The sequence below is a fragment of the Pacificibacter marinus genome (genome assembly GCF_900109555.1).
Classification (GTDB): domain Bacteria; phylum Pseudomonadota; class Alphaproteobacteria; order Rhodobacterales; family Rhodobacteraceae; genus Celeribacter; species Celeribacter marinus_C.
On sequence record NZ_FNZV01000007.1, the window covers coordinates 1 to 57,671 of the forward strand.

Here is a 57,671-nt window from a genome sequence, read left to right on the forward strand (position 1 = left end):
AATTTGGTACGACCGCTCAGACACATCGTTGATCAGGCAAAAGCCAGCAACGTGGTCCATCGCGTCGGCTTCAGACACGTATTTGGCTTTCTTGCCGATCACAAACCCAAGCTCGACTTCCCAGTCGGTTTTCTCAGACTCGCGCGGGATGATGATGTCATCATTCGGGCCACAAATCGCTGAGGTGTATTTGGCAAAAATCACTGGCTCAGGCGGCACTTCCAGACCGGATTCAGCAGCGTGATCAGCATAATTGAGACCGATACAGATGAATTTTCCGGTTCCACCCACACAAGCGCCATAGCGCGGATTGCCCTCAACCAGTGGCAAAGTCGCAGGATCAATGTCTTTGAGCGCGCTCAAGTTCACCAGAACTTCGCCAGCAATATCAGACACATGAGCAGACAAATCGCGCAACGCGCCATCCGCATCAATCATTCCCGGTTTTTCAGCGCCGCGCGCCCCATAGCGTACAAGTTTCATAGTCTTCCTTCCTCAAAATCAAATTTCTTAAGCTGTCCAGCCGCCATCGATGATGTGTTCTTGTCCCGTGGTGAAACCAGATTCATCCGAAGCAAGATAGGCCACAAGAGCAGCAATTTCATGCGGTTGCCCAATGCGCCCCATGGGCTGACGCGCCACAAAAGCACTCAGCGCGCCCTCGTAATCGCCGGTATCTTTCAGGCGTTGATGCAATGATGGGCTGTCGACCGTGCCGGGGCAAATCGAATTACAGCGGATGCCTTGCGTCACATAATCCGTCGCGATTGCCCGCGTCATGCCCGCGACAGCCGCCTTGGACGCGCTGTAAGCCAAGCGATTTGCAGGCCCCGTAACAGGCCCCGCGACCGAAGACATATTGATGATAGAGCCGCCGCCGTTGGTCAACATCGCAGGCAAAAATGCGCGGATCATACGGTATTGCGCCTTGGCGTTGAGCGCAAATGCCATGTCCCAATCGTCTTCTGGCGTGTGCAAAATATCGCCCGCATGGACGATGCCTGCGCAGTTGAACAGCACATCGACAGCGCCGATATCAGTTGCCAATTCCGTGATCGCATTGGCATCTAACACATTGAGAACACGCGCCTCTATGCCATCAATCGCGTTCAATTCCGCCACAGAATCCGCGTTGATATCCGTCGCAATAACCCGCGCGCCTTCCGCTGCCATCCGCACCGCACAAGCCCGACCAATCCCCTGACCCGCAGCCGTCATGACAACGACCTTGCCCTGCAACCGTTTGCTCATATCCATGTGTTTTTCCCCGATGAACAGGTTACCGCCGTATGGCCGCACCTAATATTTTTGGTATACCATTTATCAGGAGATAAGCAGATCATCCCGCATTTGTCCAACCCCAAAAGACGATTTTGGTCCGAAAAATAAACCAAAACGTCATCTAGAAAAGAACGCCGCGTGTACAACGTATTTGAATGCTAGATGTTCAAAGAATTTATGCAAAAGGCGCGACGTGCAAGATGTCTTGCCCACCATTCATATGCGTCCAGATATGCCAGCCTACGGGCCCAATGCCACCAACATATTATCAACGGACATGCGGCCCCAAGACTGCGTTGGACTAACCTTTAAACCCAGTCGCCACGACGAATTTTTCGGAACTGTCAGAGCGCGACGCTGGGGGTTTGACGTGCATTACTTTGGTAAAGCGTTGCTTTAAAACCTTTTGAAGATCGCCCTCAGCACCACCAGCCAAAACTTTAGCGACGAATGTCCCGCCTTCTTCCAGCACGTCAAATGCGAAATACGCCGCAGCTTCACACAAGGCCATGATGCGGTTGTGATCCGTTTGTTTGTGACCCGAGGCAGAGGCCGCCATGTCAGACATCACAACATCAGCATGCCCCCCAAGCCATTTCTTGGTTTTGATATCTGCGTCGTCTTCCATAAAATCCAATTGGTGAATTTCGGCGCCAGCAATAGGTTCGACTTCTTGCAAATCGACACCCAAAACATAACCAACACGTTTGCCCGACTTTTCACCCAAAGAATTCACCCGCTTAACGGCAATCTGGCACCAACCGCCCGGCGCACAGCCCAAATCCACAACCCGCGCCCCTGGCACGAGAAAGCGAAATTTGTCATCAAGTTCAAGAATTTTATAGGCAGCACGACCGCGAAACCCATCTGTTTGGGCGCGTTTCACATATGGATCATTCAACTGGCGCTCAAGCCAAAGGGTCGAGGACAGCTTGCGCCCGCGTGCAGATTTAACTTTCACCCGTAGATCACGCGCGCCGCGACCCGATGATTTCTTTTCGGCCATGTTCATAAATTCCTGTATTTGAACACGCTTATAACAGTTAGAGAGAGGGATTGGAATGCGTTGTAACGCGCGGTTTTCACACAGCGCTCAGCAACATCAACATGACTAGGTTTGCGCCGCGATTTGCAATTCTTTGGCGCGCTCAGGGGAAATGCCAAGCACGTCTTCGATTTGGTGCAAAAGCGCGTCTTCTTCAGCGTGATTAACACCATCGGCATAGACCACAGCCCAAAGCGCGCTCAATGTCGCTTCTTTTTCATCAGAACTGATCGCGTTTTTCAAAATGCCTGTCATCTCGGATGTATCAGGCATTTGGCTTTCTAGTTTTTGGCACGCTGCGCGCATTTTAGCGGCTTCAATCGGGTTCAACCCATAGCGCCCAGCCAAAACCCGATCAATCACCTGAATTTCTTCGAACAAATAGGTGTTATCTGCCTTCGCAGCCCGCACCATAAGTGCCCCCATCGCGTGACGTGCGTCGGCTTCGGGCAAAGGTGTTTGGTATCCTGAGGGTTTGTTAAGGAACGCAAGCAGGGTTTCAAGCATGTTATTTTTCCAAAATCATATCTGCCAACAAGGTAACGGCAAAGCCCGCGTCATGCTAGAAAATAGTCATGCAAAATTCCAAAATGAGGGCCAAACAACCGCAGTCATCGCCCTCATTCAGGTGTTATAATGCGTTATTCAAAAGCTTTGAGACGCTTCATCAAACTAGAGGTATCCCAACGCCCGCCACCCATCTTTTGCACATCTTTATAGAACTGATCGACAAGGGCTGTGACTGGCAGGCTTGCGCCCACGTCATCGCCTGCTTCCAAACAGATCGCCAAATCTTTGCGCATCCAATCAACGGCAAAGCCGTGCTCATATTCATCTGCCAGCATTGTTTTGTGACGATTGACCATCTGCCAACTGCCAGCCGCACCGCCAGAAATCACATCAACCAAAGCTTCGCCATCCAGACCGGATTTTTCAGCCAAATGCAGAGCTTCTGACAGACCCTGAACCAGTCCGGCTATGGCAATTTGGTTGCACATTTTGGCCGTCTGACCTGCGCCAACCGCGCCCAAACGTTTCACAATTTTGCCATAGGCTTGCATCACAGGTTCAGCGGCGGCGAAATCGACCTCAGACCCACCACACATCACAGACAATACACCGTTTTCGGCCCCAGCTTGGCCACCAGAGACAGGCGCATCGACGTAGCCGACAGTTTTTGCGGCAGCGATTTCAGCCAGCTCACGGGTGACTTTGGCTGATACTGTGGTGTGGTCGACGAAAATAGCCCCTGCGGACATGCCGGCAAATGCGCCGTCATCGCCCAAACAAACTGAGCGCAGATCATAGTCATTGCCCACACAGGCCATGACGAAATCACACCCTTCGGCGGCTTCACGCGGCGTTGGTGCGGATGCCCCGCCATGCGCGTCAGCCCAAGCTTTTGCTTTTGATTCTGTGCGATTGAACACACGTACATCATGCCCTGCAGCGGCCAGATGTCGTGCCATCGGAAAGCCCATAACTCCAAGTCCTAAAAATGCTACTGTCGCCATGGCTTTTTTCCTCTAATCAAATGTGATTTAACGCGCCTAAGTCCTAAAGCACAGGACCGCCAAATTCACAATAAGCAGGTCTGCACAGCCCATGGCACTTTTCTTTAAATGGCTCTTTCGCATCTTCACTGGCGGTCTAATTCTTGCGCTTTTAGGCGGTTATATGGCCTATTATCTGGGGTCACGGTCCCTGCCCGACTACGACGCCACGGTCACGGTCAACGGCATTGCCGGCCCTCTGGAAATTGCGCGCGATACCGCAAATGTGCCGCATATTTTTGGTGACACCGACGAAGATGTGTATTTTGGGCTAGGGTTCGCTCATGCCCAAGACCGCCTATTTCAAATGATGCTGTTGCGGCGCACGGCCCAAGGAAAACTGTCTGAAGTGTATGGCGAACGCACAAAAGATACAGATGAATTGATGCGCAGGCTGGCTGTGTATGAAGCTGCCGAATCCTCAGCCCCCTTGCAAACACCCGAAACCACAGCAGCGCTCAAAGCTTATGCGCGCGGCGTGAATGCGTGGATCATTGAAATAAACAAAGGCGCGATGGGTCGTGGTGCGCCTGAGTTTTTCTTATTTCCATCTGAAATTTCCTATTGGCGCCCAGAGGATTCCATCGCCTTGCTCAAACTGGTGGCTCTGCGCCAGTCAGACCATATTTCTGCCGAAGTGTTACGGGCCCGCACATCACTATTGCTGCCCTCTGAACGGGTCAAAGATATTTTACCCGATGCCCCCGGCGCGCCCACATCGTTGCTGGCAGATTTCGCGACACTTTTCCCAAGTGTCGCGCCTAATCAACCCGCTTTGCACACAGAATATGCCATGGCCGGCCTCAACGCAGCCCCGTTTGGTGGCGCGTCGAATGTTTGGGCCGCCTCGCCTGAGCGGGCAGCCTCCAGCGCGTCTTTGATGGCCAACGATCCCCATCTGGGGTTCAGCGCGCCTGGCGCGTGGTATTTGGCCCGTCTTGAATTGCAATCAGGCGGAGTCATTGGCGCGAGCATTCCGGGCATCCCGTTCATCATTGCAGGGCGCAAAGAAACCCTGTCTTGGGGGATCACCTCGACCTACACCGATGATGCTGATCTGTTTATCGAAAAGGTAAACCCCGATAACTCAAGCGAAGTTCTGACGCCCGATGGGTACAAAAGAATGCGCAGTAAACCGTCGATTGTGCGCATCAAAGATCAAGCGCCCGAAACGATCACCCTGCAATGGACAGACAACGGGCCTGTGTTGCCGCAAAAAGCGTTTGATTTGAACACGGTCACACCCAATGGCCATATCGTTTCCGTGTCATGGACGGCTCTGTCATATCAAGATAAATCCTTGTCCGCGCTGTACAAGTTGATGAATGCAAACACGGTGCGCCAAGGCTTGGCCGCAGGTCGTGACTTTGCAGCACCCGCGCTCAATCTGGCTTTAGCTGACCCCAGCTATATCGCCCAAAAAACCATTGGCCTTGCGCCAGTTCGCAATGCCGCGCATCAAAGCCAAGGGCGCATTCCATCCCAAGGTTGGGTGGCCGAAAACCAGTGGCAAGGCTGGCGTGATTATGATGATTTACCTTTGTTTGAGCCTCAAAAGGGCGGCATCATCGGCAATACAAACAACAAAACCACCGATGCGCCGTTTCCGAACCATCTGTCGTTTCACTGGGGTGACACACAGCGCATTGAGCGATGGAAGCGTTTGATGCAAAACCGCGAAGTCCACACCCGTGAAAGCTTTATCGAGGCGCAAAACGACATCGTATCTTATTCTGCACGCTCGCTTTTGCCGCTTGTGGCCGCTGATTTGTGGTTCACAGGCGAAGCTGCCCCCGAAGGCACGCCAGAGCGCCAACGCCAACGCGCCTTGCAATTGCTGGCCGAATGGAACGGCGAAATGAATGAACATTTGCCCGAACCTTTGATCTATTCGGCATGGATGCGCGCGTTGCAAGACAGGCTGATCCGTGACGAATTGGGGCCACTGTCGCGCGCTTACACCCATGTCGAACCTTTGTTTATTGAACGTGTGTACCGCGATATCGGTGGGGCGTCTGTGTGGTGTGATGTGCTGCAATCCGCACCGACGGAAAGCTGTTCTGATATTGCGCGCCAATCCTTGGATGATGCTTTGCTTTGGGTCGGTGAAACCTATGGCACAGCTTTGGAATCTTTGCGTTGGGGCGATGCGCATGCAGCCCAACACGAGCACCCAGTGCTGGGTAAAGTGCCGTTTCTTAAATGGGTTGTGAACATTCGCCAATCCACCTCGGGCGGTGACAACACATTGATGCGCGGCCTTACCTCTGGCACGGGCGATCAACCCTTTACCAATGTACACGGGGCTGCCTATCGCGGTGTGTATGATTTTGCCGACCCTGACAGCTCGGTTTTCATTATTGCCACCGGCCAATCTGGGCACCCTTTGTCGCGTCACTATGATGACTTGGGCGAATTGTGGCGGCGTGGAGAATATGTGCCAATGACGCTTGATCCCGCACTGGCTCGTGCGGCAGGGGTTGGCATAACGCATCTTTTGCCCGAAGATTAACAAGCGTTCCATGCCACATCACGCCACAAAATACGCCGCACCAAGGCGCATCATATCGGAGCCTAAAACATGACACAGCCCCCCCGCGCAGTGCAGCTTTTTGCCCTAGATGGGCACGGCAGATCGCGTGAAGCAGACCTGCAAGATTTCGCGGCCTCTGCAGCCATAGCTGGCACATCTCAGGGTACAAAAGGCTTTAGCTTTGCTTGGGTTTACGGCGGCGCAGGCCAAGAAACGACAAAGTTGGAACTGGCCCCCTTTGATTTGGACGGCTTCGTGTCTGACGCCTTAACCGCCGAAGAAACCCGCCCTCGCTGCACCGTTCACAATGACGGTGTTATTTTGAATTTGCGTGGCGTGAATTTGAACGAAGGGGCTGATCCAGAAGACATGATTTCTGTGCGCCTGTGGATTCAAGACACGGTGATCATCGGCGTGTGGAAACGCAAACTCAAAGCCATCGACGATTTGTTTGATGCGATGCAACGGGGCAAAGCCCCTGAAACGCCCGGTGATTTTGCCGCCAAACTATCGCTACGCCTATCGGACCGCGCCGAACCTATCGTGGCCGCGCTTAATGATGCGATTGATACGCTGGAAGAAGATCTGTCTGAGGGCGGCAAACTGCAAGACGCAAGGATGCGGCTGGCACAATTGCGCCATTCTGCCACGACATTGCGCCGTTATATGTTCCCGCAACGTGATGCCCTGACAACACTGGAAATCGAAGATGTATCATGGCTGCAAGAGCGTGATCGCAGTCGCTTGCGTGAAGCAGCGGACCGCGTGACCCGCATGGCCGAAGAATTGGAAGCCATCCGTGATCGTGCGCAAATCGTGCAAGATCAAATCATGGATCGCCGCGCTGAAACGATGAACAGCCAAATGCTTTTGCTGTCTATCGTGGCGGCTATATTTTTGCCGCTGGGGCTGCTGACGGGGCTTTTAGGCGTCAATGTGGGCGGCATTCCTTTGGCTGATAGCGCTTGGGGGTTTGCCATTGTTTGTGCGATTTTGATCGTGGTCGGCATAGGCCAAGTCTGGCTGTTTAAACGCCTTGGTATGTTTGGAAAATAGCCCTGCTTCAAAGACAGGGCTGAATATGCACAACAGTTTTACAAATAAATTTGTGATTTGGCGCACGGGAGTATTTTGAGGTCAGCATCAAATCTGCACCGCCTCACAATCGCGCGCCAAACCATCACATTTCGCGGTATTCTTTTTCTTGGCGCGGGGTCCACAACACGGTGACGGCATAGCCATCTTCGGTTGCTTCCTCGTGTTCAAGGATCTGCTGTTCAAACAACCAAGCTCGTTTTCTGCCCTCAGAATATGGAATGACAAATTCGCGGCGGATTTTTTCCTCTTCGAAAAAGCGCGAAATCGCATCCAAAAGTTCTGGCACACCCTCGCCCGTGATCGCAGAAATGGCGAACTTGTCATCCTCGGCCTCTGCACGCGCAAGACGCGCATCGCGGGCCTCATCGTCCAAAAGGTCAATTTTGTTCCAGACTTCAAACATCGGCGCATCTTCTTTGATGCCCAGATCGTTCAAAATCGTCCGCACATCCAGTGCTTGCTCATGGGTTTTCTCATGGGCAATGTCGCGCACATGGATGATCAAATCGGCATCAAGCACCTCTTCAAGCGTCGCACGGAAAGACGCGACAAGCTGGGTTGGCAATGATGAAATGAAACCAACGGTGTCAGACAGGATTATTTCACGATCTGTGCCCCCTTGCGGCGCGGGCAAAACGACCGAGCGCATGGTGGGATCAAGCGTCGCAAATAACATGTCTTTGACAAACACATCCGCACCAGTGACCTTGTTGAAAAAGGTCGATTTACCGGCGTTGGTGTAGCCAACAAGCGCCACAATCGGGAATGGCACTTTGGCGCGTGAAGCACGGTGCAATTCGCGTGTTTTCACAACCTTTTCAAGCTGTTTGCGCAATCTATTCATGTGATCATCAATGGCCCGACGGTCCGCTTCGATCTGGGTTTCCCCAGGTCCGCCGACAAACCCTAGACCGCCACGCTGACGCTCAAGGTGGGTCCAAGCACGCACCAAACGGGTGCGTTGATAGGCCAAGGCTGCCATTTCAACTTGCAACACACCCTCGCGGGTACGCGCCCGATCCGAGAAAATCTCAAGAATAAGACCGGTGCGGTCGAGCAGTTTGACCCCCCACTCTTTTTCCAGATTGCGTTGTTGCGCGGGACTGACGGGGCCATCCACCAGCACAAGTTCGATTTCGTTTTCTTCCAAACGCAGACGCAGTTCTTCGATCTTACCCTTACCAAACAACCACCCAGGTTGCAGTTTGGGCAGGCGAACGATTTCGCCACCAATTGTGTCAAGCGACGGCAAAGCCGCAGACAGCGAAACAGCTTCGGCAAGGCCCGAAACAGGGTCTCGCCGGTTGCGATCAGATTGAATGTCAGGGTGGATCACCCAAGCCCGCGTAAGCGGTTTATCATGTTCTTGCAAAGTTTACTCTTCACCGTCGTACAGGCTGATCGGCGTGGACGGCATAATGGTTGAAATCGCGTGTTTGTAGACAAGCTGAGACTGACCATCGCGGCGCAAAAGCACACAAAAATTGTCAAACCAAGTGATAACACCTTGGAGTTTAACACCATTAATTAAAAATATTGTTACGGGAACTTTTGCTTTGCGAACATTGTTCAGAAATGCATCTTGCAGGTTTTGCTTATCGGCGGCCATATATATTTGCCTTTTTCTTGCGCTTTTGTTGCGAACTGCCTCTCTGACGGCAGCACTTTTGCACATGTTCGCAACATGTAGAGAGGAATGTCAATATTTCAGGCCCCTGAAATCATTAACTTGTTCCCAAATCGTCGCAATTAACTGCCTTAAAGCGCTTGAGGGGGCAAATCTCTGATCAAATAAATGGCTACCTGCGCCAGAATTCTGGATTGAGCAGCGCAACAATAGCCAGCATTTCCAAGCGACCAAGCACCATAGTTGCAGCCAAAATCGCTTTGGGAGCAGTGCCCAAATCAGCGTAGCTAAAAGGAACTTCGGCGGCAAAATAGACCAACGGCCCCGTGGTTGTTAACGCTGAGACTGTGAAAACAGCCGCTTCTTCAAAATGAATGCCAAACAAAGACAACGCCATCATCACGACGGCAATGGTCATGGCAAACAGCATGAAATAAACCCAAGCAACATAGGCACCTTGGCGGCGAATACGACGCGCACGGGCCCCTGCACCACCGACGGAACTGGGCGAAATCAGTTTCTCAATTTCACGTTCGCCGTGGCGCACCAATGCATAAAGCCGTAGCAGCTTTACCCCGCCCGCTGTTGTGGCAACACCACCGCCAAAAACAGCAAGTCCCAAAAGCAAAACCCCAGGGGCTTGCAACCCTGACCAAAGCCGCGCGGTGTCCCAACTGCTGCTTTCAAAGCCTGTCGTGGTCAAAAAGGACATCACCATAAACACGCCCCCCCACAGGGAATTGACCGCAGCACTGAAGTCGTTTTGATCCGCAATCTCCATCGCCCCGCCCCAGTGACGTGCGAACAAAATGATTGGCAGAATAACAAGTAAAGCCAAAGCGATTTTAACCTCAGAGTCGCGGTGCAAAGGTTTTACATCCGACCCGCCCTGATCAACGGTAAAGGTCTTGCGCGACAAAGCCAGCGACAAAAAGGCAAAGACCAACAGCTCGCCGCCAAAGCCCGATTGCGCCCCTGTCAAGCCGCCAACAGGGGAAATCCCCGACGTAGACATTGTCGACATCGCGTGACACAGCGCCACAAAAGGCGTTGAGCCGGACATAGCAAGCGCGAACCAAAGCACCAGCGTGAGGCCGAAATACACAGGGAACAACCGCTGCGTATAGCGCGAAAGCCGTTCAGGCCCCGCAGCAACTTGAACAATTTGTGAGGTGCGCGAGGCAACCGCATTGCCCACGATAGGGGCCCGCGCGGAAATCACTTCAAACCCACCCAAATTGAGCGGCGCGAGCACAGCGATGGCCGTGACCCAAGCGAACAAGCCCCCAAGCCAAGCGACCAAAGCGGTCCACAAATGCAAGGTGCGCGGCAGGCGACTGGGATCTTCAAAAACAGTGGCACCGGTGGTGGTTAAAGCCGATACCATTTCAAAATAGGCGTTAAAAAAGGTCGTGTCCGGCAAGGATTCCGAAAAAGGCACAGCCAAAAGGACTGGCAAAACCGTATAGGCGGCCAAAAGCACCAAAAGTTGGTTGCGCCCTTCGCGGTCGCGCTCTTTGCCTGTATCGCGGTTTTCCGTCGCTTCACTGCGAAACCGTGCGATCGAGATCAACACCGAAAACGTAGCCAAAAGAATGCCAGCATAAAAAAATGACCGTGATGCAAGGTGCTGAGACACCGCCGCACCATAGGCTGCTGGCAGCATCATCGCGCCCGCGCAAATCAGCATCAGCTGCACAAAAAAGGGCATGCGCGAAAAGCGGTTCATTAGAAGTAATCAATCGAAACTTGCAAAAGGCGTTCCACTTCGGGGACATCCGCTGCGAGAGAAAACAGCGTGATCACATCGCCTTCTTCAATCCGCAATTCGCCTGCAGGCTTCATATAAGTGTCGCCATGCATCACTGCGCCGACCAATACGCCTTCGGGGAAATCGATGTCACGAATACGACGCCCTGAGAGCGGTGATGTGGACAGAACTTGTGCTTCGATCACCTCGGCCTCGCCGTCCCCCACAGAATAAACATTACGCACGCGACCATGGCGGATGTGGCGTAAAATGGATGACACGGTGGTGGCACGTGGGTTGATATAAGCGTCAATATCAAGCGCTGCGAGCACAGGCACAAGGGATGGATCATTCACCAGACAAATCGCCATAGAGCAGCCCGCCTGTTTGGCACGCACCGCAGACAGCATGTTGACCTTATCGTCGTCCGTGACACACAAAACGGCGTCTGCGCGTGAAATGCCCGCTTCGGCCAGAACCTCGCTGTCAAGCGCATCACCATGCAAAACAATCGTACGCTCAAGCGCATCAGCTGCTTTTTCAGCAATCGTCCGGTTCTTTTCGATCACCTTGGCCCGCACACGTTCGGTGCGCGCCTCAAGCGCCTGCGCGACCCCAAGACCAACATTACCACCGCCCAAAATCACCACACGTTCTTGTTTGCGGTTGGTTTTGCCAAAGATTTCCAGCGAGCGTGTGATGTCTTTGGAATGCAAGAACAGATAGACGTCATCGCCAGCGTAAAGTTGATCATCAGGTTCAGGGGCAAACAAAGTGCCATCGCGACGCACCCCAACCACAATCGCGCGCAAGGTCGAAAACAAATCCGTCAACTCGCGCAATGAGGTGTTTAAAACGGGGCAATGTTCATCCAAAGAAATGCCCATCAACTGCGCACTGCCGCCTAAAAAGGCCTGTGTATCGAATGCTGCGGGGGCGGCCAGACGGCGCAAAGCGGCCTCTGCCACTTCTTTTTCAGGGGAAATCACCACATCAATAGGCATGTGATCGCGGCGGTACAAATCAGAATAGATCGCGGTCAAATAGGACTGTGCGCGTAGGCGCGCGATCTTGCGCGGCACGTCAAACACCGAATGCGCCACCTGACATGTGACCATGTTGACCTCGTCAGAATGAGTCGCTGCGATGATCATATCCGCATCGCGCGCCCCGGCTTTGGCCAGCACATCGGGGTATGAGGCAAAGCCTTCGACACCTTGCACATCAAGCGTGTCCATCGCACGGCGCACCAAGTCGGGATTGTTGTCCACAACAGTCACGTCGTTTTTTTCGCCTGACAGTTGGCGTGCGATTTGCCAGCCAACCTGACCCGCGCCGCAAATGATGACTTTCATCGCATCATCCCTTGTTTCCCAAGCTGTGTTTCCAAAGCCGTGGTTTTGTTTCAAGCCCTTGGTTTGCACGTCTGCTGTGCTTGGTCAACGCCTTGCTGGTCCCCGTGCGCTGTTCTGCGCGCAGGCGTTGCCGGATCAGTCCACCTCTTCTGGCACGTAAGCCACGCGTCCGCCGGATTTATTTCCTGTGACCACACCTAGCGATTTCAATTTACGGTGCAACGCAGAGCGTTCCATACCGACAAACGTGGCTGTGCGTGAAATATTGCCACCAAAACGATTGATCTGGGTCAGCAAATATTCGCGTTCAAACAATTCACGCGCCTCGCGCAATGGCAAGGTGGCGATGCTTGGCGACAAAATAGAACGCCCGTCATCTTCGCCTAGTGGCGCCTGTTCTGGCAATTCATCGGCTGAGATATCTTCAGTGCTGTCGCCCAAAATTAGCACGCGTTCGATCACGTTTTTCAACTGGCGCACGTTGCCGGGCCAAGCCAAAGTTTGCAGCATCGCAATGGCATCGCTTGACAGCTTGCGCAGCGGAAGCCCCTGACTTTTATTGAATTGTTCAATAAATGCTTTGGCCAAAACGGGAATGTCTTCGCGGCGTTTTTCCAAAGCGGGCACTTCAATTGGCACCACATTCAAGCGATGAAACAACTCTTCGCGAAACTGCCCAGCGGCAATGTCAGCGGCAAGATCATGGCTGGTGGATGAAATCACCCGCAAATCGACCGACACTTTTTCGGACCCGCCAACACGTGTGAATTGCTGGTCGACCAAAACGCGCAGGATTTTGGATTGCGTGCCTGCGGGCATGTCCGCCACTTCATCGAAATAGATAACCCCACCGCTGGCTTGCTCTAACAAGCCCTTTTCGATCCCTTTTTCAGGCGTCTCACGGCCAAACAGCACGTCTTCCATCCGGTCCGGTTCAATGGTGGCAGAACTCACCGTGATAAACGGGAATCCGCCACGATCAGAGTGGCTGTGAATATAACGTGCAGCGACTTCTTTGCCGACACCAGCAGGGCCTGTCAGCATCACGCGGCCATTGGATTTGGTGACTTTTTCCAGATTGGATTTCAACTGCTTGAACACAGCAGACCCGCCGATCAAATCAACTTCGCCACCATCTTTGCGTTTGAGCGCAGAGTTTTCACGGCGCAGACGCGATGTTTCCATGGCGCGACCGATAACGACCATCAACTGGTCAATTTTAAACGGCTTTTCGATGAAATCATACGCGCCTTGTTTGATCGCAGCGACGGCAATTTCGATATTTCCGTGGCCAGAAATAATGATGATCGGCACTTCGGGGTGTTCGCGTTTGACATGTTTGAGAATATCGATCCCATCCATGTGGCTGTCTTTGAGCCAAATATCGAGCACCATCAATGACGGCACCGCCGCATCGATTTCAGCCATACAGGCATCGGCATTTGCCGCCAGACGGGTTTCAAACCCTTCATCTTGCAAAATGTCCCCAATCAACTCACGAATATCACGTTCGTCATCGACGATCAAAATATCAGACATGCCCTACACTCCCACTCTACATTCACACTGCAAGTTTTTCTTTAACAAGGTTAATTTCTGGCACCACCAGATCCAAACGCACCGTTGCGCAGGCCCCAATGGTTCCCGATGGATCAAGGGCAACACCATCACTCAACGTGAGACTGCCCCCGTGTTCATCGATAATTTTCTTCACAATTGGCAAACCAAGCCCCGTGCCTTTGTCGCGCGTGGTCACATAAGGTTCGAACAACCGCGAACGGTCTTCTGGCAGGCCAATGCCATTGTCCGTGATGGTGATCACCGCTTGGCCATCATGTTCCTCAAGCGTCACGAGAATGCGTGATTGATAGCCCATAGGAAAACCCTTTTCGCCCAGACCCTCAATGGCCTCCCCCGCATTTTTGATCAAGTTGGTCAACGCTTGACCAATCATCGTCGCATCCACTTCGGCGATGGCGGTCTGAGGGGCAATTTTGGTTTCGATTTTTACGCCCACTTGTGCATTACGTTGCAACAAAACTGCGCCTTTGACCAGTTCGACCAAATCATGTTCGCGCCGCTCAGGGGTTGGCATACGGGCAAATTTGGAAAACTCATCGACAATGCGACGCAAATCACCAGTTTGGCGCACAATAACCGATGTGTACTGTTCCAAAGAAGCTCTATCGTCGTCGCTCATGCCTTTGCCAAATTTGCGCAAAATACGTTCGGCAGACAATTGAATTGGCGTCAGTGGGTTTTTAATTTCATGGGCAATGCGCCGTGCAACATCGCCCCAAGCAGCCATCCGTTGTGCGCTGACAAGATCCGTCACATCATCAAAGGCCACAACGTATCCTTCCAACGCACCATCGACATCGCGTCGACATGCGATGCGCACCAACAGGCTTTCTTGTGATTCAGATCGGATCAAACGCAGTTCGTCTTGCACCACTTCGCGCCCTTGGTCTTGCAAGGTGGCAAACAGCGGTCCGAATTCCGGCACAGCAACGCTCAAAGGTAAATCAATCACATCACCGCTCGTGATAGACAAAAGCCCCTCAGCTGATGGGTTGAGCAACGCGACACTTCCGTCAGATTCCAGCGCAATAACGCCCGCTGTCACAGACCCTAGAACGGAATCAAACAAACGGCGACGTTGTTCGATCTGCGCATTGCGTTCCAACAACATATCTCGTTGTCGTTTAAGTTCACCTGTCATCTGATTGAAAACACGGCCCAATATGGCAATTTCATCATCACCGTTTTCCTCAGACACGCGCGCAGAAAGATCCCCCTCTCTGACACGGTTTGACGCCTCGACCAGACGACCAACAGGGCGCGCCAGACGTTCGGCAAACCACAATCCAACCCAAGTGGCCGCCAAGATCAAGATCAACGCAAAGGCCAAATAAATCAGACCAAATTCGAAAAGCAACCGCCCACGTTCGCTTTCAAGTTGGTTGTACAAAGCGACGGTTTCTTGGGTTTCATCCAACAGGCTCAAGATGTCGCCATCCACGTCGCGCGTCACATAAAGGTAGCGATCAGAGAACCCAACAAGACGCAGCAAAGCACGACTTTCATTGGCATCCCAATCATCAATCATCACCAAATCCCCGACCTCGGCACGGGCCAATTGGTTTGAAGATGGCATTTCATAATCAAACAAATAGGATCGCTCGCCGCGCGCCTTAATGTCACCTTGTCCGTCAATCACAAAGGCTTCGCGCAGGCCACGTTGTATCAGTCCCTGCCCTTGGTTCAGCACTTCGCGCAACGAGCCGTCAGACAAAATCGTGACAGCGCGTCGGCGTTCGGTGATAAACGTTGCCAGACTGCGCGTGTCAGAGGCCAGCCCATCACGGTGCTCGCCCTCATACGCCTCGGCTGCAGCCAAAGACGACCCAACAACATTGCGCACACGATCTGAAAACCAGCCCTCAAGGCCGAAGTTCAACGTGACGACAGCAAAAACAGCAACAGTGACCGTGGGGATCAGCGCCAAAAGCACGAACACCCCCGTCAACCGCAGGTGAAGTCGCGATCCCGCAGAATGCGCACGGCGCGCCGCAATCATTTTAACAACGCGCTGCGCCACCAAGCCAGCGACGACAAGCACATAGACCAAATCTGATAAAAGTACGGCCCGCAGCCCACCAGAGGATGCCGCTTGCCCCAAAGGCCCGATAACAACAAATGTCGTAACCGCAAGCAAAGGACCCGCCACAAACAAAGCCACAGTGGCCCAGTTGGTAAAGCGTCTTTGACGGCGCAGCCGCATAAGCTTGTTTAAGCTAGATCTCGCTATAGGCTTTCGCAAAACCGCCCCCCGACTGATACAGACAGGCACCAAAATTTGTGTGCCGCCCCCCGTATGATCCAGACGCAAAAAGCGTGACGATTCTGTCACTGCGCCCAAATCAACACGGGTGTGGCGGTTTTACATCAATTTGCGACGGCGTGTCACCTGAATATCGAGATCATTTATCTTTTTACGCAAGGTATTGCGGTTGATCCCAAGTAAATCAGCACATTTAGCCTGATTTCCACCAACAGAATCCAATGCGATTTCGATCAATGGCCCCTCAACTTCCTTTAAAATACGCTGATACAGGCCAGGAGGCGGCAAAACACCGCCATGTAAATCGAAATACCGACGCAAATGTTTGCCCACAGAAGCAGACAGTTTTTCGCCCTCTCCACCACCTTGAAGCGGCTCGACAGCGGGCTGGTTGCCCAAGACAAGTTCGACCTCGGCACGGGTGATTTCTTCTTCTGGTGCCGTGACAATCAGCCGACGGATCGTGTTTTCAAGCTGACGCACGTTGCCGGGCCAGCTGTACGCGCGCACAAGTTCGGTGGCCTCAGGGGTAAATTTACGCAGCGCCATGCCATCACGGTCAGCTTTGCCAAAGAAATACTCGGCCAACAGCGGAATATCATCAACCCGTTCGCGCAGGCTTGGCACAGACAAAGTCACGCCCCCCAAGCGGTAGAACAAGTCTTGGCGAAACACGCCTTCTTCCATTTTAGCACTTAAATCGGCCTGAGAGGTCGCCATAATGCGCGGGGAATGATCTGTGAAACTGTCCAGCATCCGCACAATGCGCGCTTGGGCGTCTTCATCTAGATCGCCAACTTCATCGAACAAAATAGAACCGTTTTTGGCCCGTGAAATGACCGCTGCCGGCCCTTCCATTGTGGCTAAATCTGTGGCGGTCACCACGACAAAAGGCAAAGATCTGCGGTCTGAAAAATCATGAATAGCGCGGGCGATCAAAGATTTACCTGTGCCGCTTTCGCCAGTGATCAAAACCGGAAGATCCGTGTTCATCACGCGCGCAACAAGACGGTACAGCGTTTGCATCGCAGGTGTGCGCCCCACCAAAGGCAAATCGTCTTGCATCTCAATCGGCGCTTTGGCGGTTGAGGGTGCAGGGTTGGCACGGCGCTTGACCTCAAGCGCTTTTGCGGCGCGTTTCATCAAGTCGGGCAAATCAAACGGTTTAGGCAGATAGTCAAACGCTTCGGCTTCGGCGGCTTGAATGGCCGTCATAATGGTGTTTTGCGCCGAGATCACAATCACCGGCAGACCAGGGCGAATTTTGGCGATTTTTGGCAGCGCCTCAATCCCATTGCCATCTGGCATCATCACATCGGAGATCACCAAGTCCCCTTTTCCCTCTTCCACCCAACGCATCAGCGTCACGAGCGATGAGGTCGCATGCACTTTGCACCCTGCACGTGTCAGGGCTTGGGTCAAAACTGTGCGAATTGTGCGGTCGTCATCTGCGACGAGGATCGTGCCGTCCATCTCTCAACTCTCCTTTGGTGTTCACATTGCGCGCAACGCGAACCTTTTTATCAATTCAATAGCAGCCCTAAGCAGTGGTTTTGGGCGCTACAGGTAGTGAAATGCGGAACACGGTCTTGCCCGGGACAGAGTCCACGGAAATCCAACCTTCGTGATCCGAAATAATTTTAGACACCAACGCAAGCCCCAAGCCCGTGCCATTTTCGCGCCCAGAAACAAAGGGTTCAAAAATGTCGCTGGCAATCTCAGGCGGCAACCCCGGACCATCATCCGTGATTTCAACCTGCAATGGCAAAGCCGCGCCAGATCCATCTTTGCGACGCAATCGCAGCGCCAAGTCATAAAAGGTCCGAATGCGGATCGTGCCACCCTCTTTGTTAGATGCCTCGGATGCGTTTTTAAACAGGTTCAAAAGCACCTGCATAAACTGATCGCCATCAACGAATGTGGATGGCAAAGACGGATCGAAATCCTCGACAAACGTCATAGACGCGCCATACGACAACTCTGCAGACTTGCGCGCGCGGTCGATCAAATCATGGATATTGATCGGGCGTTTGGCAGGAGGGCGCAGATTACCGAATTGTTCGACTTGTTCCAACAGCGCAACAATCCGGCGGCTTTCTTCGACGATCAAATCCGTCAGTTCTTGGTCTTCGGCAGATATACCCATCGACAATAGCTGTGCAGCGCCCGTGATCCCCGCAAGCGGGTTTTTGATTTCATGCGCCAGCATTTCAGCCATACCAATCGCCGAGCGCGCCGATGATTTGACAGAATGCGACCGCCCCAACCGATCTGCAATCTGGCGAGGTTCCATCAGAAACAAAATCCATCCGGGCTTGCCCGCTAAAGGGGCTATTTGAATGTTACACTGCACAGGGGCCGCATTGCCGCCGGACACATCAACATTGTTGATAAACATCGGCGCATCATCGCGGCGCACCCGTTCAAATGCTTCTTCAAGCGGCGCATCAATCGCCAGCTTGTCAAACACAGGCACCCCGCGCACAGAGCGCACTGACGCGTTCAAAAAATCTTCGGCGGCGGAATTCATTTCAGCGATTTTGTCATCATCAGACACAATCACAGAAGGCACGGGCAATGACGGCCACAGCGTTTCGAATGACGTCAGACTCATGCGGCATTCCCTTTTTGGTTTAAAGCTTGGGGCAAGTGATCAAAAACTTTACGAGGGTCTTTGAGGGTCAAAATCTCTTTGCGCAGCGCGCTTGGGGTTTCGGCTGTGTCCATGTACCAACTCAAATGTTTGCGCATCACCCGTGCGCCCAGTTCAACACCGTAAAACGACAGACCAGCGTCGAAATGACCCGCGACCATATCGCTAAACGCCTGTCCCTTGGGCACGTCTGGCGTGGGTGCGCCCATCAGATTGGCAGCGACCTGCGCCAAAAGCCAAGGACGCCCCTGCGCTCCACGCCCAATCATAACGCCGTCGGCCCCAGATTGTTCGAGCGCCGTTTTGGCATTTTGCGTTGATGTGATGTCACCATTGGCAATGACAGGAATGCGCACAGCGTCCTTCACTGCACGAATGGCAGCCCAATCAGCGGCCCCTTTGTACATTTGACAGCGCGTGCGCCCATGGATGGTGATCATCTGAATGCCCGCAGCTTCGGCGCGACGCGCAAGCTCTGGCGCATTCAGCAAAGCATCATCCCAGCCAAGACGGGTTTTCAGCGTCACAGGCACATCCACAGCGGCGACGACAGCTTCGATCAAGGTCAGCGCATGATCCAAATCGCGCATCAACGCCGATCCAGAATAGCCGCTCACAACCTTTTTGGCCGGACAGCCCATATTAATGTCGATAATGCGCGCGCCGTTTGCAGCCACCATTTTGGCAGCCTCGCCCATCCAATGGGCTTCACGACCCGCCAATTGCACCGCAGTGCTTTCAATGCCAAACCCAAGTTCGGCCTTTTCGCGCGATCCCGCACGGGCATTTAACATGTCATGGCTTGCCACCATTTCAGACACAACAAGCCCCGCACCGAAAGACGCAACCAAATTGCGAAACGGTAAATCTGTAATCCCCGCCATCGGCGCGAGAAAAATTGGTGGGTCGAGTGTTATATCTGCCAAATGAACGGGCAAGCGATTAATCCTTGTGCATAGACTTATGGGGTAGACCTCATTTCACAGAGTCGCAAAGGGTAGAGCGCAAAAAAACGGCTTAAAACCAAATTTGCCTATTTTTTAATCGACCACCACCCCGCAAGCCCCCATTGCCACGGACTGTCCCAAGGATTATTCACGAGATCATGACAATAGCAGCCTTGATCGTTGCCGCAGGACGCGGCACCCGCGCTGGCGGGTCTCTTCCCAAACAATGGCGCTCTCTGGGCGATGATCCCGCGTGTCCGCGTGTGATTGATCACACCATTCACGCCCTGCGCCCTTTTGTTGATACGATCCTTGTTGTGCACCACACTGATGATCTAAAGCACACTGCAAACCTGCATGATGTCACCTGCGTTGAGGGCGGCGACAGCCGATCTGCTTCGGTGAAAGCGGGCCTTGCGGCGCTGAGTGATCGCGATATTCAACAGGTTTTGATCCACGATGCGGCCCGCGCCTTGGTGCCAGCACAGGTCATCCAAGATGTGATCGCAGCACTTGCGCACAGCAACGGCGCGGCCCCTGCCTTGCCTGTCACAGATGCCCTGTGGCGCGGCACAGATACGGTTGACGGCACGCAGGATCGCACGGATTTATGGCGCGCGCAAACACCACAAGGCTTTGACTTTAAATCAATTCTACGCGCGCATACTGATTTCACAGGCTCAGCCGCCGATGACGTCGAAGTGGCCCGCGCCGCACAGATAACCGTGGCCATCACCACAGGCCATGAAGACAATTTTAAGATCACCCACGCGGATGATTTTTTTCGCGCTGAGCGCATTTTGGCGCAGCGCACCCAGTTACAAAAGGACACAAGCCCAATGGATATACGCCTTGGCAATGGCTATGACGTGCACCGCTTTGGCGCGGGGGATCATGTATGGATTTGCGGCGTGAAAGTGCCACACACGCGCACTCTGCAAGGGCACTCTGACGCCGATGTCGGTATGCATGCGCTGACGGATGCGATATATGGCGCACTGGCGATGGGCGACATTGGTCAGCATTTTCCGCCCTCTGATATGAAATGGAAAGGCGCCGCGAGTGATATCTTTTTGCGTCATGCCATCGATTTGGCCCGTTCAAAAGGCTACGACTTAGGCAATTGCGATGTGACTTTGGTTTGCGAACATCCCAAAATTGGACCGCACGCCGATGCAATGCGTCAAACGCTTGCAGACATTATGTCAGTCGATATTGCACGCGTCTCTGTCAAAGCCACGACTTCGGAACGGCTAGGATTTACAGGCCGCGAAGAAGGCATCGCATCCCTTGCAACCGCAACACTGATCAAGCCCTAAGGACCCGTTATGAAAGATATCGCAGAAATCGTTGGAACCTTTGCACGCGTTGGTTATTTGAAGCCCGCCCCTGGCACATGGGGGTCCGCTGCGGCCGTTCCTGTGTTTTGGGCTTTGACAGAAGCTGGCGGTTTTGGCTTGGTCGCGTTTGCAACCGTTGTCGTTTGCATTGCAGGGCTTTGGGCAACGCAAGTGATGACCAAAGACGCCACAGAGGGCACTGAAGAACATGACCCATCAGAAATTGTCATCGACGAAGTTGCAGGCCAGTGGATTGCACTTTGGCCCGTCGCTTTGGGCGCACAAATGATGGGTGTGGAAAGTGCACGACTTTGGCCCGGATACCTAGCTGGCTTCATCCTGTTTCGTCTGTTTGATATCTGGAAACCCAGCCTTGTGGGCAAAGCCGACAGACGTGGCGATGCTGTGGGTGTGATGCTTGACGACGTGATCGCGGGCATTTTTGCGGCGATTGGCGTGGTAATTTTGGCAGGTCTTGCCCATGGATTTTTGATGTGAGCGATGTGACGACATTGGCCACGCAGGTTTTGGCATTGGCCCGTGCCAAAGGGGTTCAGATCGCCACAGCCGAAAGCTGTACAGGTGGTCTGATCATTGGCGCGTTGACTGAAATTGCGGGGTCATCGGATGTCGTCGATCGCGGATTCATCACCTATTCCAATGGCGCTAAAATGGACATGCTCGGCGTTCACGCCGCAACGCTTGAAACCTATGGCGCAGTGTCTGAAGCGATTGCACTGGAAATGGCGGATGGGGCGCTTGCGCATTCAAATGCGGGGCTTTCTGTGTCTGTCACAGGCATTGCTGGCCCCGGTGGGTCTGAATTCAAACCAGAAGGCCGCGTTTGCTTTGGATTGGCGCAAACAGGGCAAGTGACGCTCTCAAAAACTGTAGAGTTCGGCCCCTTGGGCCGCGCAAATGTGCGCAAAGCCACAGTGCAAACAGCGCTGGAATGGCTGCAAGACGCGCTCTCATAGCGTGAACGTATAAAAATTATTTTACGATTAATTTTTAAACCATAGTACGATATTGCGCCCATTTTAAAGTCAATTCACCAATTGCATTATATTTAATCGCATAAATCCCCCTCACGCCCCTTTCATGACCGCTTTAAAGCCTATTTACGCGCCGCTAACGCTTAAAAAATATCCTAAGGAGGGGAAGATGGTCGGAGCTGATACCGCGTGGATCATGGTCGCAACTGCATTGGTCCTATTCATGTCACTGCCAGGCTTGGCACTGTTTTACGGCGGGCTTGTGCGCGCCCGAAATGTGCTGAGCGTGTTCATGCATGTCTACGCCATCGCCTGTGTGATGAGCATCCTATGGCTGGCCTTTGGTTATTCCATCGCCTTTGGTGACGGTGGGCCGCTTTGGGGCGGGCTTGGCAAGATGTTCTTGTCTGGCGTTGATGCCAATACGGTCTCTGGCACCATCCCTGAAGTGCTGTTTTTCGCCTTTCAAATGACATTCGCCATCATCACCCCTGCCCTGATTGTCGGCGCTTACGTTGAGCGGATTAATTTTGGCTTTGTTATGCTGTTCTCATCCCTATGGATGCTGCTGTGCTACGCGCCTGTCACCCATTGGATTTGGGGCGGCGGATTTTTAGCGGATGGCGGTATTTTTGGCGACACTGGCACGATGGATTTTGCAGGCGGTATCGTCGTGCATGAAACCGCAGGCATCGCGGCACTGGTCCTTGCTGTCATGCTTGGCCGTCGCAAAGTCGACAACAAACCACCTCACAACCCTGGCTACGTCATGATTGGCGCCTCAATGCTGTGGGTTGGCTGGTTTGGCTTTAACGGCGGATCGCAATTGGCGGCTGATGGTGGTGCAGCTATGGCAATCACGGTGACGCATATTTCAGCGGCCACAGCATCGGTCACATGGGCGCTTTGGGAAAAGCTCAAATACGGCAAAGCATCACTTGTTGGCATCGTCACGGGCACCATCGCGGGGCTTGCGTCAATCACGCCAGCATCCGGCTTTGTTGACCCTGTTGCGGCGCTGGTCATTGGCGGCGTTGCCGGTATCTTGTGTCAAGAAATGGTCAATGTGATCCGCAACAAGATCAAAATCGATGACACATTGGATGTGTTCGCGGTGCACGGTGTTGGCGGTATCTTTGGCACAATCATGATCATCTTTTTCGCAGATGGCGCAAATGCGATCGCGCAGTTTGGCGCATTGGCCATCGTCGGCGTGTTCACCTTTGTTGTGACTGTGGCTTTGATCAAACTCTGCGCAATGATCACGCCACTCCGCGTTGATGACGAGACCGAACAACAAGGTCTTGACCTCGCGCAACATGGCGAAAGTGCCTACGATCACAATTCTTAATATCCACTAATATAAAACAACAAAAGGCGGGATTGGTTCCCGCCTTTTTCACGACCAAAATGTAATTGCAGTCTAGGTATAAAGCTCAGCTGCGCGGCGCTCAAAGGCCCGCACGACCCGCTGCATCGCTTCATTGAACACCATACCGATCACCGATTGCAAAATGGCGTTTTTGAACTCGAAATCGACGAAAAATTCGACCTCGCAGCCGCCGTCATCTAGATCGCGAAACTGCCACCAGCTTTTGAGATAACGAAATGGACCATCAAGATACTCTGTATCGATCTTTTTCTCAGCAGGCCAAAGCACCACTTTTGATCCGAACTTTTCGCGGAACACTTTGAATGAGATCACCAAATCCGCCAGCATCACCTCGTGATCGTCGAACTGTTCGCGCGATCTGATACGTGCAGCGGCGTTCCATGGCAGGAATTTCGGATAACTTTGAACATCCGCCACCAGATCGTACATCTGCTGGGCGGTGTAGGGCATAATTTTGGTTTCGCGGTGCGTCGGCATAGTCTCTGGTCTATTTATTTCAGGATGATATGTCTAACCAATGCGAGCAAAATGCAAGAGGATACCATGACGCAGCGCCCCTACCACATAGACGTTATGATTTCGGCCAAGGCAATTGCCGCCAGAATCGAAGATCTGGCCCGCACCATTCGCAAAGAATATCCAGACACAGACAAGCTGGTGGTCATTGGCCTTTTGCGTGGGTCTTTTGTGTTTATCGCTGACTTGGTGCGTGAACTTGATATGAATGTAGAAGTGGATTTTCTGGAAGTATCATCCTATGGTGACGGCATGGAAAGTTCACGAAATGTAAAAATATTCAAAGACTTACGCGGCGACATTGAAGGACGTGATGTACTGGTGGTCGAAGATATCGTCGACACAGGCCACACACTGACATCGGTGATGGACTTGCTACGCTCGCGCCATCCCCGCAAGATTGAAACCATCGCTTTGCTCGACAAACCCGTGCGACGTGAAGTTGATTTCAAGGCCACATGGACAGGATTTGAAATTCCTGATGCATTTGTGGTCGGCTATGGAATCGATTTTGCACAAGCCAACCGCAATCTGCCTTATATTGGCACTGTAGTGTTTGACGATGACGAGACAGCATAGGGCAAACCCATGAATCCCATGTGGTTGATACGCGCCAAACGCTGGGCTCAGCATCCGCCATCTGTGACGCGGATCAAACTGGTGTTTGGCGTTATTTTGGTCTGTCTCATTCTGGTTGGTATCGAAAAAACGATCGGTGTGCCCGATTGGATGCAGTTGGAACGCACTGGGCGTCACGGCATCCCGCGTTAATTGCCGTATAAATCAGTTCTATAGTGTGCTAGAATTGAACTGCCACGCGACTTTAAGCTGCGGAGACCTCTATGAAAAAAATCGTCACATATGCGTTTGGAACAGTTTTTTTGGGCGCTGCTGTGGCTTGGGTTTTGACGGAACCGCGAGAGACTCCTCCTGATCTATTGGCAAATCTGACGCCCGATTTGGACCGTGGGGCCTATGTTTACACTGCGGGCGGCTGTGCATCGTGTCATGCGGGCAGCGATGGAAATGGCGATTCTTTGACCGGCGGCATGGCGTTTACATCTGATTTTGGCACCTTTTATGCCCCCAACATTTCGCCCGATCCCGAACAAGGCATCGGCAATTGGTCAGCGCTTGATCTGGCCAATGCGATGCTGCACGGCACATCACCTGAGGGCCAGCACTACTACCCTGCGTTTCCTTATGTGTCTTACGCGAAAACCGATCCCGCCGATGTGGTGTCTTTGCATGGATATTTGATGGCCTTGCCCGCGTCATCCGAGCCAAGCAAACCCCATGATGTTGGCTTTCCTTTCAACATACGGCGCAGTCTGGGCGGTTGGAAATTGCTGTTTGGGTCCAGCGCGGGCGATTGGGTGGTCACCGATCCAAACATGACCGAAGAAGACCTAAAGGGACGGTATTTGGTCGAAGCCTTGGCCCATTGTGGCGAATGTCACACACCGCGCAACGCGCTTGGGGCGATGGATAAATCAAAATGGTTGGGCGGCGCGCCAAACCCATCAGGTCGCGGCAAAATCCCCAATATCACACCCGGCACATTGACGTGGTCAGTTGAAGATATCGCTTATTATTTAGAGACGGGTTTCACGCCCGACTTCGATTCCGCAGGCGGACATATGGCGCATGTGGTTGATAATTTTGCTAAACTTGACACAAGCGACCGCGATGCCGTGGCGCAATATTTGAAACGTGTCACGCCAGTTCAGTAAACCAGTTCAGTAAAGCAGGCACTCAATAAAATGCGCGCAGCTTAGCGCAAAACGCCCGTTTGGAACAATTTCACTTTCAAACCGCCATGGGCAATCGGTGCTTCGGTCGGCTTCCATGGCAACCGTGTGGCCTCGGCCAATTGCGTGTCAGACGTGATCATGCCCACACGCCAACCTTTAAATTTTTCACGCATCACATCGCCAAAAGACGCGTAAAGCGCAAACAAGTCTTTCTTTTTACCGATCCGCGCGCCGTAAGGCGGATTGACGATGACCAGACCGGCAGAGCCCTCAGGCCGCTCAAGGTTTGAGACTTGCGTTGGGGTAAAATGACATTGCCCTGCCACCCCTGCCCGCGTCGCGTTGTCTTTGGCGAAGCCAATCACGTTGACGTTGCGATCCGAGCCGTAAAATTGTTGGTCGCTGTTTTGGATCGTCCATGCCTCGCGGATGCGGCGCACGGCGGTTTCATCATAGCTGGCGAGCGATTCAAACGCGAAAGACCGCGCACGACCCGCCATAAAATTGCGTGATATTTCTGCGGCTTCGATGAGAAACGTGCCAGAACCACACATGGGATCAAGCACAGGTTCATCGCCGGTATAACCACATGCGCGCAAGGTCAGCGCAGCCATAGTTTCGCGCATTGGCGCTTTGCCCATGGCTTGTTTGTGGCCGCGTTTGTGCAGACCTTTGCCAGAGGTGTCGATGGAAAAGATCACATTGTTGTCGTCGATCCGCACTTTGATGACGATATCGGCGTCTTCAAGCCCTTCGGCGATTTTTGCGCCGAATTCCTCATGGATTGCGCGCTCAATCCGCTCAACCGCAGCACCTGCGTGATAGATTTTGGATTTCTTGTTGGTGTTGACCTCAACCTTGATTGACAGTTCATTGTCCAAGATTGCTTGGCCCAAAATATCGCCCCAAGGGAATTTACGTGCGCGCTTGTCGAGCTGCGCCAAATGAAAAGCACGAAATTCACCGATACGAGCCAAGACCTTGGAAGGCCCGCGCAGCGTTAAATTGGCACGCCAAACATCGGCCCAATCGCCCTGAATGGTCACGCCGCCGCCCGTGGCAACCGGATTTTTAAACCCTGCCTCAACCACCTCGTCCAGCAAAACATGCTCAAGTCCGGGCACTGTGGACAGGAAAATTTCAAAAATGGGTTGGGTCATGGGAGCCTCGATGCTTGCGGGTCGCGATTGGGGCTTGTGTCATGGGCAATGCGTCATGATCAAGACAAAAGAAAACCAGCGAGAGGCCCCGCTGGTTTTCATGATTGAGTTTTTACGCCTTAGGCCGTTCCGAATTTTTTCAAACGGGCCGCACGCAATTGCGCAAAATCATCGCCCGCGTGATAACTGGACCGCGTCAAAGGCGTGGCGGAAACCATCAAGAACCCTTTATTAAAGGCGGTTTTTTCGTAGGTTTTGAACTCTTCTGGCGTCACGAACCGATCCACAGCGTGGTGTTTTGGCGTGGGCTGCAAATATTGCCCGATGGTCAAAAAATCGATGTCAGCGGCGCGCATGTCTTCCATCACTTGAGTCACCGATTGCTTGTCTTCACCGAGGCCAACCATAATGCCAGATTTGGTAAACATGGTCGGATCAAGCTCTTTAACCCGCTGCAAAAGGCGCAAAGAGTGGAAATACCGCGCACCTGGGCGTACTTCTGGGTAGAGGCCAGGCACGGTTTCCAAGTTGTGGTTGAACACGTCAGGGCGTGCTTCGACCACGATTTCCAGCACTTTAGGGTCGCAGCGAATGAAATCCGGCGTGAGAATTTCAATCGTCGTGTTTGGGGATTTTTTACGAATGGCGCGGATGGTCATAGCGAAATGCTCTGCCCCGCCATCTTCAATATCATCGCGGTCCACAGAGGTGATCACAACGTGATTGAGCCCCAGTTTGGACACGGCATCCGCAACACGCCCCGGTTCAAATACATCTAAATCTTCGGGCGGCTTGCCTGTGGCGATGTTGCAGAATGTACAAGCGCGGGTACAAACCTCGCCCATGATCATCATCGTGGCATGGCCTTGCGACCAACACTCACCGACGTTTGGACAGCCAGCTTCTTCGCAGACAGTTACCAATTTGTTTTCACGCATAATGTCGCGTGTTTCTTTGTACCCTGCAGATGTGGGTGCCTTAACGCGAATCCAAGCGGGTTTTTTTGGCTGGGCGTTATCGGCACGCTTTTGCTTTTCAGGGTGACGCTGGGCTGGAATTTTGAGATCGCGCACGGATTTTTCCCCATATTGAAACGGATTTTCTAGGTTATATCCAAGCTGGACCTCGGGGCAAGAGGATACGTGGTATTGCAGCTATGTTCCCAGTTCAACGCAAAACCGGGGCGTAATGAGGGAAAGTTTTATGTCTAGAAAATTAATCGCCGAAGCACTCGGTACGTTTATTCTTGTTTTCTTCGGCTGTGGCGCAGCTGTCTTTATGGGGGCGCACATCGGAATGATGGGAATCGCGCTTGCTTTTGGCCTGTCGATTGTGGCTGCTGCTTATGGCTTGGGGGCAATTTCTGGCGCACATTTGAACCCCGCCGTGTCGTTGGGAATGGTCACGGCTGGACGCATGTCAGTGAAAGATTTTGTTGGCTACGCGATTGCGCAAGTGATCGGTGCGACCATCGCAGCCTTTGTCATTATGGTGATCGCAAAAGGCGCGCCAGACTATAGTGTTGTGCAAAATGGCTTGGGTCAAAACGGATTTGGCGCAGGATATTTAGGGGAATACACTATAGCTGCGGCGTTGATTTTTGAAATCGTTGCCACATTCGTGTTCGTCACCGTGATTTTGGGCGCAACACAAGACGGCGCACCAGCGGCCTTTGCAGGTCTTGCGATCGGTCTTACTTTGACGGCAATCCACCTTGTCGGCATCAACATCACGGGCGTTTCTGTGAACCCTGCCCGCTCTTTCGGCCCAGCAGTGTTTGTTGGAGGCAAAGCTTTGGCGGACCTGTGGGTCTTTATCGTGGCGCCTTTGGCCGGCGGTGCGTTTGCAGGGGTGATACATGCAATGGGTATCACGCGCGCTGACGTTTAAGGCCACTGTAAAAACTTTATGGAATTGGGCTGGTTGATGTATTCAACTGGCCCTTTTTTTAATCATTTTAGAAACTTATGTAGGCGGACACGGATCTCACACATTTTGCCTCACGCCAGCGATTGAACCCAAAATAGAATCGTTCTAGGTACTGCGCCGACACGTATTTAATCTTGCGATCTCATTCGCATGCAGTCCCTTAGGAGTGATACTATGCAAGCTGGACACAAACTTCCAAACGTCACATTCAAAACCCGTGTGCGCGACGAATCCATCGGCGGCGACAACCCGTTTCGCTGGGAAGACAAAACAACGGATGACTTCTTTGCAGGCAAACGCGTTGTGCTTTTCTCACTTCCAGGTGCATTCACGCCAACATGTTCTACATTCCAATTGCCCGGCTTTGAAAACGGATTTACCGAATTTGCAGACAAAGGCATCGACGCTATTTACTGCATGTCCGTCAACGACAGCTTTGTCATGAACAAATGGGCACAATCGCAGGACTTGAAAAACGTCAATGTTATTCCTGATGGCTCTGGCGAATTCACCCGTCGCATGGGCATGTTGGTCAACAAAGACAACCTTGGTTTTGGTGTGCGCTCATGGCGCTACGCGGCTGTTGTAAAAGACGGCGCTATCGAAGCTTGGTTCGAAGAGCCCGGTTTGGCAGATAACCACAATGAAGACCCATACGGCGTTTCATCCCCTGAAACTGTTTTGGAATACCTCAACAGCGCCAAATAATCGGTCCATCTATGTGACGATTTAGAATTAAAACTGCCCGTGGTCTTAGGATCGCGGGCTTTTTTTCATCTGCACCAATGCTCGATCAAACCACTACCCCAAACAAAAAGGCCCCCGCAAATGCGAAGGCCTTTTCTAGATCAGGAAGATGATGCCTGACATTTATATTGATCCGTTAGCCAATCAGATTGGAGTGTCCCGCCTCGTCAAAGTGGCGTTTAAGACGCTGCAATGCGATGCGCAGCACAACTTTTCCAGAGCGAGCGGACCAGCCCATGCGCTTTTCGGCAAGCTCCATGCCCTCAAGATAACAACAACAGCGCAAGGCAACGTCCCCAAGTCCGGGCCCTAGATCGCTTAAGGCCATCGCCACACGCGCCTTGGCTGGACCAGCCCCATACCCAGAGGCATCTTTTTCAAGAGAACCATACGAAGCGCCATTCAAAAAAGCATCCCACTCTAGCGGGTCTTTGCTGCCCATTTGCGCCAGCTCGAAATCTTCGCGCAAACGTTCCGCTGCGGCCACAAGTTCAGGGGGCAAAAACATCTGACCATCTTTGTCACGGCGACGCGACAGCGTCACCACAGGACTTTCAGCCACATTATAGCGCACCCGTTTTGGTTTGGTCGTTTCTGGATCGGCATCAACCCCAACAGCCCAAACACCACCTTTTGCATTATACGTTGCGGGGGCCTCGGCAAATCCAGCCCGCGCACTTTCATCCGATGCCACCAATTTCTTAAGCGCCGCGCGCCCTGCCGAAGTGATGGTGTAGCGGGTGATTTTGCCTTTTTCTTGCGCACGGATCCAATCTTTCAGCGCCATCGCCTGTGCAATCGGACGATCTAAAACAGCGGTGCGCGTGGTGCGCCCATCGGGCAAATCGCGCACGACAACAGCTTTCTCCATGTCTTTGGCCACAGCAAGACAGGCACCCGGCTCACTCAAACGACGCAAAACCCGGCGCGCTTCGCGCTCGATGGTGGCATCGCAGGGCGGCGAAACCTCAAAAGAGGTCGAAAAGTCTGAATGTTTGCTCATTGATACTGTGTCCTTGGATATTTTGTCTTTTGTCGCTTTGGGGGCGAAAATTCTATCGGTGGAGGCCTGAATGCAGTGACTGAGCGAACTTAGAGCTTCGTCAATCAACGGATCATCGCGCTTTAATTCGATCTTTCGAACTTGGCGCATAACAGTTGACGGGGCACATCCCCCATCACGCGCCAAGGCACGAATGGTGTGCCCGTGCTCAGTATGTTCAAGATAACGCTGGGCCTCTTGTGGCACCCAAGTGGGCAACATGGTGTCTGTGTTCGCGCTGCATTTTCCGTATTCCAACAATCTCGCCCTCTCAGGTCACTGGCAAAAGTTGCGTTCCAAAAACGAACGGCTTTTGGTTAAAATTTCAATTTTGGAAACAATCTTATCATTTAGATAAAATTGTATCGAATCTATCAACAACCTTGGGTTGTTTTGGTTACCTAACCGTTAACCGCCTTATCCTTGCCTCACTTTCGCCACATTCCCTAAACGCCGCAGGAACAGACCGTTCGCAAATTGGAAACAATACGCAACACACGCCTAAGTTGTGCTTATCTCTCGTCACAAGGCTTCACAGCCATTCAGACATCTCGCCACACGGCGAAAACATACAAACGGAGAGTCCCATGACTGACGACAACACACTTCTCGCCACTTTACGCCGCCCAAGCTTGCTGATCCGTGCAGCACGGTTTGGATTGACCGACTATAATCGCACACGTGATTTGAAGCGGATCATGGGGGCTGCCCATGGACTTACGCCAACGCGCGTGATTGATGGCTTGATCGAAAAAGAAGCGCTCTTCGAAGAAACCCGAAAAAAGGGCGATGCCACCTATAGCGTTGCGCGCCACATCGACGTGTTGATCGCCTTGATGGCTGAGGCCCGTTTGCTGCCGCGCGGTCCGCAATCCGTGTAAAATCGGCGCGATATGATGCATCAAACTGCCTTCAACACCTTTTTGCGATGGGTTGGGGGCGGTTTTATGCGTAAGTCGATAGAAAACACGCCCTTGATTGCTCAAACCATCTTGCCTCAGCCCCGCGCCCGTCTTAAACGCTGATCTATGACCAGCACATCCCATGACCGCCTCCTCATCATCGACTTTGGCTCTCAAGTGACGCAGCTTATTGCGCGTCGATTGCGTGAGCTGAGCGTGTATTGTGAAATCCACCCCTATCAGAATGTCACAGATGCATTTTTGGCCGAGTTCGCGCCAAAAGCCGTGATCCTTTCTGGTGGGCCTGACAGCGTGACCCGCGAAGGATCGCCCCGCGCACCACAATCGGTGTTCGAGATGGGCGTGCCTGTTTTGGGCATTTGTTATGGGCAACAAACCATGATGGAACAGCTTGGCGGCAAAGTCGTCAGCGGGCACGGCACCGCCGAATTTGGTCGCGCCTTTGTGACGCCAAACGCCCACAAACTGGACCTGCTCAACGGCTGGTTTGGCAATGACAAAGAACAAGTGTGGATGTCACACGGCGATCACGTGTCGCAAATCGCACCTGGATTTGAGGTCTACGGCACCTCTCCGAATGCGCCATACGCGATCACAGCTGATGCGAGCCGTCATTTTTATGCTGTGCAGTTCCACCCAGAAGTGCACCACACGCCTAACGGCGCGAAACTTTACGAAAACTTCGTCAAAATTGCAGGGTTTTCCGGCGATTGGACAATGGCTGGCTATAAAGACCAAGCGATTGCTGCGATCCGCGAACAGGTTGGCGACAAACAGGTTATCTGTGGCCTGTCTGGCGGCGTAGACTCGTCAGTGACTGCGGTGCTTTTACACGAAGCCATTGGCGAGCAACTGACCTGTGTGTTCGTGGATCACGGATTGTTGCGTCTCAATGAAGCCGACGAAGTCGTGAAAATGTTCCGCGACAATTACAAAATCAAACTGATCCATGCCGACGAAGCTGAATTGTTTCTTGGTGAACTGGATGGTGTTTCCGATCCGGAAACAAAGCGTAAAATCATCGGCAAGCTGTTCATTGATGTGTTCCAGAAATACGCCAATGGCATCGAAGGCGCGGAATTCTTGGCCCAAGGCACGCTTTACCCTGATGTGATCGAATCTGTGTCTTTCTCAGGCGGTCCATCCGTGACCATCAAATCGCACCACAATGTGGGCGGTTTGCCAGAAAAAATGGGCCTGAAACTGGTCGAGCCTTTGCGCGAATTGTTCAAAGACGAAGTGCGCGCGCTGGGTCTTGAACTGGGCTTGCCTGCCTCATTCATCGGGCGGCACCCCTTTCCTGGTCCGGGTCTTGCAATCCGTTGCCCCGGTGAGATCACTCGCGAAAAACTGGCGATTTTGCAGCAAGCAGACGCCGTTTACATCGATCAGATCCGCAAACACGGGTTGTACGATGAAATCTGGCAAGCGTTCGCTGCAATTTTGCCGATGAAAACTGTGGGCGTGATGGGCGATGGACGCACATATGATTACGCCGTAGCGATCCGTGCGGTGACATCTGTGGATGGCATGACCGCCGACACCTACCCGTTTACCCATGAATTTATGGGCGAAACGATGACGCGGATTATCAATGAGGTCAAAGGCGTGAACCGCGTGTTCTACGATCTGACTTCAAAACCACCGGGGACAATCGAGCTCGAGTGATCACCCCCCTTTCAAAAGCGTCCCTCATGGGGCGCTTTTTTCATTAGGCTGCGCAGTTTTTCTCATGGGTTATGCTTGAAAACGTGCACAAAAATGATTGCAGCAGCCCCCGCCGACACGTAGCAAGGTCGGCATGGGAAAAGTATTACTTACAGGCACAATGCGCTGCGACGCAGACGAGGTCGACGCCGTTTTGTCACTGATGGCGAAACATGAACGGCTGTCGCAGGCGGAGTCCGGCTGTTTATCGTTCGAGCTGTGGCAAGATGAACTTGATCCGTGCAGCTTTCACGTCAATGAAGTATTTCGGTCTGAACGCGACTTTGAAGCGCATCAAGAGCGCACGCATTCATCCGACTGGGGCCGCGTGACACGCCATATGCCCCGCGACTTCACCAAGAGCACCGCATGACCCAAGCAGTGCACCCGCTTAAAGCAGCCACGTGGATGACAGGCGCTATTTTCGGATTTTCGTTGCTCGCTATCGCAGGGCGGCAAGTTGGCAAGGGACTTGATACCTTTGAAATAATGACGTTTCGATCCCTGATCGGTATCTTTGTCGTTGTGGCCGTAGCACTGATTTCAGGACGCACACATCAGATCAAAGCCAAGGCGCTGCATCTGCATTTGGGCCGAAACCTAAGCCATTTCACCGGTCAAAACCTTTGGCTTTATGCGCTCACACTTATTCCTTTGGCACAGCTTTTTGCGCTTGAGTTTTCCTATCCGATTTTGGTCGCCATCGGCGCGATCTTGTTTTTAGGCGAAAAAATCAACCGTTTACGGGCGTTTTCTTTTGCCTTTGGCTTTATCGGTATTTTGATTGTCGCACGCCCCTTTGGGGAACAAGGCCTATCCATCGGATTGCTCAGCGCCATTGCCTGTGCTTTTGGCTTTGCCGGATCGGCCTTGTTTACCAAAAAACTCACCCAAACCGCAAATGTGACACTGATTTCGATCTTGTTTTGGCTGTCGTTGATGCAGTTTTTTATGGGGCTTATCTGTGCTGGCTTTGATGGCTCGATAAATCTGCCCACTTTGGCGCAATGGCCATGGATCGCTGTGCTGTGTCTTGCCGGTTTGGCCGCGCACCTGTGCCTCACACAGGCATTGTCATTGGCCCCTGCTTCAATCGTCACGCCGATCGACTTTTTGCGCTTACCGCTGATCGCCGTGGTCGGAATGCTGTTTTATAACGAGGCACTGGACCTTTATGTATTTATCGGAGCTGCCATCATTTTTGCGGCTAACTATATAAATATATGGTCTGAATCTCGACAAAGGCGCATGTGACTTTAAGACCATCAAAGAGAGAAAAGACAATTTGACGCTGCGTCAGAATTGCGCGGTTTCCTGCTCACGTCTAGCCTCAAATGCATAACCAATAAAAACGAGAACGAGCATGAGCTCGTATAGGGATGGAAAAAATGAAAAATACAACTCTTCTTGCAGCAAGCCTTGCTGTTGGAGCTACAGGCGCTTTTGCAGGTGGTATGGATCGCTCAGGGCAATCCATTGCACCCATTTTTGAAGACGGCTCGTATGTTGAATTGAGCTTTGGGTCAATTACGCCAAGCGTATCAGGCACTCTTGGCGTCAGTTCTGGTTCAATGGCGCCATCTTATACCCGCGTTGCGGGTGCATATAAACGCGACCTATCGGATTCCCTTTCAATGGCCTTGATCATCGATCAACCTTTTGGCGCAGATGTCGACTATCCAACGGGCACAGGCTACGCTCTGGCGGGCTCGAAGGCGACCGTGACGACGACAGGTATCACAGCCTTGCTGAGATATAAGTTCAGTGACCGTATTTCGGTTTTGGGCGGCATCAAGCACCTGACATCTCATGGTGAAGTTGAATTGCCCTTTGCTGGATATTCTTTAGACACAACGACAGAAAACGACTGGGGCTATATTCTTGGTGCAGCCTATGAAATTCCAGATATCGCGTTGCGCGCCTCTTTGACTTATAGCTCGGCCACAGACATCGCGTTTACAGCATCTGAAGATTTGACAGGCGTAGGTGCCGCAGACTCGGCACTGGATGTCACGATGCCCCAAACGGTTAATTTCGATTTCCAAACGGGAATTGCGGCAGACACACTTTTGATGTTCTCTGCCCGTTGGGCCGAATGGAGCAGCACCACCATCACCCCAGACTTATATACAACATATGTTGCTACAGGTGACAACTTGGTCGATCATGCTGATGATACAGTGTCCTATAGCCTCGGCATAGGCCGTCGGTTTAACGACAAACTGTCTGGCTCTGTATCCGTTGGGTATGAAGAATCCAAAGGCGGTGTCTCAGGCAACCTCTCGCCAACAGATGGGTACACCTCTATTACGGCTGGTGTTAAATACAAAATCAACGAACAAACGGCTATTTCAGGTGGTGTCTCCTATGTTTGGATCGGCGACACAACCACGGACATCAGCGGCAATGCCACTGATTTCTCTGATAATTCGGCCTTTGGGTTTGGTCTGAAGCTCTCTCACACGTTCTAAACGACACAACACAATCGGTTTTAGGCCTCGCACCAGTGCGGGGCCTTTTTTTATTGGGTCCCCCCCCTGCCCAGACCAACCTATTTCCCTTTAATCAATCAAATTTGGTGATGGGGGTTTGCACAATTTTCGGTTTGCCAAAAACAGCGCGGTACGGCAGGGTCGCGCATCGTTCAAAGGACATCCTATGGCACCGCAAAAGACAATTTCACGCAACGCTTGGTTCGGGCTTATCGCTCTTGGTTTTTTATGGGGCGGCTCGTTCGTATCGATCGAAATCTTGCTGCGCCAATTGCCATTTGAAACATTGGTGGCGTTGCGGATTGGCTGTGCTTCGGTGATCTTATGGGCCTACATCATTTTGCGCGGCCTGCCTGTTCCCAAACTTGGTATGACGTGGGTTTGGTTCGTGATTATCGGAATCGAAAACGTTGCCATGCCTTTTGCATTAATCACTTGGGGGCAACAATATATCCCATCAGGACTTGCGTCGATTTTGAATGCAGCCACAGCCCTGTTTGGCCCTGTTGTCGCAACACTTGTGTTTCGCGATGAACGTTTGGGCGCACGTAAAGCTGTCGGCGTGTTGCTGGGATTTTTGGGCGTGTCCACTGTGATCGGCCTCAGCGCTTTGCACAGTTTCGATCTGCGATCGGCTGGCCAACTTGCCCTTATAGGCTCGTCACTTTGTTATGCATTTGGCGTTGTTTTGTCGCGCCTATTTTTGTCGAATGTTCGCCCTGAAGTCGCCGCCGCGGGCATGCTTTCAGGCGGGTCTGTCGCGATGATCCCCTTGAGCTTATATAAATACGGTATCCCAGATGTGGCGACATACACAGGCGCGACATGGGGCGCTTTGGCCTATATTGCTGTGCTGGCAACGGCTTTGGCCTATCTTATTATGTTTAAAGTGATCAAATCAGCCGGATCTGGAAACACGACTTTGGTGACATTGCTGGTGGCCCCTGTCGGGGTTGTTTTGGGCGCTGTGTTGCTGGGCGAAACCCTATCAGCCAATGTCTATGCAGGCTTTGGGTTGATTGCTGCGGGGCTTTTAATCATCGATGGCCGCGTTGTGCGATTGGTTTTCAAACCACGTTGAACCCATGAAACCCCTTGCTCTGTTTGCCTGCGCATGGCACCCAAGGGGGGCAAGAAAAGGGACGATATATGCGCAAGATATCAGGGGACAACTGGCTGGGCAGTAAAGCCAAAAAGATCATTCTTTTTGGGATGTCTGGACTTGGAAAAACACATATTTCCAATATGTTACGCGAGACAAAGGACTGGTACCACTATTCGGTCGACTACCGTATAGGCACACGGTACTTGGGCGAAGCGATTGACGACAATCTTAAAGCTGAGGCGATGAAGGTGCCTGTTTTGCGCGAACAGCTTTTGTCCGACAGTATTTTCATCAAATCCAATATCTCGTTCAACAACTTGGCGCCTGTGTCGTATTTCCTTGGCAAGCCTGGAAATGAAGCGCTTGGCGGGTTGTCAATTGAAACCTATAAAGACCGCCAAAATGCGTTTAGAGATGCTGAAATTTCAGCGCTTTTGGACACAGGCCACTTTGTTGATCGCGCGCAGAACCTCTACGATTATCCGAATTTCATTTGCGACACAGGCGGGTCCATTTGTGAATGGGTCGATGCGCATGATCCGCATGATCCAATTTTGAAAGCCCTATCCGATCAAGCGCTTTTGGTTTGGATCAAAGGCTCAGAAGATCACACCGAAGAATTGGTTCGCCGCTTTGATCGCGCACCCAAACCTATGGCCTACCAGCCTGAATTTTTGGATGCTATTTGGTCTGAATATTTGCGCGAAAAAGGCGTCTCAAGCGCCGAAGTGAATCCCAACGATTTCATTCGCTACACCTATGCGCGCGCCTTGGCACACCGCCAACCGCGCTACCAAGCGATGGCCGACAACTGGGGCATCACTGTGCGTGCCAAAGATATCGCCAAAGCCCAAACTCCAGAGGCATTTGACGCTGTGATTGCTCACGCGCTTGATCAAGCCGTTACCAGACATTAAGTATTTTCTCCTACACTCACCACTACCCCTTTTTGAAAGTTTAGCCCCATGCCCATCACTCTGCCAGAAACCCTGCCCGCCTTTGACGTTCTGTCGACTGAGGGCGTCATGGTTATGGGACTTGGGCGGGCACAAACGCAAGAAATCCGCCCTTTGCGGATCGCTTTGCTCAATCTGATGCCAAAGAAAATCCAAACTGAAAACCAGTTTGCCCGTTTGATCGGCGCGACTCCGTTGCAGATTGATTTTCAACTGATCCGTATGAGCGAACATCAAACCAAAAACACCGCCGCAGAACATATGGCGCAGTTTTATCGCCCTTTTGATGAGGTGAAAGCCTCGGGTGAAAAGTTTGACGGGCTGATCATTACAGGCGCACCGATTGAACACCTGCCGTTTGATGATGTGACCTATTGGGGCGAACTCAAAGACGTGTTTGACTGGACCCAAACCCATGTGCATTCCACCTTTGGCGTGTGCTGGGGCGGAATGGCGATGATCAACTATTTCCACGGTGTGAAAAAACATATTTTGAAAAACAAAGCCTTTGGCCTGTTTCGGCAAAATAATTTGGCCCCCTCATCGCCCTATTTGCGTGGGTTTTCAGATGAATGCTACATTCCAGTCAGCCGCTGGACCGAAATGCAGATGTCTGAAATTGAGGCAGCCCCCGGTTTGATCCCGCTGCTTGGCTCAGATGAAACTGGGCCTTGTCTTGTGCAAGATCCCGAACACCGTGCGCTGTATATCTTCAACCACTTTGAATATGACACCGACACTTTGCACGAAGAACTGATGCGCGACAAACAAGAGGGCAAACCCATACTTGTGCCCCAGAACTATTATCAAAATGATGATCCATCCTCAAACCCCGTCAACAGATGGCGCTCACATGCGCATCTGCTTTACGGCAACTGGATCAACGAAATCTATCAATCCACCTATTATGATTTGGATAAAATTGGTGGTTAGCGCACTCAGTTTTTTAATCCTTGCGGCGACGATCACCATCGTGCTTGCGCTGCATCGCGGTCAAAAAGCTGAAAAACGAAACCCTCTGCGCGGGGAATTGATCAAAGGTGCCAGCGGCGCGGTCGTGCATGTCGAAACCTATGGACCATCGCGAGCTCAGCCATTGATTTTAATCCATGGCATGTCTGGATCCACCTTTGACATGACGTATTCGCTTGTTCCCGAACTTGAAGATATGTTTCGCATCTACGTGGTGGATCGCCCCGGATTTGGTCATTCCCCCATGCTGCCCTATGGCGAAGACCTTGTGTCGCAAGCCCGCGCCATCCGCGAAGCCGTGTTTGCACGCGACAGTCGCAAACCGATTATCTTGGGACAATCTTACGGCGGTGCGGTCGCGCTTGCCATGGCGCTGGATACGCCAGATGATGTGGCGGCTTTGGTTTTGCTCTCAAGTCCTTCACATGTATGGGACGCGCCACCCGCATTTTTATACCGCGTTTTGACAACGCCAATCGTTGGAAAAATCACGGCATGGCTGATCGCAGCCTATACGCCCAAAAAATACATCAATGCTCAGGTCGAACAGGTTTTCACACCACAATCGGCGCCTGATGGCTATATCGACACGTTTCAACCGATGCGATCTTTGCGCCCCCACACGCTATTGCTGAATGCCCGCCAAAGGGTCAAGCTTAAGGCGCAGTTGGCCAAAATGGCTGAGCGCTATCCAACCATTGGCCTGCCTGTTGAAAGCTTACATGGCACGGCAGATCAGATTGTGCATCACCTAATCCACGCCATTCCTTTGGATGATGAAATGGAAATGAACCGGTTGACGGAACTTGATGGGATTGGGCACATGCCTCACCACTGCGCCTTAGAAGATGTGGAAAATGCAGTGATCCGCGCCGCGGCACGTGCTGCGCTAAATTGACGTTGCGAGATTTCGCCACGTCCATTGCGCTGCCCCAATAAACGGCCCATATTACACAAAACACAGTGAAAAATAACACTCGCGAGGCAGGCTATGACAAATTTACCTTTTGATGGCGAAATTTCTAAGTATTTCGAAAAAGACGCCCCTGCAGATATCCGCGATGCGATTGAAGATGGCGAAAAAAAAGACATCCTAGCTCCAAGCTATCCCTATGACACTTGGATGAAAAAATCTGACTATGAAGACGAAATGGAAGAGCTTCAGCGCGAGCTGGTTAAGATGCTGTGCGATGTTAACACCACAGGAAAGCGTATTGTTGTGGTGTTTGAGGGCCGCGATGCTGCGGGAAAAGGTGGCACGATCAAGCGGTTCCGCGAAAACCTAAACCCACGCTCTGCCCGTGTTGTTGCACTGTCAAAACCCAATGAGCGCGAACGTGGAGAATGGTACTTTCAGCGTTATATCAAACACCTACCGTCCGAAGGTGAAGTCGTTTTGTTCGACCGCTCGTGGTATAATCGCGGTGTTGTCGAAAAGGTTTTTGGGTTTTGTGACGACGCGCAGCGCGAACACTTTTTCACACAACTACAGCCCTTTGAACAGATGCTAGTCGATGACGGGATTCAGCTTTTCAAAATCTGGCTCAATGTCGGACGTGCCGAACAGTTGCGCCGTTTTTTGGCCCGCGAAAAAGACCCTTTGAAACACTGGAAATTGTCCGACATTGACGTCAAAGGCCTATCCAAATGGGACGCCTATACGGATGCGATCACCGAAACGCTGGACCGTTCACACAGCGATAGCGCGCCGTGGACCGTCGTGCGCTCTGACGACAAATATCGCGCGCGTCTCAATGCGATCCGCGCCGTTTTGAGCCAGATAGATTACAAAGGCAAAGACAAAAAAGTGGCTTGTGCCGCCGACAAAAAAATCACGGGCGGCCCTGATATGCTGGACACGGGGTCTGAAACCTAATGACAAAGCGTGGCTATCATCACGGCAATTTGCGCCAAGCCCTTGTGGATGCGGCTCTGACTTTGATTGAGGCCAAGGGACCAACGGGGTTCACGTTGTCTGAGGCCGCAAAAACCGCTGGCGTCACTCCTGCTGCGGTATATCGCCACTTTGAAGGCCGCGAAGATTTGATCGCCGAAATTGCGCGTCAGGGCTATGAGGTCTTTGCCGACCTGCTGGAATACGCCTATGAAAAAGGTCAGCCCTCTGATCGGGCAGCGTTTGAAGCCACAGGACGCGCTTATTTGGCGTTTGCTCGCAAATATCCCGGGCATTATGTGGCGATGTTTGAAAGCGGTATTTCTATTCAGCGCACGCCTGAGCTGTATCAAGTGTCATCGCGCGCGCTGGGGGTTTTGGAAAAGTCCGCTGAGAAATTATCCCAGCACATTCCCGTAGATCGCCGCCCGCCGCCCCAAATGTTTGCCGCGCATATTTGGGCGATGAGCCATGGTGTTGTCGAACTGTTTGCCCGTAATTCACCCGGCACCAAAAGCCCCTTCCCGCCCGAAGATTTGCTGGAAACGGGCATCGGAATTTATTTACGCGGGCTTGGTCTTATTCCTGCAGATGAGTAATAAGTGCATAAATTTCGCTTGATCACGTCGTTGAACTGACACACAAGACTGCGCATTCTAAAGAAACAAAGTATTGCCTTATGTCTTGGTCCGAAATTATTACATTCGCTTTTATTGCCTCTTTGTTGGTCATGTCTCCGGGCCCCAACGGTGTGTTGATCGCAAAGACCGTGCCAACCTCTGGGCGGGCCGCAGGTTTTGCCAACGTGTTGGGGTTTGTGGCGGCCTTTTATGTACACGGCACTTTGTCGGTGCTCGGCATTTCCGTCATCTTGGTGCATTCGGCCACGGCTTTTACCATCGTGAAATACCTCGGGGCAGCTTACCTGTGCTGGACCGGGATCAAAGCACTCGCGACTGCATTTAAAGGCATTGAAAACAGCCAAAAGATCAGCCCCGCGAAAAATAGCAGAACCTTGCCAAAAGCTTTCGTGGAAGGCTTTTTGACAAATGCACTGAATCCCAAGGTATCGATGTTTTACTTGGCGGCGTTTCCACAATTCATCACGATCGGCGAGACGACTGCCGCAGCATCATTCCTGCTTGTGTTCATTCATTCAATGATCAACGCAATTTGGTTCAGTGCAATGGTTGTTTTGTTTGCGAGACTGACAAAGGCCGCGCGTAGTGGCAATTTTCAACGTTGGATCAAAGGTATAACTGGTGTGGTGTTTATTGGGTTTGGTCTAAAGCTTGCCAGCTACCGGCCCAACGTCTGATAGCACACCACAGTTTTCACTGCTTTGGCCAATTCAACATATGAGACGCAACAAAAAAGGGCCGCCCTGAGGCAGCCCTTTGAAATTTTGTATGCACCAAGATCCAAAGATCTTGGACAAAGCGATTAACGCTTTGAGAACTGGAAAGAACGACGCGCTTTGCGGCGGCCGAATTTTTTACGCTCAACAACGCGAGAGTCGCGTGTGAGGAAGCCAGCTGCTTTCAAAGCGCCGCGCAACTCAGGTGTGTAGAGTTGGAGAGCTTTGGAAATGCCGTGCTTAACCGCACCAGCTTGACCGGACAGACCGCCACCTTTGACTGTTGCGAAGACGTCGAATTCGCCTTCAACACCAGCAACGGAGAATGGTTGACGCAAGATCATTTGCAGCACTGGGCGTGCAAAGTATTTGTCTTGGTCTTTGCCGTTTACGATCACTTTACCTGAACCAGGTTTGATCCAAACGCGCGCAACTGCATCTTTACGTTTGCCAGTTGCGTAAGCGCGACCAAGCGCGTCACGTACTGGTTCTGGAAGTGCTTTAACTTCTACAACTGTTTCACCAGCAACGTCGTTAAGCTCTTCCAATGATTTGATTTCATCAGTCATGATTATGCGCTCCGAGTGTTTTTAGAGTTCATTGACTTAACGTCCAGAACTGAAGGGTTCTGAGCTTCGTGTGGGTGCTCTGTGCCAGCGTATACACGCAGGTTCGTCATTTGCTGACGGGACAGTTTGCCACCTGGAAGCATGCGCTGAACAGCTTTGATCACAACGCGCTCAGGGTGTTTGCCCTCGAGGATTTGTTCCATAGAACGCTGTTTGATGCCACCTGGGTGACCAGTGTGCCAGTAGAACAGTTTGTCAGTACGTTTTTTACCTGTCAGCTGAATTTTGTCAGCGTTCACGATAATAACGTTGTCACCCATATCCATGGATGGCGTGAATGTGGCTTTGTGTTTGCCACGAAGACGCATAGCGACGATAGATGCAAGACGGCCAAGAACAACGCCTTCAGCGTCGATGATGATCCATTTCTTGTCTATGTCCGCAGGCGTAACGGAGAAAGTTTTCATAGGACTACCCTTAAAAGGTCGAGAATTCAGATTGGGGTGTTCTATAGGTTTGTGTGGCGCAGTCAAGACAGCAAAAATACAATTAATCATTCAATAACAACACGTTATAAAATAGGTATTATTTTACCCCACAAAACAGGACTTCACATCACTGACTTGCACGTTCTTTTTGTCATATTTGCAAACACCACAGTGAAAACTCCCCTAAACCTTTCTTCAATAAGATCGCATAGAGCTGGTGACATGCAGATCGCACAGTATACAGGCATACGCGACGAAAACTTGGTATACCAAGGTATACACACTTCACAACACCGCTCAACTTGGTTACAAAACCCACAACACCCCAGACTTTTTTAGGAGCCTTTCGATGAAGAAGATCAAGGTAGACAATCCCATCGTAGAGATGGACGGCGACGAGATGACACGCATCATCTGGCAGTTCATCAAAGACAAGCTGATCCTGCCCTATCTCGATCTAGAGCTGCTCTATTACGATCTTGGGATTGAAGAGCGTGATCGCACCGAAGATCAGATCACCATCGACGCGGCAATGAAAACCAAAGAAGTTGGTGTTGCGGTCAAATGTGCGACCATCACGCCAGATGAGGATCGCGTTAAAGAATTCGGTCTGAAAAAGATGTGGAAATCGCCCAACGGCACCATCCGCAACATTTTGGGCGGCGTTGTGTTTCGCCAGCCTATCATCTGCCAAAACGTACCGCGCCTTGTGCCCGGTTGGTCTGATCCCATCGTGATCGGGCGTCATGCGTTTGGCGACCAATATAAAGCCACCGATTTTCAATTCCCGGGCGCTGGCAAACTGACGATGAAATTTGAGGGCGTCGATGGCACGATCATTGAACGCGAAGTTTACGATGCGCCGTCTGCTGGTGTGTATCAAGCAATGTACAACCTTGATGACAGCATCCGTGACTTTGCGCGTGCGTCTTTGAACTATGGGCTCAACCTTGGCTGGCCTGTGTATTTGTCTACCAAAAACACCATCCTCAAAGCCTATGACGGGCGCTTCAAAGACCTGTTCCAAGAGATTTTCGAGGCAGAATTCGAAGAGCAGTTCAAAGAAGCTGGCATCTGGTACGAGCACCGCTTGATCGATGACATGGTCGCCTGCTGCATGAAATGGAACGGCAAGTTTGTCTGGGCCTGTAAAAACTATGACGGCGATGTGCAGTCAGACACAGTGGCCCAAGGGTTCGGTTCGCTCGGCTTGATGACATCACAATTGATGACACCAGACGGCAAGATTGTCGAAGCAGAAGCGGCCCATGGCACAGTGACCCGTCACTACCGCCAGCACCAAAAAGGCGAAGCGACATCAACCAATTCCATCGCATCCATCTACGCGTGGACTGGGGGCCTAAAACACCGCGCCAAACTCGATAGCAACACCGAATTGATGCATTTTGTTGAGACTTTGGAAAAAGTGATCGTCGATACTGTCGAAAGCGGTTTCATGACCAAAGACCTTGCTCTGTTGGTCGGGCCAGATCAAAAATGGCTGACAACGATTGGGTTCTTGGAAAAAATCGAAGAAAACCTCAACGCGGCACTGGTAAACTAATCAAGCCTACAACGTCTAAGAACATCAGGCCGCGGCGCAAGCTGCGGCCTTTTTTATGCGCCATAGATGTTTGGTACGCCACTCTATAAGCTTGAAATTATGCGTGCCGTCGCGCTACACACGCACCTAGGCGCGACCCATTCCGGGGCGCTATGTCCATCTTTGAAAAGAGACACTTATGACCACTTCCCCTCTAGATTCTTTTATGTCCGGTGCTTTGCACCCCATCTTTGGCCTTGATCACATCCTTGCAATGGTTGTTGTTGGCGTCTGGGCTTTGCAAATTGGCGGACGTGCCATTTGGGCTGTGCCCTTGGGTTTTGTCACCACCATGGCGTTTGGTTTTGTCGCTGCCCGCGCAGGTGTCAGCTTGCCTTTTGTTGAACCTATTATCGTGATTTCAAGCATCGTTCTTGGGCTCTGCGCTTTGTTTGTGCTGCGCCTTTATGTGCCGTTTGCCATCGCACTTGCCGGTTTTTTTGGCCTATTTCACGGTCATGCCCATGGGGCCGAACTTGGCAATGCCACGCCCCTCGCCTTTGGGATTGGGTTTGTATTAGTCACCGCCACGCTACATGCGCTTGGTATCTTGATGGCCCAATATATGAAACGCGTCAGTGAAAATGCACCCCGCATTCTGGGCGGCTTTTCCGCGCTCTTAGGCCTGTCTTTACTCTTTGGCTGAATTTGAACAGTTTGAACGGGCTATTTCATAGGTCGTTCAAATTTTATCGAAAACATCTGCGTATTCGGCCATGTTTTCGATGTAATATTTAGATGCAATTTTATCTGTTAGCTTGGTTTTAAATCTCCTAACCCCATGTTCTGCCTAAGATCACGGAAGACAGAAGGTTTCCCGCTATGCAGATTTCCAATGCCTATTCTCAGGCTGCCCAAACCGCGTCATCCGCCACACGACATGGCGAATCGTCTGCGCAAGATGCGTCCACTAACACACAGAACCGCAACACCACAGATGTCCAATCGTCCAAACGCGCGGTGTCATCTGATGCTGTTTTTGCCAAACATGACCTCACAGACATTTCCCCTCGCGATGTTGATAAAATGGCCAAAGAATTACGTGCCTCGGGGTATGATGATGTGGGTTTTATTCTTGGGCTTGAAACCCGCGGCGAAAAGTGGCGATCTCATATGACAGAAACGCTCAATGATGCGGGCTACGAATTTGACCCCAATTATGACCCGACCCGCCCGACAGACGTGATTGCATCCGTCAAAGAGCAATTGGACATGTCACATCGGTTTGGTGATCCGACCGAATATCTCAGTGATCAATTGTCAAAGATGGAGCGCGCCAACGCGCAAGCCCATCCCCAAACTGCGCCAACAGGTACATCATCGCAATTGGCGCAAACCTTGGTATTGTTTCAAGCACAGCGTATTTGGGTCGAATAAAGACAGCAGAACGAACCTATGATGTATTTCGCAGGTAACCTGATCATCTGCCGTTTTTTCGAGCAAATGCGGTGAAACTGGTGCGTGACTCCAATCAGGCTAGACAGGTCAATATTGCTGCCCTATATGTAACAATATGCCAGCACCTCATCCCCTTCCCGAAAATCCCCCCAAGCATACGCTTATTGAAGATGTCCAAGGGCTCGCCATTGCATTGGTGACCACAGCCATTGGCCTGAGCTTCATATCGAACCTTGGATTTTTGACGGGCCAAACAGCGGGGCTTGCCCTGATCATTTCCTATCTCACAGGCCTGTCATTTTCATGGGCCTTTTGGCTGATCAACATTCCATTCTATGTGCTTGCTTACTTTCGTATGGGCAAAGAGTTCACAATCAAATCCACGATATCCGTCACGCTTTTGTCGATCATGATGGCTTATATTCCACCCCTCATGACCTTTGAAACGCTCAATCCGATCTTTGGCACCATCGCTTTTGGTGTCTTAACGGGCTTTGGGTTGCTCGGCGTTTTTCGTCACAAATCGTCATTGGGGGGCTTGGGGGTCTTGGCGTTGATCGCGCAGGATCACTTTGGCATCCGTGCGGGCCTTGTGCAGATCGCCTTTGATGTGGTGCTTTTCACCGTTGCTTTCTTTTTGTTTGACGCGCATGTGGTGTTGTATTCGCTGTTTGGAGCTTTGATTTTGAACGGCGTTATCGCGTTTAACCACAGACGCGACATCTATATCGCGAGTTAATCTAGTGCAGAATTGAGCCTTAAGTCCTATGTCCAAATCAGAGAAAAGCCCGACCAAACATACCCTTTTTGAAGACGCCCAAGCCTTTGTCTATGGAACGGCGATATGCGCGTTGGCTTTGGTCATGCTCAAATCCTTGGGCTTGGTGACAGGACAAACAGCGGGCCTTGCCCTGTTGATTTCATACATCATCGACGCGCCTTTTGGTTGGGTCTTTTTCGCTGTAAACATTCCGTTTTACTGGTTTGGTTACAAGCGGATGGGCAAAAAATTTATGGTGAAAACTTTTGCCTGCGTCGCGTTGATTTCGCTGTTTGCAGAGGTTTTCCCTATGCTAATCTCGTTTGACCACCTCAACCCTGCCTTTGGCGCAGTGATGGTCGGTTTCATGAGTGCCTCAGGGCTGATGGCGATCATTCGTCACGGAGGCTCGCTTGGGGGCATTGGGATTTTGGCACTCTACGTGCAGGACGCGACCCAGTTTAAAGCTGGCTATGTCCAATTGATTTTTGATGCCTGCCTTTTTGCCGTCGCTGCATTTTTCATGCCATTACCGCTTGTTGCCTATTCGCTTTTGGGCGCGGCTGTGGTCAATATGGTGATCGCCATCAATCACCGCCGTGATCGTTATATCGCGACCTGAAGTGGCCCTAAACATACATTGAGGGCCAAACTTATTGCTCGGCCGCCAATTTTTTGATTGTTTCGATCCGCTCGGCATTTGACGGATGGGTCGACATCCATTCAGGACCACTCTCACCATAATCTTCGGTCAGTTGTTCAAAGAATTCCGCCAAAGCCGCAGGATCATAACCCGCAGCATGTGAAGTTTTGATCCCGATCACATCTGCCGACGCTTCGTGATCGCGCGAATAGGCCAAAGACGCCAAGGCACTGCCTTCAAGCAGAACGTCCTCCAAAATAGGGCCAACATCCCCTGCCATCATGGCAATCAGCACATAAACGGACAAAGAACGATACAGCTGGCGCAAAGAATGGCGTTCGGACACGTGGGCTAGTTCATGCCCCAAAATGCCTGCAATGATGTTGGGATCGTTGAAATCGTTCACCAAGGCGTCCGTCACCACGACGGTCCCACCGGGCAAAGCAAAGGCATTGGGTCCGATCACATCGGCCTTGCGAAATTCAAGCGTGTAATCGCCGTACGGCGCATAAGGGGCGTGGTCTTTGATAGCCGCAAATATATCACGCACCATGTCTTGGTCGGATTGTGATAACTCTGTCGGTGCTGTCAAAAACCGGTCCATGGCGGCAAGGTTGCCTGTATCGATGGTTGAGACAAAACCGGTCGGGGTCAGCGCGATCGCACCGGCAACCAAGATATCCAAGCCCCATTTCCAGATGATCAACACCCCAATCAAACAGCCTGCGACAACCGCGAACAACCGCGGGTGCCACACCTCAAGGCTGGACAGCCAGTCATCATCAGAGGGACCAAGCAACAGTTCGACGCCTTGAATGTCATCTGTGTCAAATGTCCAAGCCGTGCCAAATGTCATCAAACACGGCCCGCCTGAAATGCGTTCGCGTTCGCTAGGCGCACCTGTGCAAAGCGTTTCACCTGCTTGATCGACAAGCCTAAGTCCCTGCGCATCTCGCAAAAGTCGCGCAGAAACGCGGGTCGACAGCTGCGCTGCATAAGCGTAGCCATCCACAGCGCCAAAATTGTTTTGTCCGTAATGATTAGAGGGCAAAGTCAACGTCTATCCCTTCGAAATCGGTGAAAGCATCCCCAAGAGCAGAGACTTTTTCTTGCTCTTCGCCGACGATCCCATCCATGGATCCTTCAACGGTGATATAAGTGCTTGCCGCCATATACCGTGCCATGCGCACACGCGCCCATGGGTGCATCAGGCCAATCGTGACGACAACGATGGCTGCATTGGACAAAGCGATCCACAACAGTTTTGCTGGCTTAACGACCGATGTGAAACTGTGCCCGCCAGCCACAGACGCGCCCGCATAAACAGCGTTGCGCAAATAGGCTTGATAGATATAGCCCGCAGGTAAGATGGCGATCAAAATCAACACAGAAAAAAGCCCCATACCGATGATGTGTCCAATCCCCAGATCATTCCCGTCAGCTTCAGCTGATAGCAAATCTAACATGACCGCTGGCGAACCAAAGATCATAGCGGCCACGACAACAATGCCCACAACTGAAATACCCACCACCCAAGCGACAGCCAACAAAAACGCTTTGTAAAACGGGCCGACTTTGCTGTCGAACGCGAACTGTGCAGTGCCATAACGATGACGCGACACATAATACCTATGCTGGGCGCGCGATACGAACGGCATTGTCAGATACAGCGTGAGCAATGAAAGGAACGGATACACAAAATACACCAAAACAGCGCGCCAATACGATCCAGTAAACCCGAAACGTATGCCTGAAAAACTGGTCATCCGCGCGTTAAACGCGATCGAGCGGTTGATCAGGTAAGGCACCGCAAACATAAAGGCCACGAACAAAGCGCCACCGACAATGGGGGCAATAGAAAACAAAACGTTCATAGCAATATAACCTCCCCCAACAATCAATCGACCGATCAAAATTTGCTTGCCTGTCGCATGATAATCAAACCTGCGCCCATCTATCGACGTGTTTTGCGCAAAATACTTTTTGGTACGGACCTTGGCCCATGCGGAATAAATACCGAATGTAACGATTGTTAGAAGAAGATTGACGATCCAAATCCCAAAATAGGTTTGCGCATTGCCCTTAAACTGAACTTGAAATGTCTCACTCGTATCCATCAACTCACTGCCTTTAGCTAAAATTTTGGGCACACTCCCCCAAGTTGCACAAGAATGCAATTACACAAACAGCAGTTTCATTGGCCTATTCATCAATTCAGGCTGGCCTTTTGGTCTTTCAAAGGCTATGCCGCGCGCAACCCCTATGGATTAAAAGAAAGACCAAGCATGGATCTTCGCAACATTGCTATCATTGCCCACGTTGACCACGGCAAAACGACCCTCGTTGACGAGCTGCTCAAACAGTCCGGCACATACCGCACAAACCAAGCGACAACTGAGCGCGCTATGGACAGCAACGACTTGGAACGCGAGCGCGGGATCACCATCCTTGCCAAAGCGACATCCGTCGAGTGGAAAGGCCACCGTATCAACATCATCGATACACCAGGTCACGCCGACTTTGGTGGCGAAGTGGAACGTATTCTGTCCATGGTCGACGGTGTTGTGTTGCTCGTGGATGCCGCAGAAGGCCCCATGCCACAAACCAAATTCGTGACATCTAAAGCACTTGCTTTGGGCCTGCGTCCGATTGTTGTTTTGAACAAAGTCGACAAACCAGACGCAGAACCTGATCGCGCGCTGGACGAGTGTTTTGACCTGTTTGGCTCACTTGACGCAAACGACGATCAACTTGATTTCCCACACTTGTACGCGTCTGGTCGTTCTGGCTGGTGTGACAACGAACTGGACGGTCCACGCAAAGATTTGTCCGCGTTGTTTGATCTTGTCATCAACCACGTCCCTGCCCCTAAGCAGTTGAAACAACGTGACGAAGCGTTCTCAATGCTCGCCACAACTTTGGGCGCTGATCCATTCCTCGGTCGTATTCTAACGGGCCGTGTTGAAACAGGCACGCTCAAAACTGGCGCAACAGTGCAAGCACTGACACGCAACGGCCAAAAAATTGAGCAATTCCAGATCAAGAAAATCCAAGCGTTCCGCGGCCTTGGCATGCAAGACATCGAAGAAGCTGTTGCAGGCGACATCGTTTCTGTTGCTGGCATGAGCAAAGCGACTGTTTCCGACACATTGTGTGCCTTGGAAATTGAGAAACCACTCGAAGCACAACCAATCGATCCGCCAACCATCACAGTGACCTTTGGTATCAACGACAGCCCGCTTGCTGGCCGCGATGGTAAAAAAGTTCAGTCCCGCATCATCCGTGACCGTTTGATGAAAGAAGCTGAAGTGAACGTGGCGATAAAAGTCACTGACTCAGCTGGTGGTGACTCGTTCGAAGTTGCCGGTCGTGGCGAGCTTCAAATGGGTGTTTTGATTGAAAACATGCGTCGCGAAGGCTTTGAGCTGTCCATCTCGCGCCCACAGGTTTTGATCCGCAACATCGATGGCGTCAAAATGGAGCCAATCGAAGAAGTCACTATTGACGTGGATGACGAATACTCTGGTGCTGTGATTGAAAAACTCACAGGCGCACGCAAGGGTGATTTGGCCGAGATGCGCCAGCAAAACGGCAAAACACGCATCATCGCGAATGTTCCGTCCCGTGGCCTCATCGGCTACCACGGCGAGTTCTTAACTGATACGCGCGGCACTGGCGTTTTGAACCGTGTGTTCCTCGAATGGGCGCCACACAAAGGTCACATCCCAGGCCGCCGCGCTGGTGTTTTGATCTCTATGGATGCAGGTAAAGCCGTTTCCTACGCCATGTGGAAATTGGAAGATCGTGGTTTCTTCTTTATCAGCCCACAAGAAGACGTGTACCAAGGCATGATCATCGGTCAGCACTCACGTGAAAACGATCTCGAAGTGAACCCTCTCAAAGGTAAGCAGCTCACCAACGTTCGTGCCTCTGGTACAGATGAAGCGGTGAAACTGACTACACCCGTGAAATTGTCTCTTGAGCAAGCGATTGCCTACATTGATGACGATGAACTGGTTGAGGTTACACCAAACGCGATCCGCTTGCGCAAGCGCTTCCTTGATCCAGTGGATCGTAAGCGCCAAGGCAAATCTGGCAAATAAGCCATTCTAAATAAATAACAAACGCCCGCTGAAAACAGCGGGCGTTTTGCGTTTTAGAGTCTCATTACGACGTCAAACGGCGAGATCAAACACCATAATGCCATCCCCACCACCCTCACAAATAGCCACCAAATCACCGCCAGCCGCGATATGATCGGGATGCACAGCATAGGCTTCAAGCGCGGATTGGCTGTCGAACTTCATGACAAACCCATGAGTAAACTTTTGCGATTTGTGCTCTAAATCAATATTAGGCCCCGTCTGAAATGATAAAAGCCCGTCACAAACTGTGACGAGCTTTTCCAATTTGGCGAAAACCGCATCGATCTTTTTCTGTTCAGTCTCTGCACGTATAGCACAGTAGACAGAATGAATAATCATATGCCGTGTCCTTTTTGTTTAATCAGAGGTCTCAATCACCATCAACTCGCGCGTTGACGCGCCGCGCGCAAAATCGAGTGCTTCTTGATATTCTGGTGAGTTATAGCATGCCACAGCCGTATCCAAATCTGGAAACTTAGCCACAACATTGCGGGGCCGTTCACGCCCTTCAAGCTGCACAAAACGTGCCGCTCGCGCGATGAATTCACCGCCATGTTTCGCGATCGCCGGCCCTGCCAACGCTGCGTATTTGCCGTAAGCTTCCTCGTCGGTCACCGTGACATTTGCAATCCAAAGTGCGCCCATTTTTAGCCCTCCAAGACCTTGGATGCGGCTGCAATAGCCTCATCCGCACCAGAAATATCCTTACCACCGCCTTGCGCCATGCTGGGGCGACCACCGCCACCTTTGCCGCCAAGTGGGACAACTGCCGCTTTGAGAATATCAACAGCAGACAGGGTTTCAATAAGATCGTCTGTGACCCCAGTGGCCACAGCCACTTTGCCGTCATCCTCAGAAATCAGCAAAACAGCGCCCGATCCAAGGTTATCTTTGTGAGCATCAATCAACCCGCGAAGATCTTTGCCGCTCACACCAGACAAAACTTGCGCGATGAATTTAATACCATTGATTTCAATAACATCCGCAGCACCATCCCCAGACATCGCAAGCTCTTTTTTCAGATTTGCGACCTCTTGTTCAAGTCGTTTACGCTCATCCGCCAAAGCTTTGACACGATCCACGACACCGCCGATTGGCGTTTTGAGCAAAGCTGCGATTTGAACTCCACGATCAGCCTCAGCAGCCAAGTGATCAAGCGCGGCTTGCCCCGTCAACGCCTCAATCCGGCGCACGCCAGCTGATGATGCTTGGTCGCCAAGCACCACACAGGCGCCGATATCACCGGTGCGTTTGACATGGGTCCCGCCGCAAAGTTCCAGCGAATAGGTTTTGCCATCATGGCCCTTACCCGTGTCAGCCTTGCCCATAGAAACAACGCGCACTTCGTCGCCGTATTTTTCACCAAACTGCGCCTGCGCACCGATGCTACGAGCATCATCTGGGGTCATAATGCGGGTTTCGACAGGGGTATTTTGGCGGATAAACGCGTTTACATCGCTGTCCACTTTTGCCAATTCTTCTGGCGTCAAACCTTTGTTATGCGAGAAATCAAACCGCAAACGATCTGGCGCATTCAACGACCCGCGCTGTGCGACGTGATCGCCCAAGGCAACGCGCAACGCTTCGTGTAGCAAATGCGTGGCAGAGTGATTGGCGCGGATGGCTGAGCGACGTGCACTGTCCACAGTCAGTTCGGCAGATGCACCGGTTTTAATCGTGCCCACTGTGATTTTCGCCATGTGGATAAAGACGCCAGCCACCTTTTTGGTGTCTGTGATCTCGGCCACACCGCCGGACACACGAATGATACCGCTGTCGCCAACCTGACCACCGCTTTCGCCGTAGAATGGCGTTTGGTTCACCACGATTGAGACCTCGTCGCCAGACGTGGCTGATGTCACTACAGCCCCATCTTTGACCAAGGTCAAAACCTGACCTTCGGCCACCTCGGTGTCGTAGCCTAGGAATTCGGTGACGCCGTGTTCTTCGGCCACTTCGAACCAGATGGTTGCATCCGCAGTTGCACCGGAACCAGACCAAGCCGCGCGGGCTTTGGCTTTTTGTTCGGCCATGGCGGTATCAAAGCCATCTGTGTCGACTTCAAGTCCCTTTTCGCGCAAAGCATCTTGGGTCAAATCAAGCGGAAATCCGTAAGTGTCGTAAAGTTTAAAGGCGGATGCACCAGGTAACTTTGAGCCCTCAGGCAAACCGCTGAGTTCGTCATCCAACAGGCGCAAACCACGATCTAGCGTTGTTTTAAAACGGGTTTCTTCGAGCTTAAGCGTCTCCTCGATCATAGCTTGGCCGTGACGTAGCTCTGGATAGGCCTCGCCCATTTGTGTCACTAACGCAGGTACAAGTTGGTGCATCACGGGATCTTTGGCACCCAAAAGATGCGCATGACGCATGGCACGACGCATGATACGGCGCAGCACATAACCGCGGCCCTCGTTTGACGGCATCACACCATCGGCGATCAAGAATGAAGTCGACCGCAGGTGGTCTGCAATCACACGGTGATGCACGTTTTGATCACCGAAAGGATCAGAATGGGTGGCATGAGCGGACGCTTCGATCAGCGCTTTCATCATGTCCGTGTCGTAGTTGTCATGGCTGCCCTGCAAGAGCGCGGCAATGCGTTCCAGCCCCATACCAGTGTCGATGGACTGCATTTTAAGATCGACCATAGAGCCATCTGCAAAGCGTTCGTTTTGCATAAAAACGATGTTCCAGATTTCGATAAAACGATCGCCGTCTTCCTCGGGCGATCCGGGAGGTCCCCCCCAGATATGTGCGCCGTGATCATAGAAAATTTCAGTACAGGGACCACATGGTCCCGTGTCGCCCATTTGCCAAAAGTTGTCAGAGGTGGCGATCCGAATGATCCGGCTTTCCGGCACTCCGAGTTTTTTCCAAATATTGTAGGCTTCATCATCGGTATGATAGACCGTGACAGTTAGTTTCTCAGCAGGAATGGAAAAATCTTTGGTGATCAGATTCCATGCAAATGCGATGGCGTCTTCCTTGAAATAATCCCCAAAGGAAAAGTTTCCGAGCATTTCAAAGAATGTGTGGTGACGCGCAGTGTAGCCCACGTTGTCGAGATCATTGTGTTTACCGCCAGCACGTACACATTTTTGCGCCGAGGTCGCCCGCACATAGTCGCGTTTTTCAACACCTGTGAAACAGTTTTTAAACTGAACCATGCCCGAATTAACGAACATCAAGGTTGGATCATTGCGCGGCACCAGCGGAGAGCTGTCCACGATTGTGTGATCATTTTTCTCGAAATAGTTCAAAAAGGTGGAGCGAATATCGTTGACACTTGGCATGTTTGGCTCTTCTCGCAGGCTGGTTTGCGGTTGTTCCCAAAGGGTTTACCCAAGCCAGTCAGGCCTGTCCATGGCAAGCTGCGCTCTAGATCACCTAAACACCAAAGAATAAGGGCCACAGCACAGATGCCGCGGCCCTTTAAATGGTCAAATCAAGGTGCTTTATTCGTCGTCAAGCACGTCAGATTTGTCGGAGGCATCGCCCATGTCGAAATCAAGACCATGAGAGGCGCGAATTTTATCTTCGATTTCCAAAGCCATCTGTTTGTTATCACGCAAGAATTTCTTAGCGTTTTCACGCCCTTGCCCAATACGTTCATCGCCATAGGAATACCAAGAGCCGGATTTATCGACAACGCCACCTTTGACGCCCAAATCCAAAAGCTCACCAGTTTTGGAAATACCTTCGCCGTACATGATGTCAAATTCGACCACTTTAAACGGTGGAGCAACTTTGTTTTTCACGACTTTAACGCGCGTTTCATTGCCGACAATTTCGTCGCGATCTTTGATGGCACCAATACGGCGAATATCAAGGCGCACGGACGAGTAGAATTTCAAAGCGTTGCCACCAGACGTGGTCTCGGGAGACCCAAACATGACACCAATTTTCATCCGAATTTGATTAATGAAGATCACAGTACATTTGGATTTGCTGATCGATCCGGTGAGCTTGCGCATCGCTTGCGACATCAAGCGCGCCTGAACCCCAACAGAACTGTCGCCCATGTCGCCCTCAAGCTCGGATTTGGGCGTCAGCGCGGCAACGGAGTCGACAACAACCATAGATACAGCACCAGAGCGCACCAAGGTATCAACAATTTCAAGACCTTGCTCACCTGTGTCGGGCTGTGAAATCAAAAGCTCATCCAGATCAACACCAAGTTTTTTCGCATAAATAGGATCCAAAGCGTGCTCGGCATCGACAAAGGCACATACGCCACCTTTTCTCTGCTCTTCAGCCACACAGTGCAACGTCAGCGTGGTTTTACCTGAGCTTTCAGGACCGTAAATTTCAACGATACGCCCCTTTGGAAGGCCGCCAATGCCCAAGGCAATATCGAGACCAAGAGAGCCTGTTGAGGTTGATTCGATTTCTTGGGCGGGATTGTCCGCGCCCATTTTCATGATCGAACCTTTACCGAACTGACGTTCGATTTGAGCCAAGGCGCTATCGAGCGCCTTTTGTTTATCGCTGTCTTTTTTGATCATGTTCGCCGCCGTAGCCATTGTTCAATTCCTTATCTCACACCCCTGATCTGGCGGCAATGTCTGCCTGCGCAACAATCAAAGTGTTTGCCCATGTTCGCCTCTTGTTCTTAAGGACCTATATGAGACCAAAAGGAGAACATTTCAATACATTTTTCATAAAAACAGAATTAATCGATATGATTAATATTTGATTGAAAGTTTGGAGGGTCACTGCAACTCCCTTACACAATCACATCAAAGAATAAAAATAACCAATTGATATACAAATAAAAACATAGCATCTGCATGTGCCGTAAATTTATATTTTAGAGCAACTGCTCCTGAACTGTTGAGGTCAATTCGGACAAAGAGAAAGGCTTTGGTAAGAACACCGAATTGGGAATACGAGCTTGCTGTTCTGAAAAGTGATCCTCGGCGTAACCTGAAACAAACACAACTTTCACATTTGGACGCGCCTTAAGCGCCTCTGACACCCAAGTTGGCCCGTCCATCCCCGGCATAATTACATCGGTGACAAAGATATCCACGGTAAGCTCTGGATCCGCCAGTGTTTCCAGTGCCTCTTCGGCGCAATCTGCTTCGATCACCGTATAGCCCCGCATCCGCAAAGCTCGCGAGGCAAAAGCACGCACAGGCGCCTCATCCTCAACCAGCAAAATAACACCCGTCCCGCGCTCGGCATAGTTTGTCGAAACCGTCGCCACAGGGGGTGTCACTTCGACGATGGCCTCTGCCAAGGCCGTATGCGCAGGCAAATAGATAGAAAACGATGTGCCTGAGCCAACAACAGAATCGACAAAAATAAACCCGCCAGTTTGCTTGATAATGCCATACGCCGTGGACAAGCCCAGCCCCGTGCCCTCGCCCGTGCGCTTGGTGGTGAAAAAAGGTTCAAAGATTTTTTGTAGCCGCTCAGGCGGAATACCAACACCTTGATCCGTCACCTTGACCAAAACATATTCCCCCTCGGGCACAGAGGCACGGTCGCGCACCAAATCTGCGGTCAAGATTTCATTGCGGGTTTCGACTTTGATCTCGCCCCCCGCCACCATCGCGTCGCGGGCATTCACAACAAGGTTCATAACCACTTGTTCTAACTGGCGTTTATCAACACGAATGGGTAAAAGCCCGGCATCATGAGACAGGGTTAACGATACTTTTTCCCCCACCAAACGATTAAGCAAATGTGTAAGATCCGCCAACGTATCGCGCAGATCAATCACCTCGGGTTTGAGCGTTTGTTTGCGTGAGAATGCCAACAATTGCCCCACAAGCGATGCTGCACGATTGGCGTTTTGATGGATTTGCACCAGATCGCCATAGTCAGGATCAGCCCGATCGTGACGTAATAAAAGTAAATCACAATGACCTGAAATTGCGGTCAATAGGTTGTTGAAATCATGCGCGACACCGCCCGCCAACTGCCCGATTGCTTGCATTTTTTGACTTTGCACAAATTGGGCTTCCAGTGATTTCAACTCAGTTGCATCAGACAAAACAGCAATAAGTTCAACCGTGTCTTTGCTCTCGATCCGGTTCAAAGACACCTGTAAAAACGTATCGTTATTTGAACGAGAGGCACGTACAAATTC

56 protein-coding genes (1 of these 56 running past the window's edge) are annotated in these 57,671 nt (G+C 51.7%); 29 read left to right on the forward strand and 27 right to left on the reverse strand.

Annotated elements, in window-relative coordinates; all coding sequences use genetic code 11:
* The 5 genes from BM025_RS10010 to BM025_RS10030 all read right to left on the reverse strand — a co-directional run.
* Positions 1–483, reverse strand: a 483-nt coding sequence (locus BM025_RS10010) for a fumarylacetoacetate hydrolase family protein (RefSeq protein WP_139204561.1), incomplete at its 3' end; no start/stop codon positions are given.
* A 27-nt stretch (positions 484–510) separates the two neighbouring features.
* The gene (locus tag BM025_RS10015) at positions 511–1,251 is read right to left on the reverse strand and encodes an SDR family oxidoreductase (RefSeq protein WP_085850898.1); all 741 of its coding nucleotides are present in this window, start codon (positions 1,249–1,251) and stop codon (positions 511–513) included.
* 331 nt (positions 1,252–1,582) lie between these two features.
* Complete coding sequence (locus tag BM025_RS10020; protein ID WP_085849461.1) at positions 1,583–2,287, reverse strand: RlmE family RNA methyltransferase; 705 nt, start codon at positions 2,285–2,287, stop codon at positions 1,583–1,585.
* 105 nt (positions 2,288–2,392) lie between these two features.
* Entirely contained in the window at positions 2,393–2,833 is a 441-nt protein-coding gene (locus BM025_RS10025) for a tellurite resistance TerB family protein (RefSeq protein WP_085849462.1), read from the reverse strand.
* Between the two features lie 134 nt (positions 2,834–2,967).
* Positions 2,968–3,840 (reverse strand): NAD(P)-dependent oxidoreductase, encoded by an 873-nt coding sequence (locus BM025_RS10030; protein WP_085849463.1) that lies wholly within the window; start codon positions 3,838–3,840, stop codon positions 2,968–2,970.
* Positions 3,841–3,931: 91 nt separating this feature from the next.
* On the opposite strand from BM025_RS10030, the gene BM025_RS10035 reads away from it, so the two are divergent.
* Both BM025_RS10035 and BM025_RS10040 read left to right on the forward strand, forming a co-directional pair.
* Positions 3,932–6,391 carry a penicillin acylase family protein gene (locus BM025_RS10035; protein ID WP_085849464.1) on the forward strand — a complete coding sequence of 820 codons (2,460 nt, stop codon included), beginning with the start codon at positions 3,932–3,934 and terminating at the stop codon, positions 6,389–6,391.
* A 69-nt stretch (positions 6,392–6,460) separates the two neighbouring features.
* Positions 6,461–7,468 carry a zinc transporter ZntB gene (locus tag BM025_RS10040; RefSeq protein ID WP_085849465.1) on the forward strand — a complete coding sequence of 336 codons (1,008 nt, stop codon included), beginning with the start codon at positions 6,461–6,463 and terminating at the stop codon, positions 7,466–7,468.
* 124 nt (positions 7,469–7,592) lie between these two features.
* Here the strand turns inward: BM025_RS10040 and hflX are convergent, their stop codons facing one another.
* From hflX to dusB, 9 genes are all read right to left on the reverse strand, one after another.
* On the reverse strand, positions 7,593–8,882 hold the full coding sequence (hflX, locus tag BM025_RS10045) for a GTPase HflX (RefSeq protein ID WP_085849466.1): 1,290 nt from the start codon (positions 8,880–8,882) through the stop codon (positions 7,593–7,595).
* Positions 8,883–8,885: 3 nt separating this feature from the next.
* Positions 8,886–9,119, reverse strand: a complete 234-nt coding sequence (gene hfq, locus BM025_RS10050) for an RNA chaperone Hfq (RefSeq protein WP_085849467.1) — start codon at positions 9,117–9,119, stop codon at positions 8,886–8,888.
* A 190-nt stretch (positions 9,120–9,309) separates the two neighbouring features.
* A complete protein-coding gene (locus BM025_RS10055) occupies positions 9,310–10,866 on the reverse strand; it encodes a TrkH family potassium uptake protein (protein WP_085849468.1) in 1,557 nt (518 codons plus the stop codon).
* Entirely contained in the window at positions 10,866–12,242 is a 1,377-nt protein-coding gene (trkA, locus tag BM025_RS10060; protein ID WP_085849469.1) for a Trk system potassium transporter TrkA, read from the reverse strand. The genes BM025_RS10055 and trkA overlap by 1 nt, the downstream gene beginning before the upstream one ends.
* A gap of 135 nt (positions 12,243–12,377) precedes the next feature.
* Positions 12,378–13,781: a nitrogen assimilation response regulator NtrX gene (ntrX, locus tag BM025_RS10065; protein ID WP_085849470.1), complete on the reverse strand. Its 1,404-nt coding sequence runs from the start codon at positions 13,779–13,781 to the stop codon at positions 12,378–12,380.
* 22 nt (positions 13,782–13,803) lie between these two features.
* Complete coding sequence (locus BM025_RS10070; RefSeq protein ID WP_085849471.1) at positions 13,804–16,026, reverse strand: sensor histidine kinase NtrY-like; 2,223 nt, start codon at positions 16,024–16,026, stop codon at positions 13,804–13,806.
* Positions 16,027–16,185: 159 nt separating this feature from the next.
* Positions 16,186–17,559, reverse strand: a complete 1,374-nt coding sequence (locus tag BM025_RS10075) for a response regulator (protein WP_085849472.1) — start codon at positions 17,557–17,559, stop codon at positions 16,186–16,188.
* Positions 17,560–17,626: 67 nt separating this feature from the next.
* A complete protein-coding gene (locus BM025_RS10080; protein ID WP_085849473.1) occupies positions 17,627–18,700 on the reverse strand; it encodes a two-component system sensor histidine kinase NtrB in 1,074 nt (357 codons plus the stop codon).
* The gene (gene dusB, locus BM025_RS10085) at positions 18,697–19,677 is read right to left on the reverse strand and encodes a tRNA dihydrouridine synthase DusB (protein ID WP_085849474.1); all 981 of its coding nucleotides are present in this window, start codon (positions 19,675–19,677) and stop codon (positions 18,697–18,699) included. Before dusB ends, BM025_RS10080 begins: the two co-directional genes overlap by 4 nt.
* A 167-nt stretch (positions 19,678–19,844) precedes the next feature.
* Between dusB and BM025_RS10090 the strand changes: the two genes are divergently transcribed.
* From BM025_RS10090 to BM025_RS10105, 4 genes are all read left to right on the forward strand, one after another.
* Positions 19,845–21,005, forward strand: coding sequence for a bifunctional 2-C-methyl-D-erythritol 4-phosphate cytidylyltransferase/2-C-methyl-D-erythritol 2,4-cyclodiphosphate synthase (locus tag BM025_RS10090; protein ID WP_085849475.1), 1,161 nt, complete (start codon positions 19,845–19,847; stop codon positions 21,003–21,005).
* Positions 21,006–21,014: 9 nt separating this feature from the next.
* Entirely contained in the window at positions 21,015–21,524 is a 510-nt protein-coding gene (locus tag BM025_RS10095) for a phosphatidylglycerophosphatase A family protein (protein WP_085849476.1), read from the forward strand.
* On the forward strand, positions 21,521–22,003 hold the full coding sequence (locus BM025_RS10100; protein ID WP_244515596.1) for a CinA family protein: 483 nt from the start codon (positions 21,521–21,523) through the stop codon (positions 22,001–22,003). Before BM025_RS10095 ends, BM025_RS10100 begins: the two co-directional genes overlap by 4 nt.
* Positions 22,004–22,190: 187 nt before the next feature.
* Positions 22,191–23,372 (forward strand): ammonium transporter, encoded by a 1,182-nt coding sequence (locus BM025_RS10105; protein ID WP_085849477.1) that lies wholly within the window; start codon positions 22,191–22,193, stop codon positions 23,370–23,372.
* 72 nt (positions 23,373–23,444) lie between these two features.
* Here the strand turns inward: BM025_RS10105 and BM025_RS10110 are convergent, their stop codons facing one another.
* Positions 23,445–23,891, reverse strand: a complete 447-nt coding sequence (locus tag BM025_RS10110; RefSeq protein ID WP_085849478.1) for a type II toxin-antitoxin system RatA family toxin — start codon at positions 23,889–23,891, stop codon at positions 23,445–23,447.
* Between the two features lie 66 nt (positions 23,892–23,957).
* Here BM025_RS10110 and hpt point away from each other — a divergent pair, with 66 nt between their 5' ends.
* The 3 genes from hpt to BM025_RS10125 all read left to right on the forward strand — a co-directional run bounded on the left by hpt (position 23,958) and on the right by BM025_RS10125 (position 25,663).
* On the forward strand, positions 23,958–24,509 hold the full coding sequence (gene hpt, locus BM025_RS10115; protein ID WP_085849627.1) for a hypoxanthine phosphoribosyltransferase: 552 nt from the start codon (positions 23,958–23,960) through the stop codon (positions 24,507–24,509).
* Positions 24,510–24,518: 9 nt separating this feature from the next.
* Positions 24,519–24,701 carry a hypothetical protein gene (locus BM025_RS10120; protein WP_085849479.1) on the forward strand — a complete coding sequence of 61 codons (183 nt, stop codon included), beginning with the start codon at positions 24,519–24,521 and terminating at the stop codon, positions 24,699–24,701.
* Positions 24,702–24,772: 71 nt separating this feature from the next.
* On the forward strand, positions 24,773–25,663 hold the full coding sequence (locus BM025_RS10125) for a cytochrome c (protein ID WP_085849480.1): 891 nt from the start codon (positions 24,773–24,775) through the stop codon (positions 25,661–25,663).
* Between the two features lie 41 nt (positions 25,664–25,704).
* Here BM025_RS10125 and BM025_RS10130 read toward each other — a convergent pair whose 3' ends face one another.
* Positions 25,705–26,844 carry a THUMP domain-containing class I SAM-dependent RNA methyltransferase gene (locus BM025_RS10130; protein ID WP_085849481.1) on the reverse strand — a complete coding sequence of 380 codons (1,140 nt, stop codon included), beginning with the start codon at positions 26,842–26,844 and terminating at the stop codon, positions 25,705–25,707.
* Between the two features lie 119 nt (positions 26,845–26,963).
* A complete protein-coding gene (gene lipA, locus BM025_RS10135) occupies positions 26,964–27,917 on the reverse strand; it encodes a lipoyl synthase (RefSeq protein ID WP_085849482.1) in 954 nt (317 codons plus the stop codon).
* A 130-nt stretch (positions 27,918–28,047) separates the two neighbouring features.
* Here lipA and BM025_RS10140 point away from each other — a divergent pair, with 130 nt between their 5' ends.
* On the forward strand, positions 28,048–28,734 hold the full coding sequence (locus BM025_RS10140) for an aquaporin (RefSeq protein ID WP_085849483.1): 687 nt from the start codon (positions 28,048–28,050) through the stop codon (positions 28,732–28,734).
* Between the two features lie 213 nt (positions 28,735–28,947).
* Positions 28,948–29,481: a peroxiredoxin gene (locus BM025_RS10145; protein WP_085849484.1), complete on the forward strand. Its 534-nt coding sequence runs from the start codon at positions 28,948–28,950 to the stop codon at positions 29,479–29,481.
* 175 nt (positions 29,482–29,656) lie between these two features.
* Here the strand turns inward: BM025_RS10145 and BM025_RS10150 are convergent, their stop codons facing one another.
* Positions 29,657–30,784 carry a DUF6456 domain-containing protein gene (locus BM025_RS10150; protein ID WP_085849485.1) on the reverse strand — a complete coding sequence of 376 codons (1,128 nt, stop codon included), beginning with the start codon at positions 30,782–30,784 and terminating at the stop codon, positions 29,657–29,659.
* 365 nt (positions 30,785–31,149) lie between these two features.
* Here BM025_RS10150 and BM025_RS10155 point away from each other — a divergent pair, with 365 nt between their 5' ends.
* The 12 genes from BM025_RS10155 to BM025_RS10210 all read left to right on the forward strand — a co-directional run bounded on the left by BM025_RS10155 (position 31,150) and on the right by BM025_RS10210 (position 41,929).
* Positions 31,150–31,443, forward strand: coding sequence for a DUF6477 family protein (locus tag BM025_RS10155; RefSeq protein WP_085849486.1), 294 nt, complete (start codon positions 31,150–31,152; stop codon positions 31,441–31,443).
* A 147-nt stretch (positions 31,444–31,590) separates the two neighbouring features.
* The gene (gene guaA / locus BM025_RS10160; RefSeq protein WP_085849487.1) at positions 31,591–33,153 is read left to right on the forward strand and encodes a glutamine-hydrolyzing GMP synthase; all 1,563 of its coding nucleotides are present in this window, start codon (positions 31,591–31,593) and stop codon (positions 33,151–33,153) included.
* Between the two features lie 133 nt (positions 33,154–33,286).
* Positions 33,287–33,565, forward strand: coding sequence for a putative quinol monooxygenase (locus BM025_RS10165; protein ID WP_085849488.1), 279 nt, complete (start codon positions 33,287–33,289; stop codon positions 33,563–33,565).
* The gene (locus tag BM025_RS10170; RefSeq protein ID WP_085849489.1) at positions 33,562–34,446 is read left to right on the forward strand and encodes a DMT family transporter; all 885 of its coding nucleotides are present in this window, start codon (positions 33,562–33,564) and stop codon (positions 34,444–34,446) included. The genes BM025_RS10165 and BM025_RS10170 overlap by 4 nt, the downstream gene beginning before the upstream one ends.
* Before the next feature lie 134 nt (positions 34,447–34,580).
* Positions 34,581–35,663 (forward strand): OmpP1/FadL family transporter, encoded by a 1,083-nt coding sequence (locus BM025_RS10175; RefSeq protein ID WP_170842170.1) that lies wholly within the window; start codon positions 34,581–34,583, stop codon positions 35,661–35,663.
* A gap of 187 nt (positions 35,664–35,850) precedes the next feature.
* A complete protein-coding gene (locus BM025_RS10180) occupies positions 35,851–36,765 on the forward strand; it encodes a DMT family transporter (protein ID WP_085849491.1) in 915 nt (304 codons plus the stop codon).
* Between the two features lie 68 nt (positions 36,766–36,833).
* Positions 36,834–37,706, forward strand: coding sequence for an ATPase (locus tag BM025_RS10185; RefSeq protein WP_085849492.1), 873 nt, complete (start codon positions 36,834–36,836; stop codon positions 37,704–37,706).
* A gap of 48 nt (positions 37,707–37,754) precedes the next feature.
* Complete coding sequence (locus BM025_RS10190) at positions 37,755–38,678, forward strand: homoserine O-succinyltransferase (protein WP_085849493.1); 924 nt, start codon at positions 37,755–37,757, stop codon at positions 38,676–38,678.
* A complete protein-coding gene (locus BM025_RS10195; protein ID WP_170842171.1) occupies positions 38,671–39,615 on the forward strand; it encodes an alpha/beta fold hydrolase in 945 nt (314 codons plus the stop codon). Before BM025_RS10190 ends, BM025_RS10195 begins: the two co-directional genes overlap by 8 nt.
* Positions 39,616–39,708: 93 nt before the next feature.
* Positions 39,709–40,593, forward strand: a complete 885-nt coding sequence (gene ppk2 / locus BM025_RS10200) for a polyphosphate kinase 2 (RefSeq protein WP_085849495.1) — start codon at positions 39,709–39,711, stop codon at positions 40,591–40,593.
* Positions 40,593–41,210 (forward strand): TetR/AcrR family transcriptional regulator, encoded by a 618-nt coding sequence (locus tag BM025_RS10205; protein ID WP_085849496.1) that lies wholly within the window; start codon positions 40,593–40,595, stop codon positions 41,208–41,210. Before ppk2 ends, BM025_RS10205 begins: the two co-directional genes overlap by 1 nt.
* A gap of 80 nt (positions 41,211–41,290) precedes the next feature.
* Positions 41,291–41,929 (forward strand): LysE family translocator, encoded by a 639-nt coding sequence (locus BM025_RS10210; RefSeq protein WP_085849497.1) that lies wholly within the window; start codon positions 41,291–41,293, stop codon positions 41,927–41,929.
* 125 nt (positions 41,930–42,054) lie between these two features.
* Here BM025_RS10210 and rpsI read toward each other — a convergent pair whose 3' ends face one another.
* Both rpsI and rplM read right to left on the reverse strand, forming a co-directional pair.
* Positions 42,055–42,537 carry a 30S ribosomal protein S9 gene (gene rpsI / locus BM025_RS10215; RefSeq protein WP_085849498.1) on the reverse strand — a complete coding sequence of 161 codons (483 nt, stop codon included), beginning with the start codon at positions 42,535–42,537 and terminating at the stop codon, positions 42,055–42,057.
* 2 nt (positions 42,538–42,539) lie between these two features.
* The gene (rplM, locus tag BM025_RS10220) at positions 42,540–43,004 is read right to left on the reverse strand and encodes a 50S ribosomal protein L13 (RefSeq protein ID WP_085849499.1); all 465 of its coding nucleotides are present in this window, start codon (positions 43,002–43,004) and stop codon (positions 42,540–42,542) included.
* A gap of 370 nt (positions 43,005–43,374) precedes the next feature.
* Between rplM and BM025_RS10225 the strand changes: the two genes are divergently transcribed.
* The 5 genes from BM025_RS10225 (at position 43,375) to BM025_RS10245 (ending at position 47,408) form a co-directional block, all read left to right on the forward strand.
* On the forward strand, positions 43,375–44,589 hold the full coding sequence (locus BM025_RS10225) for an NADP-dependent isocitrate dehydrogenase (RefSeq protein ID WP_085849500.1): 1,215 nt from the start codon (positions 43,375–43,377) through the stop codon (positions 44,587–44,589).
* Between the two features lie 178 nt (positions 44,590–44,767).
* Complete coding sequence (locus tag BM025_RS10230) at positions 44,768–45,274, forward strand: HupE/UreJ family protein (RefSeq protein ID WP_085849501.1); 507 nt, start codon at positions 44,768–44,770, stop codon at positions 45,272–45,274.
* 176 nt (positions 45,275–45,450) lie between these two features.
* Positions 45,451–46,005: a hypothetical protein gene (locus BM025_RS10235; protein ID WP_085849502.1), complete on the forward strand. Its 555-nt coding sequence runs from the start codon at positions 45,451–45,453 to the stop codon at positions 46,003–46,005.
* 136 nt (positions 46,006–46,141) lie between these two features.
* On the forward strand, positions 46,142–46,765 hold the full coding sequence (locus BM025_RS10240) for a YitT family protein (RefSeq protein ID WP_085849503.1): 624 nt from the start codon (positions 46,142–46,144) through the stop codon (positions 46,763–46,765).
* A 28-nt stretch (positions 46,766–46,793) separates the two neighbouring features.
* Positions 46,794–47,408: a YitT family protein gene (locus BM025_RS10245; RefSeq protein ID WP_085849504.1), complete on the forward strand. Its 615-nt coding sequence runs from the start codon at positions 46,794–46,796 to the stop codon at positions 47,406–47,408.
* Positions 47,409–47,439: 31 nt separating this feature from the next.
* Here the strand turns inward: BM025_RS10245 and BM025_RS10250 are convergent, their stop codons facing one another.
* Both BM025_RS10250 and BM025_RS10255 read right to left on the reverse strand, forming a co-directional pair.
* Positions 47,440–48,486 (reverse strand): M48 family metallopeptidase, encoded by a 1,047-nt coding sequence (locus tag BM025_RS10250; protein WP_085849505.1) that lies wholly within the window; start codon positions 48,484–48,486, stop codon positions 47,440–47,442.
* Positions 48,470–49,546, reverse strand: a complete 1,077-nt coding sequence (locus tag BM025_RS10255) for a YjgN family protein (protein ID WP_085849506.1) — start codon at positions 49,544–49,546, stop codon at positions 48,470–48,472. Before BM025_RS10255 ends, BM025_RS10250 begins: the two co-directional genes overlap by 17 nt.
* A gap of 168 nt (positions 49,547–49,714) precedes the next feature.
* Here BM025_RS10255 and typA point away from each other — a divergent pair, with 168 nt between their 5' ends.
* Entirely contained in the window at positions 49,715–51,532 is a 1,818-nt protein-coding gene (gene typA / locus BM025_RS10260; protein WP_085849628.1) for a translational GTPase TypA, read from the forward strand.
* Between the two features lie 72 nt (positions 51,533–51,604).
* Here the strand turns inward: typA and BM025_RS10265 are convergent, their stop codons facing one another.
* The 5 genes from BM025_RS10265 to BM025_RS10285 form a co-directional block, all read right to left on the reverse strand.
* Positions 51,605–51,913 (reverse strand): Dabb family protein, encoded by a 309-nt coding sequence (locus tag BM025_RS10265; RefSeq protein WP_085849507.1) that lies wholly within the window; start codon positions 51,911–51,913, stop codon positions 51,605–51,607.
* Positions 51,914–51,931: 18 nt separating this feature from the next.
* Positions 51,932–52,219: a DUF1330 domain-containing protein gene (locus BM025_RS10270; RefSeq protein ID WP_085849508.1), complete on the reverse strand. Its 288-nt coding sequence runs from the start codon at positions 52,217–52,219 to the stop codon at positions 51,932–51,934.
* A gap of 2 nt (positions 52,220–52,221) precedes the next feature.
* Positions 52,222–54,867, reverse strand: a complete 2,646-nt coding sequence (gene alaS / locus BM025_RS10275; RefSeq protein ID WP_085849509.1) for an alanine--tRNA ligase — start codon at positions 54,865–54,867, stop codon at positions 52,222–52,224.
* A gap of 162 nt (positions 54,868–55,029) precedes the next feature.
* Positions 55,030–56,097, reverse strand: coding sequence for a recombinase RecA (gene recA, locus BM025_RS10280; protein WP_085849510.1), 1,068 nt, complete (start codon positions 56,095–56,097; stop codon positions 55,030–55,032).
* A 287-nt stretch (positions 56,098–56,384) separates the two neighbouring features.
* Positions 56,385–57,671, reverse strand: partial view of an ATP-binding protein gene (locus tag BM025_RS10285; RefSeq protein ID WP_085849511.1) — the 3' portion only. The gene runs 1,017 nt beyond the window's last position; the window shows 1,287 of its 2,304 coding nt (coding positions 1,018–2,304); its start codon lies off the right edge, out of view; the stop codon is at positions 56,385–56,387.

Bases quoted from the DNA above. Each gene is read 5' to 3' on its own strand.
- BM025_RS10015 (WP_085850898.1), bottom strand. From the start codon at position 1,251: ATGAGCAAACGGTTGCAGGGCAAGGTCGTTGTCATGACGGCTGCGGGT.
- BM025_RS10020 (WP_085849461.1), bottom strand. From the start codon at position 2,287: ATGGCCGAAAAGAAATCATCGGGTCGCGGCGCGCGTGATCTACGGGTG.
- BM025_RS10025 (WP_085849462.1), bottom strand. From the start codon at position 2,833: ATGCTTGAAACCCTGCTTGCGTTCCTTAACAAACCCTCAGGATACCAA.
- BM025_RS10030 (WP_085849463.1), bottom strand. From the start codon at position 3,840: ATGGCGACAGTAGCATTTTTAGGACTTGGAGTTATGGGCTTTCCGATG.
- BM025_RS10035 (WP_085849464.1), top strand. From the start codon at position 3,932: ATGGCACTTTTCTTTAAATGGCTCTTTCGCATCTTCACTGGCGGTCTA.
- BM025_RS10040 (WP_085849465.1), top strand. From the start codon at position 6,461: ATGACACAGCCCCCCCGCGCAGTGCAGCTTTTTGCCCTAGATGGGCAC.
- hfq (WP_085849467.1), bottom strand. From the start codon at position 9,119: ATGGCCGCCGATAAGCAAAACCTGCAAGATGCATTTCTGAACAATGTT.
- BM025_RS10055 (WP_085849468.1), bottom strand. From the start codon at position 10,866: ATGAACCGCTTTTCGCGCATGCCCTTTTTTGTGCAGCTGATGCTGATT.
- trkA (WP_085849469.1), bottom strand. From the start codon at position 12,242: ATGAAAGTCATCATTTGCGGCGCGGGTCAGGTTGGCTGGCAAATCGCA.
- ntrX (WP_085849470.1), bottom strand. From the start codon at position 13,781: ATGTCTGATATTTTGATCGTCGATGACGAACGTGATATTCGTGAGTTG.
- BM025_RS10070 (WP_085849471.1), bottom strand. From the start codon at position 16,026: ATGCGGCTGCGCCGTCAAAGACGCTTTACCAACTGGGCCACTGTGGCT.
- BM025_RS10075 (WP_085849472.1), bottom strand. From the start codon at position 17,559: ATGGACGGCACGATCCTCGTCGCAGATGACGACCGCACAATTCGCACA.
- BM025_RS10080 (WP_085849473.1), bottom strand. From the start codon at position 18,700: ATGAGTCTGACGTCATTCGAAACGCTGTGGCCGTCATTGCCCGTGCCT.
- BM025_RS10090 (WP_085849475.1), top strand. From the start codon at position 19,845: ATGACAATAGCAGCCTTGATCGTTGCCGCAGGACGCGGCACCCGCGCT.
- BM025_RS10095 (WP_085849476.1), top strand. From the start codon at position 21,015: ATGAAAGATATCGCAGAAATCGTTGGAACCTTTGCACGCGTTGGTTAT.
- BM025_RS10105 (WP_085849477.1), top strand. From the start codon at position 22,191: ATGGTCGGAGCTGATACCGCGTGGATCATGGTCGCAACTGCATTGGTC.
- BM025_RS10110 (WP_085849478.1), bottom strand. From the start codon at position 23,891: ATGCCGACGCACCGCGAAACCAAAATTATGCCCTACACCGCCCAGCAG.
- hpt (WP_085849627.1), top strand. From the start codon at position 23,958: ATGACGCAGCGCCCCTACCACATAGACGTTATGATTTCGGCCAAGGCA.
- BM025_RS10120 (WP_085849479.1), top strand. From the start codon at position 24,519: ATGAATCCCATGTGGTTGATACGCGCCAAACGCTGGGCTCAGCATCCG.
- BM025_RS10125 (WP_085849480.1), top strand. From the start codon at position 24,773: ATGAAAAAAATCGTCACATATGCGTTTGGAACAGTTTTTTTGGGCGCT.
- BM025_RS10130 (WP_085849481.1), bottom strand. From the start codon at position 26,844: ATGACCCAACCCATTTTTGAAATTTTCCTGTCCACAGTGCCCGGACTT.
- BM025_RS10140 (WP_085849483.1), top strand. From the start codon at position 28,048: ATGTCTAGAAAATTAATCGCCGAAGCACTCGGTACGTTTATTCTTGTT.
- BM025_RS10145 (WP_085849484.1), top strand. From the start codon at position 28,948: ATGCAAGCTGGACACAAACTTCCAAACGTCACATTCAAAACCCGTGTG.
- BM025_RS10150 (WP_085849485.1), bottom strand. From the start codon at position 30,784: ATGTTGCCCACTTGGGTGCCACAAGAGGCCCAGCGTTATCTTGAACAT.
- BM025_RS10155 (WP_085849486.1), top strand. From the start codon at position 31,150: ATGACTGACGACAACACACTTCTCGCCACTTTACGCCGCCCAAGCTTG.
- guaA (WP_085849487.1), top strand. From the start codon at position 31,591: ATGACCAGCACATCCCATGACCGCCTCCTCATCATCGACTTTGGCTCT.
- BM025_RS10165 (WP_085849488.1), top strand. From the start codon at position 33,287: ATGGGAAAAGTATTACTTACAGGCACAATGCGCTGCGACGCAGACGAG.
- BM025_RS10170 (WP_085849489.1), top strand. From the start codon at position 33,562: ATGACCCAAGCAGTGCACCCGCTTAAAGCAGCCACGTGGATGACAGGC.
- BM025_RS10175 (WP_170842170.1), top strand. From the start codon at position 34,581: ATGAAAAATACAACTCTTCTTGCAGCAAGCCTTGCTGTTGGAGCTACA.
- BM025_RS10180 (WP_085849491.1), top strand. From the start codon at position 35,851: ATGGCACCGCAAAAGACAATTTCACGCAACGCTTGGTTCGGGCTTATC.
- BM025_RS10185 (WP_085849492.1), top strand. From the start codon at position 36,834: ATGCGCAAGATATCAGGGGACAACTGGCTGGGCAGTAAAGCCAAAAAG.
- BM025_RS10190 (WP_085849493.1), top strand. From the start codon at position 37,755: ATGCCCATCACTCTGCCAGAAACCCTGCCCGCCTTTGACGTTCTGTCG.
- ppk2 (WP_085849495.1), top strand. From the start codon at position 39,709: ATGACAAATTTACCTTTTGATGGCGAAATTTCTAAGTATTTCGAAAAA.
- BM025_RS10205 (WP_085849496.1), top strand. From the start codon at position 40,593: ATGACAAAGCGTGGCTATCATCACGGCAATTTGCGCCAAGCCCTTGTG.
- BM025_RS10210 (WP_085849497.1), top strand. From the start codon at position 41,291: ATGTCTTGGTCCGAAATTATTACATTCGCTTTTATTGCCTCTTTGTTG.
- rpsI (WP_085849498.1), bottom strand. From the start codon at position 42,537: ATGACTGATGAAATCAAATCATTGGAAGAGCTTAACGACGTTGCTGGT.
- rplM (WP_085849499.1), bottom strand. From the start codon at position 43,004: ATGAAAACTTTCTCCGTTACGCCTGCGGACATAGACAAGAAATGGATC.
- BM025_RS10225 (WP_085849500.1), top strand. From the start codon at position 43,375: ATGAAGAAGATCAAGGTAGACAATCCCATCGTAGAGATGGACGGCGAC.
- BM025_RS10230 (WP_085849501.1), top strand. From the start codon at position 44,768: ATGACCACTTCCCCTCTAGATTCTTTTATGTCCGGTGCTTTGCACCCC.
- BM025_RS10235 (WP_085849502.1), top strand. From the start codon at position 45,451: ATGCAGATTTCCAATGCCTATTCTCAGGCTGCCCAAACCGCGTCATCC.
- BM025_RS10240 (WP_085849503.1), top strand. From the start codon at position 46,142: ATGCCAGCACCTCATCCCCTTCCCGAAAATCCCCCCAAGCATACGCTT.
- BM025_RS10245 (WP_085849504.1), top strand. From the start codon at position 46,794: ATGTCCAAATCAGAGAAAAGCCCGACCAAACATACCCTTTTTGAAGAC.
- BM025_RS10255 (WP_085849506.1), bottom strand. From the start codon at position 49,546: ATGGATACGAGTGAGACATTTCAAGTTCAGTTTAAGGGCAATGCGCAA.
- typA (WP_085849628.1), top strand. From the start codon at position 49,715: ATGGATCTTCGCAACATTGCTATCATTGCCCACGTTGACCACGGCAAA.
- BM025_RS10265 (WP_085849507.1), bottom strand. From the start codon at position 51,913: ATGATTATTCATTCTGTCTACTGTGCTATACGTGCAGAGACTGAACAG.
- BM025_RS10270 (WP_085849508.1), bottom strand. From the start codon at position 52,219: ATGGGCGCACTTTGGATTGCAAATGTCACGGTGACCGACGAGGAAGCT.
- alaS (WP_085849509.1), bottom strand. From the start codon at position 54,867: ATGCCAAGTGTCAACGATATTCGCTCCACCTTTTTGAACTATTTCGAG.
- recA (WP_085849510.1), bottom strand. From the start codon at position 56,097: ATGGCTACGGCGGCGAACATGATCAAAAAAGACAGCGATAAACAAAAG.